Raw genomic sequence first — 53,929 nt, forward strand, 5'->3', positions numbered from 1 at the left:
CGGCGCCACCGCGGCCTTCGGGGTGGCGCTCGCGCTCGCCGACGAGGGTGCCGACGACGCCACGCTCGCGCACGCGCTCGCCACCCTGGGTGCCACCCGGCCCACCGCGGTGAACCTGCACTGGGCGCTCGAGCGCATGCGCCTCGCGCTGCAGCCGCTGCAGCCGGCTGCACGCGTGCGGGCGGCCTGGGCCGAGGCCGAGGCGATCCGCGCCGACGACACCGCGACCTGCGACGCCATCGGCCGCCACGGCGTGCGCCTGATCCGCGAGATCGCCGCCCGCCGTCCCGGCCCGGTGCGGCTGATGACGCACTGCAACGCCGGCTGGCTCGCCACCTGCGGCGCCGGCACCGCGCTCGCGCCGGTGTATGCGGCGCAGGCCGAGGGCATCGCGGTCGAGGTCTTTGTGAGCGAGACGCGGCCGCGCAACCAGGGTCTGCTCACCGCCTGGGAGCTGCGCGCTGCCGGCGTGCCGCACATCCTCATCGCCGACAACGCCGCCGGCCTGCTGCTGATGCGCCACGAGGTCGACCTCGTCATCACCGGCGCCGACCGCATCGCCGCCAACGGCGACACCGCCAACAAGGTCGGCACCTACCTCAAGGCGCTCGCCGCCCGCGTCGCCGAGGTGCCCTTCCACATCGCCGCACCGCACTCCACGCTCGACTTCGCCAGCGCCGATGGTGCCGCCATCCCGATCGAGGACCGCGGCGCCGACGAGGTCCTGCATGTACGTGGCGAGGCCGCCGACGGCGCCACCGCCGAGCTCGCGCTCGCCCCCGCGGGCACGCGCGCCGCCAACCCCGCCTTCGACCTCACCCCGGCTGCGCTCATCACCGGCATCGTCACCGAGCGCGGCATCGCCCGCCCGGGCGAGCTCGCCCGCCTCTACCCGGAGCAGGCACGGTGAGCGCCGGCACGCCCGGCTGCATCCACGAGGAAGCCGGCTGGCGCGGCGCGGACGACGCGCGCGCCAGCCTGCTCCACACCCTGCGCGCGATGGGCGCGGCGCGGCTCAACGTCGGCACCTCGGGCAACGCCAGCCAGCGCCTCGAGGGCGGGCGCATGCTGATCAGCCCGAGCGGGATCCCCGCCGAGCGCTGCCGCACCGAGGACATGGTGGTCGTGGAGGCCGACGGCCGCTACGCCGGCGCGCGCGCGCCCTCGTCCGAATGGCCGCTGCACCACGACGTCTATACCGCCTTCCCGGCGGCCGGCGCGGTGCTGCACGCGCATGCGCCCTTCGCGACCGCACTCGCCTGCCAGCGCCTCGACATCCCTCCCTTCCACTACATGATCGCGCGCTTCGGCGGCACCACGGTGCGCTGTGCGCGCTACGCCACTTTCGGCACCCAGGCGCTGTCCGACGCCACCGTGGCGGCGCTGCAAGAGCGCAGCGCCTGCCTGCTCGCCAACCACGGCATGGTCGTCCTCGGCCGCGACCTCGAGCACGCGCTGGCGATGGCGATCGAGTTCGAGACCCTCTGCGAGCAGTACTGGCGCACCCTGCAGCTGGGCGAGCCGGTGCTGCTGTCGGAAGAGGAGATGGCCGAGGTGATCGAGCGCTTCAAGTGGTACGGCAAGCCACGCGCGTGACCCGACGACAAGTCGCATCGCGACTCGCATCGCTCCCACAAGACCGCCCAGCCGCCAGCGGCAACGATGAGCACGACGGTTTTCGTAGGAGCGACGCAAGTCGCGATTCAGCCGCCGACGAAAGCGATGCGCGCCACCGAGCGCGTAAGCGCCGCGATCGCGACTTGCGTCGCTCCCACAAGACCGCCCAGCCGCCAGCGGCGACGATGAGTACGACGGTTTTCGTAGGAGCGACGCAAGTCGCGATTCAGCCGCCGACGAAAGCGATGCGCGCCACCGAGCGCGTAAGCGCCGCGATCGCGACTTGCGTCGCTCCCACAAGACCGCCCAGCCGCCAGCGGCAACGATGAGTACGACGGTTTTCGTAGGAGCGACGCAAGTCGCGATTCAGCCGCCGACGAAAGCGATGTCCGTTGGCGCAGGCGGGCGACGAGACCCGCGCGCCAGAGGCGAACAGGCCCTCCGCTACCCCTCCAGCACCCGCAGCAGGCTCGCGGTGTCGTCCCGACCCCAGCCTGCGCCCATCAGCGCGTCGAGCTGCTGCCAAACCTGCGCCGCCACCGGCAGCGGCGCGCCGAGGCGGGCGGCCTCTTCCATCAGGATGGCGAAATCCTTGTGGTGCAGGCGGGCCTCGACGCCGGCGGCGAAGTCGCGCGCCACCATCTTCGCGCCCATCACCTCCAGCACCCGCGAGCCCGCCGACCCGCCAGCGAGCGCGCACAGCACCGCGGCCTGGTCCACCCCATGGGCGCCGGCGAGGCGGAAGGCTTCGGCGCAGGCCTGGATCGCCGACACCATGATCATCTGGTTGCAGGCCTTGGCCACCTGCCCGGCGCCCGGCGGGCCGATGTGCACGATGCGCTTGCCGAGCGCCTCGAGCAGCGGACGCACGCGCGCCAGCGTGGCGGCCTCGGCACCGGCCATGATCGCCAGCGTGGCCGCGCGCGCGCCCTGTCCGCCGCCCGACACCGGCGCGTCCACCCAGCCGACGCCGCGCGTGGCGTAGCGCTCCGCGAGCGCGCGCGCCGACGCCGGGGCGATCGTGCTCATGTCCACATGGACGGCCCCGGGCGCGAAGCCCTCGGCGAGTCCCTGCGGCCCGAAGGCGAGCGCTTCGACGTCAGCGCTCGCGGTGACGATGGTGATCACCACCTCGCTGCGCGCAGCCAGATCAGAAGGCGTCGCGCACAGCGCCACGCCCTCGGCGACCAGCGCCGCCGCCGACTCCGGCCGCCGCGCCCACACCGCGAGCGCATGGCCCGCAGCGCGCAGGTGGCGAGCCATCGGCTCGCCCATCACGCCCAGCCCGATGAAACCGACCCTCATCGCCCCGCCCTCCGCCCTGCCTTCCGCCACGCTCACCGGACCACCCTCCTGTCGCTGCGCGACCTCCTCCCCGGGAGAGGGCAGCGCTTCCCTTCGGGCGGCCGTGCGGGCGCGCTCATTCACCCACCCCGCCGCTCATGCGCTCCAGCAGCTTCAGCATCGCCACCGAGTCTTCATCCCCCATCCCGCAACCCAGCATGCCGTTGAAGAGCTGCGCCGCGGCCGCAGCCGCGGGCAGCGCCACGCCGAGGCGGTGCGCCTCGCCCATGACGATGCGCAGGTCCTTCTGGTGCATCCAGGCCTTGAAGCCGGGCCGGAAGTTGCGCTCGAGCATGCGCTGGCCGTGGTTCTCCAGGATGCGCGAATACGCGAAGCCGCCGAGCAGCGCCTCGCGCACCTTCGTGCCGTCCGCGCCGCTCTTGGCCGCGAAATTGAGCGTCTCGGCCACCGCCGCCACGCCCACCCCAGTGACGATCTGATTGCAGGCCTTGGCGACCTGGCCGGCGCCGGCCTCGCCGATACGGGTGATCGACTTGCCCATGGCCTCGAACAGCGGCTGCACGCGCGCGCAGGCCGCCGCGTCGCCGCCCACCATGATGGTGAGCGTACCCGCGATCGCGCCCGGCTCGCCGCCCGAAACCGGCGCATCGAGCGCGATCACCCCGCGCGCCCCCAGGCGCTCGGCGATGGACTGCGCCACAGCGGGCGCGATCGTGCTCATGTCGATGTGGATGTGGCCGGGTGCGGCACCGTCGGCCACGCCATCGGCACCCAGCGTGACCTGCTCGACGTCGGGCGCGTCCGGCACCATGCTGATCGTCACCGCCGCGCGCCGGGCCACCTCGGCCGCGCTCGCGCAGTCGCCCGCGCCGGCCTCGAGCAGCGGCCCCATCGACTCGCGCCGCCGGCTCCACACCTGCACGCGATGGCCCGCTTTCAGCAAATTGAGCGCCATGGGCCGGCCCATGAGGCCGAGCCCGATGAATCCGACATCCATTCGTCGAGTCTCCACGGGATTGCTTGTTCTTCGGCGGGTGCGGCGGGTGCGGCGCGTGGACACGCTGGTCGCGCGGCGCGAAGCTCGCCATAATCGACGCCATGAAATACGGTCCAATCATCAAGGAAATCGGACGGGGCGCCAAGGGCGCCCGCGACCTCGACACGGCCGCTGCGGCGGCGCTCTTCGGCGACATCCTCGACGGCGTGGTGCCCGAACTCGAGCTCGGCGCCATCCTGCTCGCCTTCCGCATCAAGAGCGAGGCGCTGCCCGAGCTGCTCGGCTTCAAGCAGGCGATGGACGCGCGCACCGTGCAGGTGGCGGTGCCCGAGGGTCCGCGCTGCGTGGTGCTGCCGACCTACAACGGCGCGCGCCGCCAGGCCAACCTGATGCCGCTGGTGGCGCTGTTGCTCGCGCGCGAGGGCGTGCCGGTTCTGATCCAGGGCCGCCACGACTTCGAGACGCGGGTGAGCCCCTTCGAGCTGCTCGCCGCGCTCGACCTGCATCCGGCCGTCGACGCCGTCGAGGCTTCCGCGCAACTCGCGCGGCGGCACATCGCCTGTATCGGTGTGGACAAGTTGCTGTCCGGGCTGGATCCGCTGCTCGCGCTGCGCCTGCGCATGGGCGTGCGTGCGAGCGGCCACACCATGGCCAAGCTGGTCGACCCCTGCCGCGGGCGCAGCGTACGCGTGGTCGCGGTGACGCATCCCGAGTACCTCGAGCGCATGGACGCCTTCCTGCGCGCCGACGGCGGCCGCGCGATGCTGATGCGCGGCACCGAGGGCGAGATCTACGCCAACCCGCGACGTTGTCCGGAAATGAAGGTCTACGTGGATGGCGAGGCCAGAGTCGCTGTCCCCGCAGAGGAAGGCGGCGCCCCCCCGCTCGCCGGGCTGCCGGATGCGCCCTCGGTGGCGGACAACGCTGCGTTGATCCGCGCCATGCTCGCGGGCGAGGTCCCCGTGCCGGCGCCGATCCGCGCCCAAGTCGCCGCGCTCGCATCCGTGGCCGCCTGAGCGCATCCCACCCGACTTCCCATCGTTCCCGAGCCGCTCCGCAAGTCGCGATACGGCCGGGAGCCGGAGCAGCACGCGACGGCGCGGCCTGAAGCACCGTAATCGCGACTTGCGTCGCTCCTACAGCACTGCTTCGGAAGCGCGGCGGTTCCCGTAGGAGCGACGCAAGTCGCGATCGCGGCGGGGCAAAGTAAGCGCGGCGGTTTTCGGGGCGACCGCGGCGCCTGTCCCGCGATCGCCGCCAGCGCGGACGAACCGCAGGTCTCTCTTCAGGCGGCCAGGCGGCCGGCGCGATAGTCGGCTACGGCTTGGTAGATCTCCTGCTCGCTGTTCATGACGAACGGGCCGTATTGCGCAATCGGCTCGCCGAGCGGGCGGCCGGCGATCAGCAGCACGCGGGCGTCCTCGGTCGCCTCAATGCGCACGCCGTCGCGATCCGCGGCGTTGGCGAGGATCGCCATATTGCGCACCGGCACCGCCACCTCGCCAAGCTTCACCTGCCCGCGGTACACGTAAACGAAGACGTTGTGGTCGGCCGCCAGGGGTTGCGCGAAGCTCGAACCGGCGGGCAGGTGCAGGTCGAGGTAGAGCGGCGCGGTGACCGTGCGGGTGACGGCGCCGGTCACGCCATGGCTCTCGCCGGCGATGACGGTGGCCTCGACGCCGGCGGAGGTGGTGAAGCGCGGCAGTTCCCCCGCGGCGAAGTCGCGATACCAGGGCGCGCTCATCTTGTCCTGTGCTGGCAGGTTCAACCAGAGCTGGAAGCCTTCCATCACGCCCTCTTCCTGCTGCGGGATCTCGGAGTGGATCACGCCGCGGCCGGCGGTCATCCACTGCACGCCGCCGTTCTCCAGCAGGCCCTCGTGGCCGGCGCTGTCGCGATGCAGCATGCGGCCGGCGATCATGTAGGTCACGGTCTCGAAGCCGCGGTGGGGATGGTCGGGGAAGCCGGCGATGTAGTCGTCGGCCTGGTCGCTGCCGAAGGCGTCGAGCATCAGGAAGGGATCGAGCCGGCGCTGCAGCGGCTGGGTGAGCACGCGGGTGAGTTTGACACCGGCACCGTCCGAAGTCGGATGGCCGGTCACGAGCCGCTCCACCGTGCGTGCACGCTGCACGGTCGCGGAGGGGATGCGGGGGTTGGGGGTCGTGCTCATCTGCGTGCTCCTCTGTCCGGGGTCGGGGGGGTGTGGGGCGGGTGGGCCCGCCCTCGTCGTTCAGGCGGGCCTCGCGACGCCGGCGGCGGTCGCGAGGCTCGTGCCGCAAGGGCTCAGGCGAGCGCGGCGGCGATGTCCGCCGCGGCCTCGGCGAAGCCCTGCTTCGTGGCCTCTTCACCCATGTTCAGGCCTTCGGCGTAGATGAAATGCACGTCGTTGATGCCGAGAAAACCGAGCAGGGTCTTCAGGTAAGGCGTCTGGGTGTCGGCCGCGGTACCGCGGTAGCGCCCACCGCGCGCAAAGGTGACATAAGCCTTCTTGCCCTTGAGCAGGCCCTCGGGACCGTTCTCGGTGTAGCGGAAGGTGACGCCGGCGCGAGCGATCGCGTCGATCCAGTTCTTGAGCTGGGTGGAGATGCCGAAGTTGTACATCGGCACGCCCAGCACAAGCACGTCGGCCGCCTGTACCTCGGCGACCAGCGCGTCGCTCTGCGCCACGCGCACCGCCTGCTCGGGGCTGCGCTGCTCGGCCGGGGTGAACAGGGCGCCGAGCGCGGCCTCGTCGATCGCCGGCGCAGGGTCGCGGGCGAGGTCGCGCACCACCACACGGGCGGCCGGCTCAGCGGCGACCAGGCGGGCGACAACTTCGCTGGCGAGGCGGGTGGAGTTACCGGCTTGGGAACGGGCGCTACCGTTGATCTGCAGGATGTTCATGTGCTTGTCCTCTGGCTTGGGGATGGGATGGATTGCAGTGTATTGGATGCCGGGGATTGCATTAAGCCCGTTCGACGCACATGATTGTTCCCTATATGGAACAAATCGACCCCAACGACCTGCTCGTCTTCGCCCGCGTGGTGGCCGAGGGCAGCCTGACCGCCGCGGCCGACAAGCTCGGCCTGCCCAAGTCCACCGTCTCGCGTCGGCTGTCGCGGCTGGAGGAGCAGCTCGGCGAGCGCCTGCTGCTGCGCACCACCCGTCGTCTCAACATCACCGAGTTCGGCGCCGCCCTGCTCGACCACGCACGCCAGCTCGAGAGCGAGGTCGAGGCGGTCGCGGCGCTCGCCGAGAGCCGCCAGGCGCGCCCGAGCGGGCGGCTGCGGGTGTCGATGCCGAGCGACTTCGCCAACCTGCTGCTCACCGACATGCTCGCCGCCTTCGCCGCGCTGCATCCCGCGGTGACGCTGGAGCTCGACCTGTCGCCACGCCGGGTGGACCTGCTCGGCGAGAACTTCGACCTCGCGATCCGCCTCGGCGACCTGCCGGACGACGCGCTGCTCGCCGCGCGCCGGCTGGCGGTGTTTCCGTGGGGGCTGTATGCCGCACCCGCCTATCTCGCCGAGCACGGCGAGCCGCAGGCGCCGGACGACCTCCACCGCCATCGCGCGCTGCGCCTGCTCGCGCGCACCGGCGACGCGATCCGCTGGACCCTGCTGTGCGGCGATCAGCGCTGGGAAGGCGTGCCGCCGGGCTCGATCACCGCGAACTCCCCCGAGCTGCTGATCCGCTTCGCCTGCGCGGCTGCGGGCATCACCACCGTGCCCGAGTATTTCGCCGCGCCCCACGTGCAGCGCGGCGAGCTGCGCCGGGTGCTGCCCGACTGGCGTCCGCCCTCGATCGCCGCCTGGGCGGTGTTCCCGGGCCGGCGGCTGATGCCGGCGAAGACGCGAGCTTTCCTGGACATGCTGCAGGCGGCGCTGGGCGGCGATCAGCGCGGGTGAGAGGGCCCCGGGCTTGCACAGCCTCGCGAAGCGGGCTTGCCTCGCTCCCACGGAATGCACGGCGGCCCCCGACCTCCGCCGCCCACGGGGAACACCGCAAGCATGCACGGGTCCGAGAGCGCGGACCCCGCTCGCCTGCTCGCCTACAATGGCGCCCTTTCCCGGAAGATCGAATACGATGACCCTGCTACACCGCATCCTGAACCTGCCCGCGCGGGTGCTCTACCTCGCCCTGTTCCTGGTCGCCACCGGGCTGCTCGGCTTCGGCCTCTACCTGCAGCACGGCCTGGGCCTGGAGCCCTGCCCGATGTGCATCATGCAGCGCTACGCCTTCGCGACCGCCGCGCTGATCGCGCTGATCGCCGGCCTGCATGCACCTGGACGCGGCGGTGAGCGCATCTACGCGGTGCTGATCGGAGCGGCCGCGCTCACCGGCGGCATGATCGCCGCGCGTCAGAGCTGGATGCAGCTCAACCCGCCGCTGATCCCGGAGTGCGGCCCGGGGCTGGAGTTCATGCTCGAGAGCTTCCCGCTCGCGCAGGCCCTGCCGATGATCTTCCGCGGCGCGGGAGACTGCACCGTGATCGAATGGACTTTCCTCGGTCTGTCGATCGCGAACTGGTCGCTGGTGAGCTTCACCGCGACCGTGCTGTTCGCCGGCTGGATGCTGCTGCGGCGTAGCTGAACACTCAGTTGCAGCTCGCGGGGCCGTCCTTCACGCCCAGTTTGTGCAGGATGTTGACCAGCGGACAGATGCCGGTGAAGGCGCTCTGGAAGAGGTTGAGGCCGACGAAGCCGGTCACCCACAGGAAGTGCTTGCTGACGAAGAGCGGCGAGGCCTCGACGCCGAAGGCCAGCGAGGCCAGGACGAAGGCGCCGGCGAAGGCGCGCACGTATTCATTGGTGGTCATGCGGGATTCTCCTCGGGGTTCTCGAAGCTTGCGATGCGGCCACGCATGGCCGCGTAGTAGAGCACCGGGATCACCACCAGGGTGAGCACGGTGGACACGAAGATGCCGAAGATCAGGCTGATCGCCAGCCCGTTGAAGATCGGGTCGTCGAGGATGAACACCGCGCCGATCATCGCCGCCAGCGCGGTGAGTCCGATCGGCTTGGCGCGCACCGCGGCGGCGCGGATCAGCGCCTCGCCGAATTCCATCCCCGGCTTGCCATCCACCCCTCGCACCTGCTGATTGACGAAATCCACCAGCAGGATCGAGTTGCGCACGATGATGCCGGCGAGCGCGATCATGCCGATCATCGATGTGGCGGTGAATTGCGCGCCGAGCAGCGCATGACCGGGCATCACGCCGACGATGGTGAGCGGGATCGGCGCCATGATGATCAGCGGCACCAGGTAGCTGCGGAACTGCGCCACCACCAGCAGGTAGATCAGCACCAGGCCCACGGCGTAGGCCGCGCCCATGTCGCGGAAGGTCTCGTAGGTGATCTGCCACTCGCCGTCCCACTTCAACTGATAGCCGGCGTAGGGGTCGACGGGCTGGCGAATGAACCACTCGCCGAGCGTGCCGGCAAGCCCCCGGGTACCTTCGAGCGCCATGCCGTTCACGCGCGAGCGGATGTCGAACATGCCGTACAGCGGCGAATCCAGCTTGCCACCCATGTCGCCGGTCACGTACACCACCGGCAGCAGGTCCTTGCGGTAGAGGATCTGCTCGCGGCGCGTCTCGGCCACCTGCACCAGCTCGGAGAGCTTCACCCGCTGGCCGGCGTTGTCGCCGCCGCGCGCGCGCACCTGCATGGCGAGCAGGTCGGCGAGGTCGGACTGGCGCACCGCCGGCAGCTGGATGCGCACCGGGATCTCGTACTTGTTGTCGCCGCCATGCACCGGGGTGACGTTCTCGCCGGAGAGGCCGAGGCGTACGACCTCGACGATGTCGGCCTGCGCCACGCCCATGCGCGCGGCCTTGGCCTGGTCGACGCGCAGCACGAGCTTGGGCGCGTCCTCGTCCACCGTGTCGTCCACGCCGACGATGTCGGGGGTGTCCTCGAAGGCGGCACGAACCCGCTTCGCGACCGCCACCTGGCCGTCGTAATCCGGACCGTAGATCTCGGCCACGATCGGCGACAGCACCGGCGGCCCGGGCGGCACCTCCACCACCTTGGCGTTGCCGCCGTTGCGGAGGGCGATCGCGGTGACGGCGTCGCGCACCGACACCGCGATCTCGTGGCTCTGGCGCTCGCGCGCGGTCTTGTCGACCAGGTTCACCTGGATGTCGCCCTGTTCGGGGGCGCTCCTCAGGTAGTACTGGCGCACAAGGCCGTTGAAGTTGATCGGCGCCGCGCTGCCGGCGTAGGACTGCCAGTCGGTGACCTCGGGCACGGTGGCCAGATGTGCGCCGATCTCGTTCAACACGCGCGCCGTGTCCTCGACCGGCGTGCCGGCCGGCATGTCGAGCACGACCTGGAACTCGCTCTTGTTGTCGAAGGGCAGCATCTTCATGACCACGAGCTGCACCACCGGCAGCGCCACCGAGGCGCCGATGAGCGCGAACACGGCCAGCCACAGCATCAGGCGGTTGCGAGCGCCGCGGCGGGGGTCGAACATCGGCGTCATCACGCGACGGAAGAGGCCGTCGAGCCGCTTCGTAATCCGGTCTTCGCCACCATGCTGATGGGCGTCGACGTTCTTCAGCATCTTCTGCGCCAGCCAGGGCGTGACCACGAAGGCCACCACCAGCGAGATGAACATGCCCATCGAAGCGTTGATCGGGATGGGGCTCATGTAGGGACCCATCAGCCCGGTCACGAAGGCCATCGGCAGCAGCGCCGCGATGACGGTGAAGGTGGCGAGGATGGTAGGGCCGCCGACCTCGTCGACCGCCCTGGGGATCAGTTTCCACAGCGCCGTGTCGGGCTCGAGGGTGTGCCAGCGGTGGATGTTCTCCACCACGACGATGGCGTCGTCGACCAGGATGCCGATCGAGAAGATGAGCGCGAACAGCGACACCCGGTTGAGCGTGAAGCCCCAGGCCCAGGAGGCGAACAGCGTCGCCGCGAGCGTGAGCGACACCGCGATGCCGACGATGATCGCCTCGCGCCGGCCGAGCGCGAAGAACACCAGCGCCACCACCGCGGCGGTGGCGAAGGCGAGCTTGCCGATGAGCTGCTTGGCCTTGTCGTTGGCAGTCTTGCCGTAATCGCGCGTGACGGTGAGCTCCACGCCCTCCGGGATGAGGCTGCCACGCAGGTTCTCCAGGCGCTGCATCGCCGCGCGGGCGACATCGGCTGCGTTGGCGCCGGGCTTCTTCGACAGCGCCAGGGTGACCGCCGGGAAGAGGCCGTGCTGATCGATGCCGCGCTCCGAGGCGGCGGCGCCGGTGCCGAACCAGACGTACTGCGCGGGCTGATCGGGGCCGTCGACGACCTCGGCGACGTCGCGCAGGAAGACCGGTCGGCGCTCGGAGACGCCCACGACCAGGTTGCGCACGTCCTCGGCGGACTCGAGGTAGGTGCCGGTCTGCACCAGCACTTCCTTGTTGCCCGCGACCAGGCTGCCCGCCGGCTGCGAGGCGTTGGCGAGCTGCAGCGCGCCGCGCAGGTCCTGCGCGGTGACGCCGTGCGCGTTCATGCGCTCGATGTCCATGTCCACCCGGATCACGTGGCCCGGGCCGCCGATGGTGGCGACGTCGCGGGTGCCGGGGATGCGCTTGAGCTCGGTCTCGATCGCACGCGAGACCTGCTGCAGCGAGAAGGCGGCACGTTCGGGATCGGCGGTCCACAGCGTGAAGCTGACGATGGGCACATCGTCGATTCCCTTGGGCTTGATCAGCGGCTGGCCGACGCCGAGCTGTGGCGACAGCCAGTCGGCATGCGAGTCCACCGTGTCGTAGAGCCGGACCAGCGCGGTCTGGTTGGGCACGCCGACCTCGAACTGCACGGTGATCACCGCCATGCCGGGGCGCGACACGGTGTAGACATGCTCGACGCCCGCCATGCGCGACAACACCTGCTCGGCCGGCCGTGCCACCAAAGCCTCGACGTCGCGCGCCGAGGCCCCCGGAAAGGGCACCAGCACGTTGGCCATGGTGACGTCGATCTGCGGCTCTTCTTCCTTGGGCGTGATCAGCGTGGCGAAGATGCCGGCCAGCAGCAGCACCAGCGCCAGCAGCGGGGTGATCGCGTTGCGCTGGAAACCGGCCGCGATACGGCCGGAGATGCCGAGGGACTTTTCCATGGTCGCCTTCCGGCTCAGCGCGCGGCCGCGCGGGCCTGGATGCCGGCCTGCACCGGGTCGAGGGCGAGGGTCTCGTCCCCGCCGAGACCGGAGAGCACCTCGACCCACTCGCCGCCGGGGAGCGCGCGGCCGAGACGGATCTGGCGCAGCGTGAAGCCGCCCTGCCCGTCGGCGGCGTAGACGGCGGTGAGCTCGCCGCGACGCAGCACGGCGGCAGCCGGGATCACGGTCGGCCCGGCGGTGCTTGCAGCGGCGGCCGTGCCCTGGAAATGCACGCGCGCGAAGCTGCCGGGGAGCACATCCTCGATGCCGGCCGGCAGGTCCACGCGCACGCGCACGGTGTGGGTGCGCGCGTCGGCGGCGGGCAGCACCGTGACCGCGGCCGCCTCGACGATGCGCCTGCTGGCGGGCAGTTCGACCCTGGCGCGCAGCGGGCCGGCACCCAGCTCGGCGAGACGCTGCGGGGCGAGATCGGCCACGGCGCGCATCTGCGCGGGGTCATACACGGTGAGCAGGTTGCGCCCGGGCTGTGCCATCTCGCCGGGCTCGATGTGGCGCGCGGCGACGAGGCCGTCGAGCGGCGACACCACGCTGGTGTAGCCCTTCACGGTGGCGGCCTGCTCGCGCTGGGCGCGCGCGGCGCGCACCTGAGCCTCGGCGGCCTGGAACTGCGCGCGCGCGTTGTCGAGCGCCGACTGGCTGAGGAACTTGCGCTCGACCAGGCTGCGCGCGCGCTGGTATTCGGCCCGCGCGTTGACGAGCGCGCTCTCGGCCTGGGCAATGCCGGCATCGGCCGCGGCGACGGCGGCGGCAACCTCGGCCGGGTCGATGCGCGCCAGCACCGCGCCCCTGCGCACGCGATCGCCGGCGTCCACGGAGAGCTCGAGGATGCGACCGGGCATCTGCGCAGCCAGGGTGGACTGGCGCACGGCCTCGATGGTGGCCTCGGCGACGATCGCGGGGACGACCGCGCGTGCCTCGACGCGGACGGTGGGAAGCTCCGCACGCACCCCGCCGGAAGTGACGGTCAACAGGCTCAGGACAAGAACAGCCAGGAGACGGGCAGGAACGGAGAGCATGATCGGCTTCATAAGAATAAGTATATTCTTATATTGAAGGCCGTCAAGGAATACCCCTCGAGAACCGCGAGAGACGGCACTACTGCAGGCAGGAGCGACGCGAGTCACCATCCCGCCGACACCGCGGCAGCGCCGCGGATTGCGCGCGCCGTCGGGTCGGGCCTCAGCCCAGGCAGCCGAGCGCGTAGTCGGCCATCGCGGCGACCACCGGGTCGGCCTCGCCCGCGGCGGTCGCGAGGGTGATCTCGCAGCCGGGGTGGGCGGCGCGCGCCTCCTCCAGCAACACCGGCAGATCGCGCTTGAGGTGGCCGCCCTGGGCAAGGAAGATCGGCACCACGGCCACTTTGTGCGCGCCCTCGGCGGCGAGCGCGGCGATCGCCTCGGGCAGGGTCGGGGACATGAATTCGAGGAAGGCGAGTTCGACGCGCGGCGCCCCCGGACGGGCGAGCGCCGCATCGCGGATGCGCCGCATCGGCCCGGCCCACTCGGGGTCGCGGGCGCCGTGGCCGAAGAGGACGATGGCGGAAGCGGACGGATTGGCTGCGTTCATGCGGAAGGCTCCGGGGTAGCGTCGCGCGCAGGCGCATCGGCCTGACGCAGCAGGTGTTCGAGTGCGCGCGCCGCACACAGCAGGCCGACGCTGGCGGTCACCGCCATGCTCGAGCCGTAGCCGGCGCACGCCAGCCCCTGGGGGGCGGACGCGGCGCCGGGATGGGCCGCGTCGCAGGCATCGACCGCGGGAAAGTGCAAGGGTTCGGTGGAGAACACCGCCTCGATGCCGAATTTCTTCTTCGGGTCGCGGGGGAAGCCGTGCTCCTTGCGCAGGCGAGCGCGCACCTTGGCGAGAAGCGGATCCTGCAGCGTACGCGCGAGGTCGTCCATGCCGATGCGCGCAGGGTCGCGCTTGCCGCCGGCCCCACCCGCCATCACCAAGGGGATGCGGCGCTCCCTGCAGGTCACCGCGATCGCGACCTTGGCGCGCACGTTGTCGATCGCATCGATCACCAGATCGAAGCCGTGCAGCAACTCGGCGGCGTTCTCCGGGGTGAGGAAATCCTCGATCGTGTCCACCCGGCAGGCCGGGTCGATACCTGCGATGCGCGTCGCCATGGCGCTCACCTTGGCCATGCCGAGGGTGTCCTCGAGCGCATGGGCCTGGCGGTTGATGTTGGATTCGGCGACATGGTCGAGGTCGATCAGGGTCAGCCGCCCCACCCCGCTGCGCGCGAGCGCCTCGGCGGCCCACGAGCCGACGCCGCCGATGCCGATCACGCAGGCGTGCGCGCCCGCGAGGCGCGCGGCCGCGCCCTCGCCGTAAAGACGGTCGATGCCGCCGAACCGGCGCGCACGGTCGGTCGTGGCCGAAGTCATGGCAGGCTCAGGCACCGGTGGCGCCAGTCTGGCGGCTGTCCAGCCACACCCCCAGGCCCTGGGCGTTGAGCTCGAGGTCCATGCGCAGCAGCTCGAGCGTCTCCTCCTCGCCGAGCGCCCAGTTCTGGCGCGCGGCCTCCTCGCGGAAGATCTGCTCCAGCCCGGCGACGATCTCGACGTGACGGGCGACGCCGTCGCCGCGCGCGGCCTCAGCCACCGCGAGCATGGTGTCGATCAGGCGGTGCAGGTCGGCACCGAGGCGATCGACCTCACCGACGCGGCTGTAGTGCGTCAGGTACATCGCCTGCGGCCGCATCGCCAGCATGCGATCGATCGAGGCGTGCATGCCCTCGGGGTCGAACTGCGTCGGCGTGGTGGTCGGCACCACGAAGGCGCGGCCATCCACGTCGAGTTCGCGGTAAGACAGGCCGAAGGTGTCGCCGGTGAAGAAGGCACGCGCGACCGAGTCCCAGATGCAGATGTGGTGGCGGGCGTGGCCCGGGGTGTCGAACACCCGCAGCATGCGGCTGCCTACATGGATTTCGAGGCCGTCGGTGGCCGGCACGATGCGCTCGGCCGGCACCGGCACGAGCTGGCCATACAGGTCGAAGGCGCGCTCCGGGCCATACACCGCGCAGGTGGCCTCCCACAGCTTGCCCGGGTCGATCATGTGGCGCAGACCGCGCGGATGCACCAGCAGCCTCGCCTGCGGCAGCGCGCACATCAGGCTGCCGGCACCGCCGGCGTGGTCGAGGTGGATGTGGGTCAGCAGCACCCAGTCCACCGCCTCGGGGGCGATGTCGAGCGCGGCGAGCGCACCGAGGATGCGCGGCACCGAGGCGTTGCTCGCGCTATCGACGATGGCGGCGCGCCCGTCCTGCACGATCACGTGGATGGCGGCGAGCTGCGGCCGGCCGTAGCCGGAGTCGATCGCATGCACGCCGTCGCCGTAGTGGATCAGGTCCTTCATTGTTCCTCCCGAATGGCCGGTTCGCTGCCGCGCCTGTCGATGTGAAACGGGCGAGCGTACGCGTCGCGTCGCCCGCCCGGCAGTCGGCGGAGCGCAGGACGCGCTCCAGGCATCCGTCAGAACGGAATGTCGTCGTCGAAGTCGCCGAAGCCGCCCGACTGCTGCGGCGGCGCCGACTGCGGCTGCGTGCGCTGCGCGGGGGCTGCGGGCTGGCGGGCCGGCGCGGATTGGGCGCCGGCATCCCAGCCACCGCCCTCGCCGCCGCGCATCGGCGCATCGCCGCCTTCGCGGCGGCCGAGCATCTTCATCTCGTCGGCGCGGATCTCGGTGGTGTAGCGGTCCTGGCCGCTCTGGTCCTGCCACTTGCGCGTGCGCAGGCTGCCCTCGATGTACACCTGGCTGCCCTTGCGCAGGTACTGGCCGGCGATCTCGGCGAGCTTGCCGAAGAAGGCGACGCGGTGCCATTCGGTGGCCTCGCGGCGCTCGCCGGTGTTCTTGTCCCGCCAGGTCTCGGTGGTGGCCAGGCGGATGTTGCAGATCGCGTCGCCGGAGGGGGCGAAGCGGCTTTCCGGATCGGCGCCGAGGTTGCCGATCAGGATCACTTTATTGACGGATGCCATCCGGATCTCCTTTGCATGCGTTTGCCGGCCGCGTCGGGCGTGCCGGCGGTGAGTATGGTGAAGCCGGGCTCAGCGCGGCGCGCCGGCCGGAGCCGCGCGCAGCGGCGGGGGATTCATCGTGCTCGCCAGTGCGAGCCAGAGCAGCGCGAGCGCCGCGCACGACAGGCTCACCGCGGCCGGGCCGAAGGTCTGCCCCAGCCAGCCGCCGAGCACGCCGCCGAGGAACAGGCCGATCGACTGCAGGGTGTTGTAGACGCCCAGCGCCGTGCCCTTGGAGCCGGGCGGCGCGATACGCGAGATCCACGACGGTTGGGTGGCCTCGAGCACGTTGAAGGAGATAAAGAAGAGCGTCAGCAACAATGCCAATGGTATCAATCCGTCACCGAAAAGCCACAGCCCGATCTGCACGACGGCGAGCAGGACGATGGCGGCATTGAACACCGGCTTGAGCTTGTCGTGGCGCTCGGCGACGATCACCGCCGGCACCATGACCACGAAGGACAGCAGCACCGCCGGCAGGTAGACCTTCCAGTGCTCGGGCACCGGCAGGCCGCCGCCGGAGACCAGGGCCGAGGGCACCATCACCCACATCGTGGTCTGGATGAGGTGGAGCGCGAACACGCCGAAGTTGAGCCGCATGAGCTGGCCGTCGCGCAGCACGTCGATGAGCCGGCCGGTGGCGCGCGGCACCGGCGGAGCGACCGGCACCGCCCACAGCAGAACCCCGATCGCACCCGCGGCAAGCACGGCGGTGAGCCAGAAGATGCCATCCATGCCGACGGCGGCGTAGAGCAGCGGTGCCGCCACCATCGAGAGCGCGAACACCAGGCCGATCGAGGAGCCGATCATCGCCATGACCTTGGTGCGGTGCTGGTCGCGGGTGAGGTCGGCGGCGAGCGCGGTGACCGCGGCGGAGATCGCCCCCGCACCCTGCAGCACGCGGCCGACGATGATCATGTGGATGCCGTCGGCGAGCGCCGCGACCACGCTGCCGAGCACGAACAGCACCAGGCCGAAGACGATCACCGGCTTGCGGCCGAAGCGGTCGGAGGCGGCGCCGTAGGCGATCTGCAGGCAGGCCTGGGTGAGGCCGTAGGCGCCGATCGCCAGGCCCACCAAGGTGAGGTCGCCGCCCCCGGGGATGGTGGCGGCGTGCACCGCGAACACCGGCAGGATCAGGAACAGGCCGAGCATGCGCAGCGCGAAGATCGCCGCCAGGCCCATGCCGGCGCGGCGTTCTTCGCGCGTCATGGGGTCGCGTGCGGGAACGGACATACGGAGGAACCGGCTTCGAGAAAGACCGCGATTCTACCATCCCGCCCCGCGCTGCGCGGACCGCCTTGGCCTTGCGGCGGCTTCCCGGCGTATATTGGGCAGTTCGCCTTTCCCTGCTCGCAGCCATGGACCAGATCCGCATCCGCGGTGCCCGCACCCACAACCTCAGGAACGTCAGCCTCGACCTGCCGCGCAACCGGCTGACCGTGATCACCGGCCTGTCGGGCTCGGGCAAGTCCTCGCTCGCCTTCGACACCCTCTACGCCGAGGGCCAGCGCCGCTACGTCGAGTCGCTGTCGGCCTACGCCCGCCAGTTCCTGCAGCTGATGGAAAAGCCCGACGTCGATCTGATCGAGGGCTTGTCGCCGGCGATCGCGATCGAGCAGAAGGCGACCAGCCACAACCCGCGCTCCACCGTCGGCACGGTCACCGAGATCCACGATTACCTGCGCCTGCTCTACGCGCGTGCCGGCACGCCGCACTGCCCCGACCATCCGCAGCACGCGCTCGAGGCGCAGAGCGTGGCGCAGATGGTGGACCACGTGCTGGCACTGCCCGAGGACACGAAGCTGATGATCCTCGCCCCGGTGGTGGCCGGGCGCAAGGGCGAGCAGGGCGACCTGTTCGCCGATCTGCGCGCGCAGGGTTTCGTGCGCGTGCGCGTCGACGGCGAGGTGATGGAGCTCGACGCCCTGCCCCCGCTCGAGAAGGGGCGCCGCCACGACGTCGAGGTCGTGATCGACCGCGTCAAGGTGCGCACCGATCTGCGCGGCCGCCTCGCGGAGTCCTTCGAGACCGCGCTGACCCACGCCGACGGGCGCGCGCTCGCGGTGGAGATGGACTCGGGTCGCGCACACCTGTTCTCCGCGCGCTTCGCCTGCCCGGTGTGCGCCTTCGCGCTCGCCGAGCTCGAGCCGCGCCTGTTCTCCTTCAACAACCCGGCGGGCGCCTGCCCGAAGTGCGACGGGCTGGGCGAGGTCGAGTTCTTCGATCCCGCACGCGTCGTGGTCCATCCCGAGCTGTCGCTGGCCTCGGGCGCGATCCGCGGCTGGGACCGGCGCAACCAGTTCTATTTCCAGATGCTGGCGAGCCTCGCGGCGCACTACGCCTTCGACATCGAGACGCCCTGGCAGGATCTGCCGGCGCGCGTGCGCGAGATCGTGCTCGATGGATCGGGGCGGACGAAGATCGCCTTTCGCTACATGGCCGACAACGGCCGCATGGTGCTCAAGGAGCATCCCTTCGAGGGCATCCTCCCCAACCTGGAGCGCCGCCTGCGCGAGACCGACGCGGTCGCGGTGCGAGAGGAGCTGTCGAAGTACCGCGCCACCCGCCCCTGCCCCGCTTGCCACGGCACCCGCCTGCGCAGCGAGGCGCGCCACGTGCTCGTCGGCGGGCGGGCGCTGCACGAGGTCGGCCACATGCCGCTCGGCGAGTGCCGCACTTTCTTCGCCACGCTGCAACTCGCCGGCGCGCGCGCCCAGGTGGCCGAGCGCATCGTGCGCGAGATCGCCGACCGCCTCGGCTTCCTGATCGACGTGGGCCTCGACTACCTCTCGCTCGACCGCTCCGCCGACACCCTCTCGGGCGGCGAAGCGCAGCGCATCCGCCTGGCGAGCCAGATCGGCTCGGGTCTGACCGGGGTGATGTACGTCCTCGACGAGCCTTCGATCGGCCTGCACCAGCGCGACAACGACCGCCTGCTGGCCACGCTCGCGCGCCTGCGCGACCTCGGCAACACGGTGATCGTGGTCGAACACGACGAGGACGCCATGCGCAGCGCCGACTATCTGGTGGACATGGGCCCGGGCGCGGGCGAGCACGGTGGCGAGGTGGTGGCGCACGGCACGCCGGACGAGGTCATCGCCTCGCCGCGTTCGGTCACGGGCGACTACCTCTCCGGCCGGCGCAGCATTGCAATCCCGGCGCAGCGCACGCGCCCCCACCCGGAGCGCCAGCTGCGCATCGTCGGCGCGCGCGGCAACAACCTGAAGACGGTGGAGGTGTCGCTGCCGGTGGGGCTCCTCACCTGCATCACCGGGGTGTCGGGCTCGGGAAAGTCGACGCTGATCAACGACACCCTGGCACGCGTCGTGGCCCACCGGCTCAACGGTGCCGCCACCGAGCCCGCGCCACACGATGCGATCGAGGGCCTGCAGCACTTCGACAAGCTGATCGACGTCGATCAGTCGCCGATCGGGCGCACCCCACGCTCCAACCCGGCGACCTACACCGGCCTGCTGACCCCGATCCGCGAGCTCTTCGCCGGCGTGCCCGAGGCCCGCGCGCGCGGCTACAGTCCGGGGCGCTTCTCGTTCAACGTGCGCGGCGGGCGTTGCGAGGCCTGCCAGGGCGACGGCCTGGTCAGGGTGGAGATGCACTTCCTGCCCGACATGTACGTGCCCTGCGACGTCTGCCACGGTCGCCGCTACAACCGCGAGACCCTCGAGATCCGCTACAAGGGGCGGACGATCGACGAGGTGCTGGGGATGACCGTCGAGCAGGCCCTGGGTTTCTTCTCCGCGGTGCCGAACGTGGCGCGCAAACTGGAGACGCTGATGGACGTCGGCCTGGGCTACATCCGCCTCGGCCAGAGCGCCACCACCCTGTCGGGCGGCGAGGCGCAGCGCGTCAAGCTCGCGCTCGAGCTGTCGCGCCGCGATACCGGGCGCACCCTGTACATCCTCGACGAGCCGACCACCGGCCTGCATTTCCAGGATATCGAGATGCTGATCGCGGTGCTGCAGCGCTTGCGCGCGCACGGCAACACGATCATCGTGATCGAGCACAATCTCGACGTGATCAAGACCGCCGACTGGCTGATCGACATGGGCCCGGAGGGCGGCGGCGGTGGCGGCATGGTGGTGTGCTGCGGCACGCCCGAAGAGGTCGCCGCGCATCCGGCGAGTCATACCGGCCTGCACCTGCGCAGGGTGCTCGGGGGCTGAGCCCCGGCCGATCCACCCCACCGGGCTTCCGCGCCCCTTTGCGGCGCCCGAGCGGTGCGCCGCGACTTACTCAACCGGCTTCGTAGCCCTGCGGGTTGCCGCTCTGCCAGCGCCACGCATCCACGCACATCGCCTGCAGGTCGCGTTGCGCCTTCCAGCCGAGCACCTGCTCGGCGCGCGCAGGGTCCGCCCAGCACGCGGCGATATCGCCCGGACGGCGCGCGACGATGTCGTAGGGGACCGGTCGCCCGCTCGCCGCCTCGAAGGCGCGCACCATCTCCAGCACGCTGTAGCCGCGCCCGGTGCCGAGGTTGAGCGTCGTCACGCCGGGGAGTTCGTCGATGCGCTCGAGCGCGCGCAAATGGCCGAGCGCCAGGTCGACCACGTGGATGTAGTCGCGCACCCCGGTTCCGTCCGGCGTCGCGTAGTCGTCGCCGAAAACGCGCAAGCGCGGCAGGCGGCCGACCGCGACCTGACTGACGAAAGGCATCAGGTTGTTGGGCAGGCCGTCGGGATCCTCGCCGATCCGACCGCTCGCGTGTGCCCCGACAGGGTTGAAGTAACGCAGCAGCACCACGTTCCAGCGTGGATCCGAGGCGGCGAGATCACGCAGGATCTGCTCGCCCATGAGCTTGGTCCAGCCGTAAGGATTGGTCGCCGTAGTCGGGAAATCCTCGCGGATCGGCACCGAGGCCGGGTCGCCATACACCGTCGCCGACGAACTGAACACCATGCGCCGGCATCCCGCTGCGTCCATGGCCTGCAGCACCGACAGCAGTCCATGCAGGTTGTTGTCGTAATAGGCCAGCGGTTGGGACACCGACTCGCCCACGGCCTTCTTGGCGGCAAAGTGGATCACCGCCGCCACCTCGTGCTCGCCGAAGACCCGCGCGAGCACGCCATGGTCCCGCACGTCGCCCTCCACGAAGCCGGTCAGCGGCTTGCCTCCGAGCTCTTCGATCCGCCGCACCGCCTCGAAGGACGCGTTGGAGAGGTCGTCCACCACCACCACGTCCTGCCCGGCGCCGAGCAACTCGACGCAGGTATGCGAGCCGATGTAGCCCGCACCGCCGGTCACCAAGGTCACTGCCATCGTTCCATCCTCCTGTCCTGTCCGCCCGCGGGCGCGCTGCGCTCGACCCTAGCACGCACAGGCGAAAAAAAACCGGGCCTGAGCCCGGTTCTTCATACGAGTCGCGCGTTTCACGCGGCCTCGGCTTCCTCGACTTCCACCGCTTCGACGTCCGGACGGTCGAGCAACTCGACGTAGGCCATCGGGGCGTTGTCGCCATCGCGGAACCCACACTTCAGGATGCGCAGGTAGCCGCCGTTGCGGGTGGCGTAGCGCGGACCCAGCTCGTCGAAGAGCTTGACGACCATGTCGCGATCGCGCAGGCGGTTGAAGGCCAGGCGGCGGTTGGAGAGGCTGGGCTTCTTGCCCAGGGTGATCATCGGCTCGACCACGCGGCGAAGTTCCTTCGCCTTCGGAAGGGTCGTCTTGATCAGCTCATGACGCAGCAGCGAGTTGGCCATGTTGCGGAACATCGCCTGGCGGTGGCTGCTGGTACGGTTCAGCTTGCGAAGACCATTACGGTGACGCATTTCAATTCCTCACTTGCCCGGCGACTCAACCGAGCTTTTCAAGCCCGGCCGGCGGCCAGTTTTCCAGTTTCATGCCAAGCGTCAGCCCGCGGGAGGCCAACACTTCCTTGATCTCGTTGAGCGACTTGCGGCCCAGGTTCGGGGTCTTCAGCAGCTCGGTCTCGGTACGCTGGATCAGGTCGCCGATGTAGTAGATGTTCTCGGCCTTCAGGCAGTTGGCCGAGCGCACCGTGAGCTCCAGATCGTCGACCGGGCGCAGCAGCACCGGGTCGATGGTCGGCGAAGCCGCCTCGACGCGCTCCGGTGCCGTCCCCTCGAGGTCGGCGAACACGGAAAGCTGGTCCATGAGAACCCGGGCGGCGTAGCGAATCGCCTCTTCCGGGTCGACCGCACCGTTGGTCTCGATGTCGATGATCAGGCGATCCAGGTCGGTACGCTGCTCGACGCGAGCGCTCTCGACAAGGTAGCTGACGCGACGCACGGGACCGAAGGAGGCATCGAGCACGACGCGACCGATGGACTTGCTCTCCGCGTTCTCGGGACGCGAATTGCCCGGCACGTAGCCGCGGCCTTCCTCGACCTTGATCTGCATGTCGAGCTTGCCGCCCGGCGCGAGGTGGGCGATCACGTGGTCGGGATTGATGATCTCGACGTCGTGACCGACCTCGATGTCGGCCGCAGTCACCACACCCTCGCCTGCCTTGGCGAGACGGACGGTGACCTCGCTGCGCCCGTTGAGCTTGAACACCACGCCCTTCAAGTTGAGCAGCAGATCGACGATGTCCTCGCGGACGCCGTCGAGCGTGGAGTACTCGTGAAGCACCCCTTCGATCGTCACTTCGGTCGGCGCATGGCCGGGAAGCGACGACAGGAGGATGCGCCGAAGCGCATTCCCCAGCGTGTGACCGAAACCGCGCTCGAACGGCTCCATCGTCACCCGCGCCTGAACGGGCGAGGTGCTCTGGACGTCGATGATGCGCGGTTTCAGCAGTGCATTGCTTTGCATCAGCATTTCCTCGGAACTAGAAGAGGATCAGCCCCCCGCTCAGCGGGAGTACAGTTCCACGACCAGGCCTTCGTTGATCGTCGGGGGCAGTTCGCTGCGCACCGGATAGGCCTTGAACGTGCCCTTGCCGGCCTTCGCGTCCACCTCGAGCCACTCGGGGAAGCCACGCGACTCGGCGGCCTCGAGGGCGGCCTTGACGCGCAGATGACCACGCGCACGCTCGGTCAGCTCCACCACGTCGCCCGGACGAACCACATACGACGGAATGTTGACGCGCTTGCCATTGACCAGCACGCCGTTGTGACGCACCACCTGGCGCGCCTCTGCACGCGAGGCACCGAAGCCCATGCGATACGCGACGGCATCCAGGCGACCTTCGAGCAGCTGCAGAAGATTCTCGCCGGTCTGGCCGCGGCGGCGGTCGGCTTCGGCATACACCTTGCGGAACTGGCGCTCGAGCACGCCGTAGATGCGGCGGATCTTCTGCTTCTCACGCAGCTGGACGCCGTAGCCCGACAGGCGCTGGCCGGAGCGCTGGCCATGCTGGCCGGGCGCGTAGGCGCGACGCTCGATGGAGCACTTGTCGGTAAAGCACTTTTCGCCCTTCAGAAACAGCTTTTCGCCTTCGCGACGGCACTGACGGCACTTGGGATCGAGATTACGAGCCACTTATCAACTCCTTGTCAGATACGGCGCTTTTTCGGCGGACGGCAGCCGTTGTGCGGAATGGGGGTGATGTCCGTGATGCTGGAAATCTTGATCCCCAGCGCATTGAGCGCACGAACCGAGGATTCGCGGCCCGGGCCGGGGCCCTTGATGCGAACCTCGAGATTCTTGATGCCACATTCCTGCGCCACCTTGCCCGCAGCTTCGGCCGCAACCTGCGCGGCAAACGGCGTGCTCTTGCGCGAACCCTTGAAGCCGGCGCCACCCGAAGTCGCCCACGACAGGGCGTTGCCCTGGCGGTCGGTGATGGTGATGATGGTGTTGTTGAAGCTCGCGTGAACGTGCGCGATACCTTCGGCGACGTTCTTCTTGACCTTCTTGCGAACCTTGGTTCCAGTCTTAGCCATTATCGGATCCTATTACTTCTTGCCGGCGATCGGCTTGCGCGGACCCTTGCGGGTACGGGCATTGGTGCGGGTGCGCTGACCGCGAAGCGGCAGGCCACGACGGTGACGGACGCCGCGGTAGCAGCCCAGGTCCATCAGTCGCTTGATGTTCATCGTGACTTCACGACGCAGGTCGCCTTCGACCACGAAGCGCGCGACTTCATCACGCAGCTTCTCCATGTCGGACTCGGTGAGATCCTTGATCTTCACCGAGCGAACGATGCCGGCAGCGTCGCAAATCTTCTGAGCACGCGAACGGCCGATCCCATAGATGGCGGTCAGCGCGATCTCGGCATGCTTGTGATTGGGAATGTTTACCCCAGCAATACGGGCCATCCGTATACCCCGAAACGAAAAACGTTAAATTCTAATGCCTGCGGTCGAGTAGATCAACCCTGGCGTTGCTTGTGCCGCGGATCGCTGCAAATGACGCGAACCACACCCTTGCGGCGGATGATCTTGCAGTTGCGGCAGAGCCGCTTGACTGAGGCCTGGACTCTCATGGTCTTGCTCCTGTTTCTTTAAGCTTCACTTGGTCCGGAAAACGATCCGGCCCTTGGTCAGGTCATAGGGGGTGAGCTGCACGGTCACCTTGTCCCCGGGGAGGATCCGGATGTAGTGCATCCGCATCTTTCCGGAGATGTGTCCAAGGACCATGTGACCGTTTTCGAGCCTGACGCGGAACGTTGCATTGGGAAGGTTCTCAGTGACCTCACCTTGCATCTCGATGACATCTTCCTTCGTCATGCGCTCACCTGCCGGGCAGACCCGCCCCCTTGAAATTCGCCTTTTTCAGCAGACTCTCGTATTGGTGCGACATCACGAACGCCTGGACCTGGGCCATGAAGTCCATCGTGACCACCACGAGGATCAGCAGCGAGGTGCCGCCGAAATAGAACGGTACGTTCCACTTCAGGATCAGGAACTCCGGCAGCAGGCAGACGAGGGTGATGTAGATCGCCCCGGCCAGCGTCAGCCGCATGAGAATCTTGTCGATATAGCGCGCGGTTTGGTCGCCGGGACGGATCCCGGGCACAAAGGCCCCGCTCTTCTTCAGGTTGTCCGCCGTTTCGCGGGCATTGAACACCAGCGCCGTGTAGAAGAAGCAGAAGAACACAATCGCCACCGCATACAACATCACATAGATCGGCTGACCGGGAGACAGTGTGGATGCGATGTCGCGCAACCAGTACATGCCCTCCGAGGAACCGAACCACTGCCCCAGCGTCGCCGGAAACAGGATGATGCTCGATGCAAAGATCGGCGGGATCACGCCCGACATGTTCAACTTCAACGGCAGATGCGAGCTTTGCCCCCCATACACCTTGTTCCCGACTTGCCGCTTCGCGTAGTTCACCAGGATCTTGCGTTGGCCACGCTCGACGAACACGACGAAAGCCGTCACCAGCACCACGAGGATGCAGATGAAGAGCGCGGTGAAGGGATGCATGGCACCGGTCCGCACCAGTTCGAACAAGCCACCGATCGCAGCCGGCAAGCCGGCAATGATGCCTGCGAAGATGATCATCGAGATGCCGTTGCCGATGCCTCGCTCGGTGATCTGCTCACCCAGCCACATCAGGAACATCGTCCCGGTCACCAAGGTCGCCACCGTCACGAAGCGGAACATCAGTCCCGGCTCGAGCACCAGGCCAGCCTGTCCTTCCAGCGCGATCGCGATCCCCAGCGCCTGCGCAAGCGCGAGCACAAGGGTTCCATAGCGTGTGTATTGCGTGATCTTGCGTCGCCCCGCCTCGCCTTCCTTCTTTAGCGCCTCCAGCGAAGGCACCGCCACGGTCATCAACTGCATGATGATGGACGCAGAGATGTAGGGCATGATGCCCAGCGCAAAGATGGTGAAGCGCGACAGCGCACCGCCCGAGAACAGGTTGAACACGCCCAGGATGCCACCCTGCTGGGACTGGAACAGCTCGGCCAGCCCCTGCGGGTCGATTCCCGGAACCGGGATATGCGCACCAATCCGATAAACGATCAGCGCGCCCACCAGGAACAGCAGGCGTCGCTTGAGATCACCGAACCGTCCGGGGCTTCCCAGCGTGGCAGCAGGATTCGCCACAACCGTTTCCTTTTGTTACTCGGCCGCCACGGAGCCGCCAGCGGCTTCGATCGCCGCCTTCGCACCCTGGGTGGCGCCGACGCCGCGCAGAACCACCTTGCGGCTGATCGAACCGGACAGCACGACCTTCGCCGACAGCGCGTCGGCGGCGATCACCCCGGCCTGTTTCAGCGTCAGCAGATCGACTTCATCGACCGGCAGCTTGTCGAGCTCGGACAGGCGTACCTCGACGTTGCGGGCTCGCGTCAGCGACACGAATCCACGCTTCGGCAGACGGCGCTGCAGCGGCATCTGACCGCCCTCGAAGCCGACCTTGTGAAAGCCACCGGCGCGGGACTTCTGACCCTTGTGGCCGCGGCCGCAGGTCTTGCCCAGGCCGCTGCCGATGCCACGGCCGACTCGGCGCGCTTCCTTCTTCGAACCCTCACCGGGCTTGATGCTATTCAGGCGCATTTCAACCCTCGCACTTGACCAGGTAGGACACCTTGTTGATCATCCCGCGCACCTCGGGGGTATCCGCCAGCTCGACCGAATGGTTGAGCCGACGCAGACCGAGGCCGCGCACGGTGGCGCGGTGGGACTGCTTGGTGCCGATCACGCTCTTGACGAGCGTCACCTTGATTTTCTTGTCCGACATCTCTTACCCCAGGATCTCTTCGACGGACTTGCCGCGTTTCGCAGCGATTTCCGCCGGGGTGTTGATCGCCATCAGGCCGTTGATCGTGGCACGGACGACGTTGTACGGATTGGCCGAACCGATGCACTTGCAGATCACGTCGGTAACGCCCATGACTTCGAACACGGCGCGCATCGGACCGCCGGCGATGATGCCGGTACCGGCCGGAGCGGGTTGCATGAGCACCGAAGCGGCGCCATGCTTGCCCATCACGGTATGCTGAAGGGTGCCGTTCTTGAGCGAGACCTTGCGCATCTTGCGACGCGCTTCATCCATCGCCTTCTGCACCGCCACCGGCACTTCGCGGGACTTGCCCTTGCCCATGCCGATCGCACCGTCGCCGTCACCGACCACGGTCAGCGCGGCGAAGCCGAGGATACGACCGCCCTTGACGACCTTGGTCACGCGATTGATCGCGACCATCTTTTCCTTCAGGCCGTCATCGCGCTCGTCGGAGGCTTGCGCACGTTTGGTTTGCTGCTTGGCCATACGATTCCTCGCTTAGAACTTGAGACCGCCTTCGCGGGCGGCCTCGGCCAGCGCCTTCACGCGGCCGTGATACAGGAAGCCCGAGCGGTCGAAGGACACCTGCTCGACGCCGGCAGCCTTGGCGCGTTCGGCAATCAGCTTGCCGACCGCTTCGGCCGCGGCCTTGTTGCCGCCGTTGGCGACCTGGGCACGGACGTCCGGCTCCACGGTGGAAGCCGCCGCGAGCACGCGGGAACCGCAACCGGAGATGATCTGGGCGTAGATGTGGCAGTTGGACCGGAACACCGTCAGGCGAACCGCCTTGAGCTCCGCAATCTTGGCGCGAGTTTTGCGCGCACGGCGAAGACGAGTTTCTTTCTTGTTCATGACGAACCGCCTTACTTCTTCTTGGTTTCCTTGAGCACCACCACCTCGTCCGAGTAACGGACGCCCTTGCCCTTATAGGGCTCGGGAGCGCGGTAGGCACGCACCTCGGCAGCGACCTGGCCGACCTTCTGCTTGTCGGAACCCCTGATCACGATCTCGGTCTGGGTCGGCGTCTCGACCTTCACGCCTTCCGGCATCTGGTGAACCACCGGGTGAGAGAAACCGAGCGACAGGTTGAGCTTGTCGCCCTGAGCCTGCGCGCGATAACCCACGCCGACCAGGGTGAGCTTGCGCTCGAAGCCCTTGGTCACGCCCGTCACCATGTTATTCACCAGAGCGCGCACGGTGCCGGACATGGCACGGGCGTTCTCGGCGCCCTCACGCGCCTTGCACACCACCGCGTCACCTTCGCGGACCACGCTGACCTCGCCGCTCAGCGGCTGGCGCAGGGTACCCAGAGGCCCCTTCACTGCGATCTCGGCGTCGGAAATCATCACTTCCACGCCCTGCGGGATCGCCACCGGATTCTTGGCTACACGAGACATCGTATCCCCCTTAGGCGACGAGGCAGATGACTTCGCCACCGACGCGGTTCGCACGCGCCGAGCGGTCGGTCATCACGCCACGCGGCGTGGAAACGATAGCCACGCCGAGGCCGTTCATCACGCGCGGCAGATCGTCGCTACCCTTGTAGATGCGCAGGCCGGGACGGCTCACGCGCTCCAGGCGCTCGATGACCGGACGACCGGCGTAATACTTGAGGGTGACGTCGAGCGAAGCCTTGCCAGCCTCGTCACGGACGGCGAAGCCGTCGATGTAACCCTCGTCCTGCAACACCTTGGCGATCGCAACCTTCAGCTTGGACGAAGGCATCGACACCGAAGCCTTCTGGGCCTGCTGGCCGTTGCGGATGCGCGTCAGCATGTCGGCGATCGGATCGGACATACTCATCTTCGAATTCTCCTTACCAGCTCGCCTTGGTCATGCCAGGCACTTCGCCGCGGAAAGCGATCTCGCGCAGCTTGTTGCGGCACAGACCGAACTTGCGGAAGACACCACGCGGGCGACCGGTCAGCGCGCAGCGGTTGCGCTGGCGAGTCGGGTTAGCATTGCGCGGCAGTTGCTGCAGGGCCAGGCGGGCAGCCATGCGTTCTTCTTCGGACAGACTGGTGTCCTTGACCTTCGCGACCAGAGCCGCGCGCTTGGAGGCATACTTCTCCACCAGCATCGCACGCTTCGCTTCGCGGTTGATCAGAGCGAGTTTCGCCATATCACCCTCAATTCTTGAACGGGAACTTGAACGCACCGAGGAGAGCACGGGCTTCCTCGTCGGTCTTGGCCGTCGTCGTGATGCTGATGTTCATCCCGCGCAGCGCGTCGATCTTGTCGTACTCGATCTCGGGGAAGATGATCTGCTCTTTCACGCCGAGGTTGTAGTTGCCACGACCGTCGAAACCCTTGGCAGCGATACCGCGGAAGTCGCGAACGCGCGGCAGCGCGATCGTGATGAGGCGATCGAGGAATTCGAACATGCGCGGACCACGCAGGGTCACCATGCAGCCGATCGGATAGCCGTCACGGATCTTGAAACCCGCGATCGACTTGCGCGCCTTGGTCGAAACCGGCTTCTGACCCGCGATCTTGGTCATGTCGCCAATGGCGTGCTCGAGAATCTTCTTGTCGCCGACAGCCTCACCGACACCCATGTTGAGGGTGATCTTGGTGATGCGCGGCACTTCCATGACGGACTTGTAGCCGAACTGCTGCTGCAGCGCCGGCGCAACTTCGTCCTTGTAAACCTGTTGCAAGCGAGCCATCGTCACTCCTTAGGCGTTCACCAGCTCGCCGTTCGACTTGAAGAAACGAACCTTGCGGCCGTCTTCAAGCGTCTTGATCCCGACACGATCACCCTTCTGGGTGGCGGGATTGAACAGCGCGACGTTCGACACATGGATCGGCATCTCCTTCTCGACGATGCCACCCACTTCACCCTTCAGCGGATTCGGGCGCACGTGCTTCTTGACCCGGTTCACGCCTTCGACCACGACGCGCTCGTCATCGACGCGGCGCAGCACGGTGCCGCGACGACCACGATCCTTGCCCGTCAGCACCAAAACTTCGTCACCCTTGCGGATCTTGTTCATCTCTGGACTCCTCAGAGCACTTCGGGCGCCAGCGAGACGATCTTCATGAACCGCTCGGTGCGCAGCTCTCGCGTGACCGGCCCGAAGATACGGGTGCCGATCGGCTCGAGCTTGTTGTTCAGAAGCACGGCCGCATTGCTGTCGAACTTGATCAGCGAACCGTCGGGACGACGAACGCCCTTGGCGGTGCGAACGACGACCGCGTTGTAGACGTCGCCTTTCTTGGCACGACCACGCGGAGCGGCATCCTTCACGGTCACCTTGATGATGTCGCCAACGCCGGCATAGCGACGCTTAGAACCACCCAGGACCTTGATGCACATCACCGAGCGCGCGCCGGAGTTATCGGCCACGTCCAGCTTGGACTGCATTTGAATCATGAAAGTATCTCCAACTTATCCCGCATGTGCGGACAGTCTTGGAACCCGTCAGGGTAGGATGCCCCGAGCGAGCCCCGGAGCAAAGAGGCAAAATTATAACAGCCTGGCACCTGGGTGCCAAGCTGTTTGTTTACTGCTCGCTGCTTCCAACTCCGATCAGATGATCGTCGCCTTCTCGAGCACCTTGGCCACACGCCAGGTCTTGGTGCGCGAGATCGGACGGCATTCCTCGATCTCGACCAGGTCGCCCTGGGCCGCGACGCCGTCCTCGACGTGCGCGTGGTACTTCGCCGAACGGGTGATGATCTTGCCGTAGAGCGGGTGCTTGACCCGGCGCTCGACCAGAACGGTCACCGTCTTCTGCATTTTGTCACTCACCACACGCCCAACCAGCGCGCGGCGAACCTTCTCGACGTTCTCGCTCATTGCTGACCCGCCTTCTCACGCAGGATGGTGCGCACGCGCGCGATGTCGCGGCGGACCTTCCCGATCTGACTCGTGTTGCCGAGTTGCTGCGTGGCGTGCTGCATGCGCAGCGAAAACTGGGCCTTCAGCAGCTCGATCAGTTCCTTGTTCAACTCGTCGGCGCTCTTGGCGCGGAGTTCCGTTGCCTTCATGTTCAACCCCCAATCAGTCGGGTGACGAACACGGTCTCGATCGGCAGCTTGGCAGCCGCAAGGCGAAACGCCTCGCGCGCCAGGGCCTCGTCAACCCCGTCCATCTCGTACAGCACCTTGCCCGGCTGGATCTCGGCAACCCAATATTCCGGGTTGCCCTTGCCGTTACCCATGCGGACCTCGGCCGGCTTCTTCGAAATCGGCTTGTCCGGGAAAATCCGGATCCAGATGCGGCCGCCACGCTTGATATGACGGGTCATCGCACGACGGGCGGACTCGATCTGGCGGGCAGTCAGCCGACCGCGACCGATGGCCTTCAGACCATACTCGCCGAACGACACCTTGGCGCCGCGCGTGGCGACGCCGGTGTTGCGGCCCTTCTGCTCCTTCCGATACTTCCTTCTAGTCGGCTGCAGCATCATTCGCTCCTGCTTTCTTCTTGCCGGCCTTCGCCACGACGGGCGGGACGACGACCCGGACGGCCCTCGCCGTCACGCGGGGCGCCACGACGACCGCGACGGTTGTCGGCTTCGGGCTCCGCAGCCACGGGCTGCTCGTTGCGCCCCAGCATCTCGCCCTTGAACACCCAGACCTTGATCCCGATGACACCATAGGTCGTCTTGGCCTCGGAGACACCGTAGTCGATGTTGGCGCGCAGGGTATGCAGCGGCACACGCCCTTCGCGATACCACTCGGTGCGGGCGATCTCTGCGCCGTTGAGGCGGCCGGAGCTCATGATCTTGATGCCCTGGGCACCGAGACGCATGGCGTTCTGCATCGCACGCTTCATGGCGCGACGGAACATGATGCGCTTCTCGAGCTGCTGGGCGATCGAGTCGGCGATCAGCTTTGCATCGAGTTCGGGCTTGCGCACTTCCTCGATATTGACGTGGACCGGAACGCCAACGATCTTCTGCAGATCACGCTTGAGCGCCTCGATGTCCTCGCCCTTCTTGCCAATGACGACGCCCGGGCGGGCGCTGTACAGGGTTACGCGGGCGTTCTTGGCGGGACGCTCGATGACCACGCGACCCACCGAAGCGTGCGCGAGGCGCTTCTTCAGGTAATCGCGGACCTTGAGGTCCTCGTGCAGCATGCCGGCGTAGTCCTTGCTGTTGGCGAACCAGCGCGAGCCCCAGTCACGCGTGACGGCGAGGCGGAACCCGGTAGGATGGATTTTCTGACCCATGTTTACTCCTTACTCGCCAACGGTCAGGTAGACGTGGCAGGTGGGCTTCAGGATGCGGTTGCCACGACCCTTCGCACGCGCGGTGAAGCGCTTGAGCGTCATACCCTCTTCCACGTGAATGGTCTTGACCTTCAGCGCGTCGATATCGGCACCGTCGTTGTGCTCGGCGTTGGCGATCGCCGACTCGAGCACCTTGCGGATGATCTTCGCGCCCTTCTTGGGAGAGAAGGCCAGGGTGTCGAGCGCGCGGCCGACGGGCATGCCGCGGACCAGGTCGGCCACCAGACGGCCCTTCTGGGCCGACAGCCGAACGCCACGGAGAATAGCTTTGGTTTCCATGTCGTCCCCTTAACGCTTGGCCTTCTTGCTGGCGGCGTGACCCTTGAAGGTCCGCGTCAGCGCGAATTCGCCCAGCTTGTGCCCGACCATGTTCTCGGTCACGAATACAGGAATGTGCTGCTTGCCGTTATGCACCGCGATCGTCAGGCCGATGAAATCGGGGAGGATCGTGGAGCGGCGCGACCAGGTCTTGATCGGGCGCTTGTCGTTGCTCGTCCGAGCCGCGTCGACCTTCTTGAGCAGGTGCGCGTCGATGAACGGGCCTTTCTTGATAGAACGTGCCATCTCTTACCCCTTAACGCTTGTGACGACGCTGCACGATCATGCCGTCGGTGCGCTTGTTCGAACGCGTCCGATAGCCCTTGGCCGGCGTGCCCCACGGACTGACCGGTTCGCGCGCCTCGCCGGTGCGGCCTTCGCCACCACCATGCGGGTGATCCACCGGGTTCATCGCCACACCGCGAACGGTCGGACGGATACCGCGCCAGCGGTTCGCGCCAGCCTTGCCGATCTTGCGCAGGCCATGCTCGCCGTTACCGACTTCACCGATGGTGGCGCGGCACTCGACGTGCACACGGCGGATCTCGCCGGAGCGCAGGCGGAGCTGGGCGTACGAGCCTTCGCGGGCGAGCAGCTGCACCGAAGTGCCGGCGGCGCGCGCGAGTTGCGCACCCTTGCCGGGAACCATCTCGATGCAGTGGATCGTCGAGCCGACCGGGATGTTGCGGATCGGCAGGGCGTTGCCCGCCTTGATCGGCGCTTCCGCGCCACTGATCAGTTGCTGGCCGACCTCTACGCCGCGCGGCGCGATGATGTAGCGGCGCTCGCCATCGGCATAGCACAGCAGCGCGATGTGCGCGGAGCGGTTCGGGTCGTACTCGATGCGCTCGACCTTGGCCGGAATGCCGTCCTTGTTGCGACGGAAATCCACCAGGCGGTAGTGCTGCTTATGGCCGCCACCCTGGTGGCGCATCGTCACGCGACCGTAGTTGTTACGGCCGGCGTTCTTGGTCTGCTTCTCGATCAGCGCATCGACCGGACGACCCTTGTACAGATCGGGGTTGACCACCTTGACTTGGGCACGGCGGCCGGCAGACGTAGGCTTCAGTTTAACGATTGCCATGATCTATCACTCCCCGGCCGCAAAGTTGATTTCCTGGCCGGGCTTCAGGCACACGAAGGCCTTCTTCCAGTCCTTGCGGCGACCCATGGTCTTGCCAAAGCGCTTGGACTTGCCCTTCACGTTCAGGATCTGCACCGACTTCACCTCGACCTTGAAGAGCGACTCGACCGCCGCCTTCACTTCGGGTTTGGTCGCATCGGACGCAACCTTGAACACCACTTGCTCGTTCTTGTCGGCGACGAAAGTCGCCTTTTCGGAGATCTGCGGGGCGAGCAGCACCTGCAGCAGACGTTCCTGACTGATCGCGCTCATTGCCACGCTTCCTCCATCTTCGCCAGCGCGCCCTTGGTGACCAGCACCTTGGGGAAACGCACGAGCGACACCGGATCCGCCTCGCTCACTTCCAGCACCAGGACCTGGTGAAGGTTGCGCGAGGACAGGAACAGGTTCTCGTCGATTTCGTCGGTGATGACCAGGACCGAATCCAGGCCCATCCCCTTGAGCTTCTGCGACAGCAGGCGGGTCTTCGGCGCTTCGACGCTGAAGTTCTCGACCACCGCAAGACGGTCCTCGCGAGCGAGCTGCGACAGGATCGCGGCCACACCGGCGCGGTACATCTTGCGGTTGACCTTCTGGCTGAAGTTCTCGTCGGGAGAGCTCGGGAAGATCTTGCCGCCACCACGCCACAGCGGGCTCGACGCCATGCCTGCACGGGCGTTGCCCGTGCCCTTCTGACGGAACGGCTTGCGGGTCGACTTGGCGATCTCGGAGCGACCCTTCTGCTTGCGGTTGCCGGAACGGGCGTTCGCAAGGTAGGCGGTCACGACCTGGTGCACCAGGGCTTCGTTGTAGTCACGGCCGAACAGCACGTCCGACGCTTCGAGCGTCGACGCAGCCTGACCCTGATCATTCAAGAGTTTCAATTCCATTGCGCGCTCCTCAGGCCTTGACCGCCGGACGGACGACGACGTCGCCACCCTTGGCACCCGGCACCGCACCCTTCACGAGAAGGAGCTGGCGCTCGACGTCCACACGAACGATCTCCAGCCCCTGCGTGGTGCGCTGGACGTTGCCGTACTGGCCCGCCATGCGCTTGCCGGGGAACACACGACCCGGATCCTGGGCCATGCCGATGGAGCCGGGGGAGTTGTGCGAGATCGAGTTACCGTGCGAGGCGCGGTTCGACGAGAAGTTGTGACGCTTGATCGGACCCGAGAAGCCCTTGCCGATCGTCACACCCGTAACGTCAACCTTTTGACCGACCTGAAAGAGATCCGCACCGACCGCATCGCCGGCATTCATGCTGCCGGCCTGCTCGGCCTCGACGCGGAATTCCTTGATGCCGCGGCAGGGCTCGACGCCCGCCTTTGCAAGATGACCCGCGACCGGCTTGGTGATCCGGCTGGCGCGGCGCTTGCCATACGCAATCTGCACCGCGGCGTAGCCGTCGGTGTCGATCGTCTTGATCTGGGACACACGATTATCCGACACGTCAAGCACCGTCACCGGGATGGTCTTGCCATCCTCGGCGAAGATGCGAGTCATGCCGACCTTGCGTCCAACAAGGCCTAGACTCATTTTCTTCTCCTGAATCCCGGTTGCGATTGACCGGGGGTCACAATTAATGCGCCAGAAGGCACAAAGGCCGGATTATACCGGCCTGTTCCAAACTTCCGCAAGCAGGGCTTGCTTACTGGAGCTTGATCTCGACATCCACGCCAGCGGGCAGATCCAGCTTCATCAGCGCGTCGACCGTCTTGTCGGTCGGATCGATGATGTCCATCAGACGCTGGTGAGTGCGGATCTCCATCTGGTCGCGCGACGCCTTGTTGACGTGCGGCGAACGCAACAGGTCGAAACGCTCGATGCGGGTCGGCAGCGGCACGGGACCACGGACCACGGCGCCGGTGCGCTTGGCGGTATCGACGATCTCGAGGGCCGACTGATCGATCAGGCGATAGTCGAAGGCTTTCAGGCGGATGCGGATCTTCTGGTTCTGCATGATGTATTTCCTAAAGAGCTGATACTGCGAAAAAAGAGCGCAAAGAGCGATGGGGCGGCTCCGCGAGAGCCGCCCCGGATCGAGCGATTACTCGATGATCTTGGCGACGACGCCGGCGCCGACGGTACGGCCACCTTCGCGGATCGCGAAGCGCAGACCTTCTTCCATGGCGATCGGGGCGATCAGCTTGACGGTGATCGACACGTTGTCGCCCGGCATGACCATCTCGGTGCCTTCGGGCAGCGAGATCGAACCGGTCACGTCGGTGGTGCGGAAGTAGAACTGCGGACGGTAGTTGTTGAAGAACGGGGTGTGACGACCGCCCTCTTCCTTCGACAGCACGTAGATCTCGCCGGTGAAGTGGGTGTGCGGGGTGATCGAACCCGGCTTGCACAGCACCTGACCACGCTCGACGTCTTCACGCTTGGTGCCGCGCAGCAGCACGCCGACGTTGTCGCCGGCCTGGCCCTGGTCGAGCAGCTTGCGGAACATCTCCACGCCGGTGCAGGTGGTCTTGACCGTCGGCTTGATGCCGACGATCTCGATTTCCTCGCCGACCTTCACGATGCCGCGCTCGACACGACCGGTCACCACGGTGCCGCGACCCGAGATCGAGAACACGTCTTCGATCGGCAGCAGGAAAGGCTTGTCGATCGCACGCTCGGGCGTCGGGATGTAGCTGTCCAGCGCGTCAGCCAGGCGGAAGATCGCCGGCTCGCCGATGTCCGACTGGTCGCCCTCGAGCGCCTTCAGCGCCGAACCCTTGACGATGGGGATGTCGTCGCCGGGGAAGTCGTACTTCGACAGCAGCTCGCGCACTTCCATCTCGACGAGCTCCAGCAGCTCCTCGTCGTCGACCATGTCGCACTTGTTCAGGAAGACGATGATGTACGGCACGCCGACCTGACGGGCCAGCAGGATGTGCTCGCGCGTCTGCGGCATCGGGCCGTCGGCGGCCGAGCACACCAGGATCGCGCCGTCCATTTGCGCGGCACCGGTGATCATGTTCTTGACGTAGTCGGCGTGGCCCGGGCAATCGACGTGCGCGTAGTGACGGCTCGCGGTCTCGTACTCGACGTGCGCGGTGTTGATGGTGATGCCGCGCGCCTTCTCTTCGGGCGCCGCGTCGATCTGGTCGTAGGCCTTCGCCTCGCCGCCGAACTTCTTCGACAGGATGGTGGTGATCGCAGCGGTCAGCGTGGTCTTGCCATGGTCGACGTGGCCGATGGTGCCGACGTTGACGTGCGGTTTGGTACGTTCGAACTTACCCTTCGCCATGTTCTCGGGTCCTTGAGTTGAGGTTGCTGAATAAGGTTGCGGTCTGGGTTACTTGCGGCTGCTGATCACGGCCTCGGCCACGCTCTTCGGCGCCTCGGAGTAATGCTTGAACTCCATCGAGTAGGTCGCGCGACCCTGGGTCAGCGAGCGCAGCTGGGTAGCGTAACCGAACATCTCGGCCAGCGGCACCTCGGCCTTGATCTCCTTCATGCCACCCGGGATGTCGTCCATGCCCTGAACGATGCCGCGACGACCGGAGAGGTCGCCCATCACGTTGCCCATGTAGTCTTCCGGGGTCTCGACGACCACCGCCATCATCGGCTCGAGCAGCGCCGGGCTGGCGCGCCGCATGGCTTCCTTGAAGGCCATGGAGCCGGCCATCTTGAACGCGTTTTCGTTCGAGTCCACATCGTGGTACGAACCGAAATGCAGCGTGACCTTGACATCGACCACCGGGAAGCCGGCGAGCACGCCGTTCGGGATGGTTTCCTGGATGCCCTTGTCGACCGCCGGGATGTATTCGCGCGGAACCACACCGCCCTTGACCGCATCGACGAACTCGTAGCCCTTGCCCTGCTCGGCCGGCTCGAGGTTGATGACGACGTGACCGTACTGGCCGCGACCGCCGGACTGCTTGACGAACTTGCCTTCGACATCCATCGCGGCCTTGCGGATGGTTTCGCGGTAGGCCACCTGCGGCGCGCCGACGTTGGCTTCGACGTTGAACTCGCGCTTCATGCGGTCGACGATGATCTCGAGATGCAGCTCGCCCATGCCCGAGATGATGGTCTGACCCGACTCCTCGTCGGTACGGACGCGGAAGGACGGGTCTTCAGCCGCCAGGCGCGACAGCGCGAGGCCCATCTTCTCCTGGTCGCCCTTGGTCTTGGGCTCCACGGCGACGTGAATCACCGGATCCGGGAAGACCATGCGCTCGAGGATCACCGGTGCGCTGGTGTCGCACAGGGTCTCGCCGGTCGTGACGTCCTTCAGGCCGACCACGGCGGCGATGTCGCCCGCGAGCACTTCCTTGATCTCCTCGCGATCATTGGCATGCATCTGCAGGATGCGGCCGATGCGCTCCTTCTTGCCCTTCACCGAGTTCAGCACGGTGGAGCCGGACTCGAGCACGCCCGAATAGACACGGATGAAGGTGAGCTGGCCGACGAAGGGGTCGGTCATCAGCTTGAACGCCAGCGCCGAGAACTTCTCGTCGTCCTTGGCGTAACGGACCACTTCCTTCTCGTCGTCATCCACGCCAGCGACCGGCGGGATGTCGATCGGCGAGGGCAGGTACTGGATGACCGCGTCGAGCATGCGCTGCACGCCCTTGTTCTTGAACGCGGTGCCGCACAGCATCGGCTGGATCTCGCAGGCGAGAGTGCGCGCACGCAGGCCGGCGATGACCTCTTCTTCGGAAAGCTCGCCTTCCTCGAGGTACTTGTTCATCAGGTCTTCGTTGGCCTCGGCAGCCGCCTCGACCATGCTGGCACGCCACTCCTCGGCGGTCGCGACGAGATCGGCGGGGATCTCGTGGTAGTCGAACTTCATGCCCTGGGAGGCCTCGTCCCAGATGATCGCCTTCATCTTGAGCAGATCGACGACGCCCTTGAAGGTGTCTTCGGCACCGATGGGGATCACCACCGGGACGGGATTGGCCTTCAGGCGGGTCTTCATCTGGTCGACGACCTTGAAGAAGTTCGCACCCGAGCGGTCCATCTTGTTCACGAAGGCGAGACGCGGCACCTTGTACTTGGTGGCCTGACGCCACACGGTCTCGGACTGCGGCTGCACACCACCCACGGCGCAATACACCATGCAGGCACCGTCGAGCACGCGCATCGACCGCTCCACCTCGATCGTGAAGTCCACGTGTCCCGGAGTGTCGATGATGTTGAAGCGATGCTCCGGATAGGAGCTGTCCATACCCTTCCAGAAGCAGGTCACCGCCGCCGAGGTAATGGTGATGCCGCGCTCCTGCTCCTGAACCATCCAGTCGGTCGTGGCCGCGCCGTCGTGCACCTCACCCAGCTTATGGCTCACGCCGGTGTAGAAGAGGATACGCTCGGTCGTAGTCGTCTTGCCTGCGTCGATGTGAGCGGAGATACCGATATTGCGGTAACGCTCGATGGGTGTCTTGCGAGCCACGTTATACCTGCCTTCTGTTGTGCGCGCTTTTGGCACGCTGAACGAATTCTTGCGTTAGAAAACAATCGAGCCCTTCACAGGGCCCGAGATACCGCCACCAAGGAAGATCAGAAGCGGTAGTGCGAGAACGCCTTGTTGGCTTCGGCCATGCGGTGAACTTCTTCACGCTTCTTCATGGCGGAACCACGCCCCTCGGAGGCCTCGAGCAGCTCGCCGGCGAGGCGCTGGGCCATCGACTTCTCGGCGCGCTTGCGGGCCGCCTCACGCAGCCAGCGCATGGACAGCGCCATGCGGCGGGACGGGCGGACCTCCACCGGGACCTGGTAGTTCGCACCGCCGACGCGGCGACTCTTGACCTCGACCACCGGCTTGACGTTTGCAACCGCGACCGAGAAGACCTCGAGCGGATCCTTGCCGGACTTGGACGAGATGTGATCGAACGCACCATAGACGATGCGCTCTGCGACGGACTTCTTGCCCGACTGCATGATCACGTTGATGAACTTGGAGACGTCCTGGTTACCGAACTTGGGATCCGGCAGGACTTCGCGCTTGGGTACTTCACGACGACGCGGCATGGCAACCTCTCGCTAAATTTCTTTGACCAACAATCAGGCTTTCTTCGGGCGCTTGGCACCGTACTTCGAGCGCGACTGCTTGCGATCCTTGACGCCCTGAAGGTCGAGCGAACCGCGGACGATGTGGTAGCGCACACCCGGAAGGTCCTTCACACGACCGCCGCGGATCAGCACGACCGAGTGCTCCTGCAGGTTGTGACCTTCACCGCCGATGTACGAGATGACCTCGAAACCGTTGGTCAGGCGCACCTTGGCGACCTTACGCAGCGCCGAGTTCGGCTTCTTCGGGGTCGTGGTGTAGACGCGGGTGCAAACGCCGCGCTTCTGCGGACAAGCCTCGAGTGCCGGAACCTTGCTCTTGGCAACTTCCAGTTGGCGCGGCTTGCGAACAAGCTGATTGATTGTTGGCATAGCTTAAGAATTTCCCATAAGACCGCGGCAGCCCACCATGGGCCGCCGCGGGCGGATTATTCCGGCTGAGACTGACTACGATTGGTCAGCCCACAAAAAAGAGGCCGGAGTTTAGTCCGAGACTGTCCGAAAAGTCAACTCGCCTCGATGTCCTGCTGTGTTTCCACAACCTCTTCCGCCGGCGCCCAGGCATGCCCCGCACCGAGATCGCGCCCCTCTTCCTGCGCCTTGCGGCTGCGGTGGTAGGCCAGACCGGTACCGGCCGGGATCAGGCGACCGACGATGACGTTCTCCTTCAGGCCGCGCAGTTCGTCGCGCTTGCCCATGATCGCCGCCTCGGTCAGCACGCGGGTGGTCTCCTGGAAGGAGGCCGCGGAGATGAAGGAGTCGGTCGACAGCGAGGCCTTGGTGATGCCCAGCAGCACGTTCTCGTACTGCGCCGGCAGCTTGCCTTCGGCTTCGACGCGGTCGTTCTCGTCCAGCACCTCGGAGCGCTCGACCTGCTCCTCGCGGATGAACCGGGTATCGCCCGGATCGGTGATGACCACGCGACGCAGCATCTGGCGGACGATCACCTCGATGTGCTTGTCGTTGATCTTCACGCCCTGCAGGCGATACACGTCCTGCACCTCGTCGATGATGTAGCGCGCGAGTTCGCTGATGCCCTGCAGGCGTAGGATGTCGTGCGGATCGGACGGACCATCCACGATCAGTTCGCCCTTGTTAACCACCTGGCCGTCGTGCACCATCAGGTGCTTGTCCTTGGGGATCAGGAACTCGTGCGAGGTCCCGTCCGGCTCGGTGATCACCAGACGCTGCTTGCCCTTGGTCTCCTTGCCGAAGGACACCGTGCCGGTGTACTCGGCGAGCATGCCGGCATCCTTGGGCGCACGCGCCTCGAAGAGCTCAGCCACGCGCGGCAGGCCGCCGGTGATGTCGCGGGTCTTCGCCGACTCCTGCGGGATGCGCGCGAGGATGTCGCCGACGTTGATCTGCTGGCCGTCCTTCACGGTGATCAGGGAGCCGACCTGGAAGGTGATCGCAACCGAGTGCTCGGTGCCGGCGATCTTGACCTCCTCGCCGTTCTCGTCCAGCAGCTTGACCTGCGGGCGGACGCCCTTGGGGCTGCCGGTGGACGAGCGACGCTTGGCATCGATGACCACCAGCGTGGACAGACCGGTAACTTCGTCGATCTGCTTGGCGACGGTGACGCCCTCCTCCACGTTCTCGAACTTCACCGTACCGGTGTATTCGGTCACGATCGGGCGGGTGTGCGGATCCCACGAGGCGAGCTGCGTGCCAGCCTTGACGGGAGCAGCGTCATCGACCAGCAGCATGGCCCCGTAGGGCAGCTTGTGGCGCTCGCGCTCGCGGCCCATGTCGTCGGCCACCACGAGCTCGGCCGAGCGCGCGATGACGATCTTTTCGCCCTTGGCGTTCGAGACGTAGCGCATGTTGCCGGCAAAGCGGATCGAACCTGCCGACTTGGCCTCGACGCCACTCGCGGCGGCGGCTCGCGAAGCCGCCCCCCCGACGTGGAAGGTCCGCATGGTCAGCTGCGTGCCCGGCTCGCCGATCGACTGCGCCGCGATGACGCCGACGGCCTCGCCGACGTTGACCCGGGAACCACGACCCAGATCGCGGCCGTAGCACTGCGCGCACAGGCCGTAGCGGGTTTCGCAGGTGAGCGGCGTGCGCACCTTGACCTCGTCCACGCCCAGGCTCTCGATCAGGTCCACCGCGTCCTCGTCGAGCAGGCTTCCCGCCTCGATCATGGTTTCCTGGCTTTCCGGATTGACGATGTCCTCGACGCAGACGCGGCCCAGGATGCGCTCGCGCAGCGGCTCCACGACCTCGCCGCCCTCGATGAGGGCCTTCATGTTGAAGCCTTCGCGCGTGCCGCAGTCGTCCTCGATGACCACGAGATCCTGGGTCACGTCGACGAGACGGCGAGTCAGGTAGCCCGAGTTCGCGGTCTTCAGCGCGGTGTCGGCCAGGCCCTTACGGGCGCCGTGCGTCGAGATGAAGTACTGCAGGACGTTGAGGCCTTCACGGAAGTTGGTCGTGATCGGGGTCTCGATGATGGAACCGTCCGGTTTCGCCATCAGGCCGCGCATGCCGGCGAGCTGCCGGATCTGAGCCGCGGAACCACGCGCGCCCGAGTCGGCCATCATGTAGATCGCGTTGAAGGACTCCTGGTCGACGTCCTGCGCGACCGCCTTCTCGCCGCTCGCGTACACCTGCTTCCAGAACTGCTCGCGCGGCAGGCCCTTGAAGCGGTCCTGCGCCTTCTCCTTGCCGAGCTGCTCCATCATCGCCTTGGCCACCTGGTCGCCGCAGCGGCCCCAGATGTCCACGACCTTGTTGTAGCGCTCGCCGTCGGTCACCAGACCCGAGGTGTATTGCTGGGCGATCTCCTTGACCTCGGCTTCCGCCGCGCGGATCAGCTCGTGCTTGGCATTGGGGACGAGCATGTCCTTGACCGCGATCGAAAGGCCGGCGCGGGTCGCCAGACCATAGCCGAACTGCATCAGCTTGTCGGCGAAGATGACCGTCGCGCGCAGGCCGCAGCGCCGGTACGAGGCGTTGATCAGCTTGGAGATCTCCTTCTTCTTCAGCGGCTTGTCGATGACGCTGAAGGGCAGCCCGGCAGGCAGGATCTCGGACAGGATCGCACGTCCGGCGGTGGTGTCGTGGCGCACGATCTTCTCGATGCGCTCGCCATTGGGGCCCAGGTCGGCCTCCTTCAGGCGCACGGTGACGCGCGCATGCAAGGCGATCTGGCCGGATTCGTAGGCGCGCTTCACTTCGGAGACGTCGGCGAAGATCATGCCTTCGCCCGGCACGTTCACCCCTTCGCGGGTGGCGTAGTAGAGGCCGAGCACGATGTCCTGCGAGGGCACGATGATCGGCTCGCCGTTGGCGGGCGACAGCACGTTGTTGGAGGCCAGCATCAGGGTGCGGGCTTCCATCTGTGCCTCGAGCGACAACGGGACGTGCACAGCCATCTGGTCGCCGTCGAAGTCGGCGTTGAAGGCCACGCAAACCAGCGGGTGGAGCTGGATCGCCTTGCCTTCGATCAGCACCGGCTCGAAGGCCTGGATGCCGAGGCGGTGCAGCGTCGGGGCGCGGTTCAGCAGCACAGGATGCTCGCGGATCACCTCCTCGAGGATGTCCCACACCACCGGCTCCTGCGACTCCACCATCTTCTTGGCCTGCTTGATGGTCGTGGCCAGCCCCATCAGCTCGAGCTTGTTGAAGATGAAGGGCTTGAACAGCTCGAGCGCCATCAGCTTGGGCAGGCCGCACTGGTGCAGCTTGAGTTGCGGGCCCACGGTGATGACCGAGCGTCCGGAGTAGTCGACGCGCTTGCCGAGCAGGTTCTGGCGGAAGCGGCCGCCCTTGCCCTTGATCATGTCGGCCAGCGACTTCAGCGGACGCTTGTTGGCGCCGGTCATGGCCTTGCCGCGGCGACCGTTGTCGAGCAGCGAGTCGACAGCCTCCTGCAGCATGCGCTTTTCGTTGCGCACGATGATGTCGGGCGCCTTGAGCTCGAGCAGACGCTTGAGGCGGTTGTTGCGGTTGATGACGCGACGGTAGAGGTCGTTCAGATCCGAGGTGGCGAAGCGGCCACCGTCCAGCGGCACCAGCGGGCGCAGGTCGGGCGGGAGCACCGGCAGCACCTCGAGCACCATCCACTCGGGCTTGATGCCCGACTGCTGGAAGGCCTCGAGCACCTTCAGGCGCTTGGAGAACTTCTTGATCTTGGCTTCGGAGTTGGTGGTCTCCAGGTCGCCACGCAGCTTCTCAGCCTCGAGGTTGATGTCGAGCGTGCGCAGCAGGGAACCGATACCCTCGGCACCCATGACCGCGTCGAACTCGTCACCGTACTCCTCGACCTTGGCGAGATAGTCGTCCTCGGTCAGCAGCTGGCCGCGGTTGAGCGGCGTCATGCCCGGCTCGACGACGACGAAGGCTTCGAAGTAGAGCACGCGCTCGATATCGCGCAGGGTCATGTCGAGAACCATGCCGAGACGGCTCGGCAAGCTCTTCAGGAACCAGATGTGGGCGACCGGCGAGGCCAGCTCGATGTGGCCCATGCGCTCGCGCCGCACCTTCGACAGCGTCACCTCGACGCCGCACTTCTCGCAGATCACGCCACGGTGCTTGAGGCGCTTGTACTTGCCGCACAGGCACTCGTAGTCCTTGACCGGCCCGAAGATCTTGGCGCAGAACAGGCCGTCACGCTCGGGTTTGAACGTGCGGTAGTTGATCGTCTCGGGCTTCTTGACTTCGCCATAGGACCACGAGCGGATCTTGTCCGGCGAGGCGAGGCCGATCGTGATCGCGTCGAACTCTTCCTCGTTCGGCAGGGTTTGCTTGAACAGGTCAGCAAGCAGGCTTTTCATGGTTCACTCCATCCGGGCCGCCGCGTCGTGGGCGGCGGCCCCGGGATTCAATCGCAGGCAGGGGACGGGAAGGAAATCGCGACGCTCACTCGCGGTCGAGGTCGATGTCGATCGCCAGCGAACGGATTTCCTTCACCAGCACGTTGAAGGATTCCGGCATGCCGGAATCGATCTTGTGCTCGCCCTTGACGATGTTTTCGTACACCTTGGTCCGGCCGGTCACGTCGTCGGACTTGACCGTCAGCATCTCCTGCAGCGTGTAGGCGGCGCCGTAGGCTTCCAGCGCCCACACTTCCATCTCGCCGAAGCGCTGGCCGCCGAACTGCGCCTTGCCGCCCAGCGGTTGCTGTGTGACGAGCGAGTACGGGCCGGTCGAACGCGCGTGCATCTTGTCGTCGACCAGGTGGTGCAGCTTCAGCACATGCTTGTAGCCCACGGTGACCTTGCGCTCGAAGGCCTCGCCGGTGCGGCCGTCGTAGAGGGTGACCTGGCCGCCGGTGGGCAGGCCGGCCAGCTCGAGCATCTGCTGGATTTCCTCTTCCTTGGCACCGTCGAACACCGGGGTCGCGAAGGGCACGCCCTTCTTGAGGTTGCCCGCGAGCTCGCGAACGTCGGAGTCGCCGAGGTTGGCGATGTCCTCGGGGTGGCCGCTGCCGTTGTAGATCTGCTCGAGGAAGCCGCGCAGCTCCAGCGCCGAGGCCTGCGCCTGCAGCATCTTGTCGATCTTCTGACCGAGTCCCTTCGCTGCCCAGCCGAGGTGGGTCTCGAGGATCTGGCCGATGTTCATCCGCGACGGCACGCCGAGCGGGTTGAGCACGATGTCGAGCGGGGTGCCGTCTTCCATGTACGGCATGTCCTCGACCGGGACGATCTTGGAAACCACGCCCTTGTTGCCGTGACGGCCGGCCATCTTGTCGCCCGGCTGCAGGCGGCGCTTCACCGCCAGATACACCTTGACCATCTTCTGCACGCCCGGGGGGAGCTCGTCGCCCTGGGTGAGCTTCTTCTTCTTGATCTCGAAGGCCTGCTCGAAGTCCTTGCGGGTGTTCTCCAGACCTTCCCGCACGGCCTCGAGCTGCACCGCGAGGGTCTCGTCGGCGAGGCGGATGTCGAACCAGTGGTAGTGCTCCAGGCTGTCGAGGTAGGGATCGGTGAGCGCCGCACCCTTGGCGAGCTTCTTCGGACCACCGTTGGCAAGCTGGCCCACGATCATGCGGCGGATACGCGCGAAGGCGTCGCGCTCGACGATGCGCATCTGGTCGGCGAGGTCGGTCTTGAAGCTGCGCAGCTGCTCGTCGATGATCGACTGCGCGCGCTTGTCGCGCTCGATGCCCTCCCGGGTGAACACCTGCACGTCGATGACGGTGCCGACCATGCCCGAGGGCACGCGCAGCGAGGTGTCCTTCACGTCGGAGGCCTTCTCGCCGAAGATCGCGCGCAGCAGCTTTTCCTCGGGGGTGAGCTGGGTCTCGCCCTTGGGCGTGACCTTGCCGACCAGCACGTCGCCGGCCTCGACCTCGGCACCGATATACACGATGCCCGACTCGTCCAGGCGCGACAGCTGAGCCTCGCCGAGCGAGGCGATGTCGCGGGTGATCTCCTCGGGTCCGAGCTTGGTGTCGCGGGCGACGACGGTGAGTTCCTCGATGTGGATCGAGGTGAAGCGGTCGTCGGCGACAACGCGCTCGGAGATGAGGATCGAGTCCTCGAAGTTGTAGCCGTTCCAGGGCATGAAGCCGACCAGCATGTTCTGGCCGAGCGCGAGCTCGCCGAGGTCGGTGGAAGCGCCGTCGGCCACCACGTCGCCGCGGGCGATCAGGTCGCCCACCTTCACCACCGGGCGCTGGTTGATGTTGGTGTTCTGGTTGGAACGGGTGTACTTGATCATGTTGTAGATGTCGACGCCGACTTCACCCGGCAGGGTCTCGTCGTCGTTCACCCGGATCACCACCCGGTTCGCATCCACGTAGTCCACGATGCCGCCACGGGTGGCCTGCACCGCAGTGCCCGAGTCGACCGCCACGCGGCGCTCGATGCCGGTGCCGACCAGGGGCTTTTCCGGGCGCAGGCAGGGCACCGCCTGGCGCTGCATGTTGGCGCCCATCAGCGCGCGGTTGGCGTCGTCGTGCTCCAGGAAGGGAATCAGCGAAGCCGCGACCGACACGATCTGGCCCGGGGCCACGTCCATGTACTGCACCATGTCCGAGGTGGCGAGCAGGAACTCGCCCTTGTGGCGGCACGACACCAGGTCGCCGGCGAGCATGCCCGCCTCGTCGATCTCGGCGTTCGCCTGCGCGATCACATACTGCCCCTCCTCGATCGCCGACAGGAAGTCGATCTGGTCGGTGACCTTGCCGTCATTGACCTTGCGGTACGGCGTCTCGAGGAAGCCGTGGCGGTTGGTGCGCGCATACACCGCGAGCGAGTTGATCAGGCCGATGTTCGGACCTTCCGGGGTCTCGATCGGGCACACGCGGCCGTAGTGCGTCGGGTGCACGTCGCGCACCTCGAAGCCGGCGCGCTCACGCGTCAGGCCGCCCGGGCCCAGTGCCGAGACCCGACGCCTGTGCGTGATCTCGGACAGCGGGTTGGTCTGATCCATGAACTGCGAGAGCTGGCTGGAGCCGAAGAACTCCTTGATCGCCGCCGAGATCGGCTTGGCGTTGATCAGGTCGTGCGGCATCAGGTTGTCGGACTCGGCCTGCGACAGGCGCTCCTTGACCGCGCGCTCGACGCGCACCAGGCCCGCACGGAACTGGTTCTCGGCGAGCTCGCCCACCGAACGCACGCGGCGGTTGCCGAGGTGGTCGATGTCGTCGATCTCGCCGCGGCCATTGCGCAGCTCGACCAGCACGCCCACCACCGCGAGGATGTCGTCATTGACCAGCACGCCCGGGCCGTCCTCGCCCTGCGCGCCGACGCGCTGGTAGAAGCGCTTGAGCCAGCCCGGCGCCTTGTCGTCGATCTTCTCGGGGTAGGCGCGGCGATTGAACTTCATGCGGCCGACCGAGGACAGGTCGTAGCGCTCCTCGGCGTAGAACAGCCCCTGGAAAAGCCCCTCTACGGCATCCTCGGTGGGCGGCTCGCCCGGACGCATCATGCGGTAGATCGCAACCTTGGCCGCCCACTGGTCGGCGGTCTCGTCGATGCGCAGCGTCTGCGAGATGTAGCCACCGCGATCGAGGTCGTTGATGTACAGCGTGCTCAGGCCGGTGACGCCGGCCAGGCGCAGCTTGTCGAGCAGGTCCTCGGTGATCTCATCGTTGGCGCGCGCCAGCAGCTCGCCGGTGGCCGGATCGACGACGTTGGTCGCGATCACCCGGCCGAGCAGGAAGTCGTCCGGCACCGCCATGGTCTTCACGCCGGCCTGGTCGATCTCGCGGATGTGCTTGGAGGTGATGCGCTTCTCGCGCGCGACGATGATCTTGCCGTCGGGCGTGGTGATGTCGAAGCGCGCGACTTCGCCGCGCAGGCGCTCGGGAACGAGCTCGAACTGCGCACCCTCGCCCTGCAGGTGGAAGGTGTCGGTGTCGTGGAAGGTCGCGAGGATCTCCTCCGGCGTCATCCCGATCGCGCGCAGCAGGATGGTGACCGGCATCTTGCGCCGACGGTCGACGCGGAAATACAGGTAGTCCTTGGGATCGAACTCGAAGTCCAGCCAGGAGCCGCGGTAGGGAATGATGCGCGCCGAGAACAGCAGCTTGCCCGAGGAGTGGGTCTTGCCGCGGTCGTGCTCGAAGAACACGCCCGGCGAACGGTGCAGCTGCGAAACGATGACGCGCTCGGTGCCGTTGATCACGAAGGAGCCGGTGGTGGTCATGAGCGGGATCTCGCCCATGTAGACCTCCTGCTCCTTGACCTCCTTGATGGTCTCCTTCGGCGCCTCGCGATCCATGATGACCAGACGCACGCGCGCGCGCAGCGGCGAGGCGAAGGTCAGGCCGCGTTGCTGGCATTCCTTCACGTCGAAGGCGGGCTCGCCCAGCATGTACTGGACGTACTCGAGCCGCGCGTTGCCGCTGTGGCTCGAGATCGGGAAGATCGAGGTGAACGCGGCCTGCAGCCCCTGGTTGCGCCGGACGTCCGGCGGGGTGTCGGCCTGCAGGAATTCGGCGAAGGACTCGATCTGGGTGGCGAGCAGGAAAGGCGCATCGAGCACGGCCGCGCGCTTGGCGAAGCTCTTGCGGATACGTTTCTTTTCGGTGTAGGAATACGCCATGGATGCTCCGGCTAGAGGGCTAACATCGGAAAGACAGGACACAACGTTCGGGCGGCTCCGGCAGCCTGCAGCCTGACTGCAAGCCCGGCCGGACGATCGGCAAACGCTCTGGCCTGCCATCGAGAAGTGCGGCTCGACCCGCAATCTCGATTACAAAGCACGAAAGGGCCGGCACTCCGAAGAGTGCCAGCCCCGCTGGGAAGCCGAATATTACTTGATTTCGACCTTCGCGCCAGCTTCTTCCAGCTGCTTCTTGAGCGCCTCGGCGTCGGCCTTCGGAGCGCCTTCCTTGACGGTCTTCGGCGCGCCGTCGACCACGTCCTTGGCTTCCTTCAGGCCCAGGCCGGTGGCGGCACGGACGACCTTGATGACCTCGACCTTCTTGGCGCCGGCTTCGAGCAGCACGACGTCGAATTCGGTCTTCTCTTCCACCGGGGCGGCGGCGGCACCGGCGCCCGGAGCGGCCACGGCCAGCGAGGCCGCGGACACGCCGAACTTCTCTTCGAACGCCTTGACCAAGTCGTTCAGTTCCATCACGGTCATGCCGGCGACGGCTTCCAGGATGTCTTCTTTGCTGATTGCCATTTCAAATCACTCCAGAATCGATAATCTTGCGAAAATTTTCGTAGCGGAAGGCTGCGGTCAGGCGGCAGCGCCTTCTTCCTCGCGCTTCTTGGCGAGGGCGGCGAGCGCACCGGCAAAACCGGACACCGGCGCCTGCATGACGCCCAGCAGCTTGGCGAGCAGCTCTTCGCGGCTCGGGATCGAGGCGAGCGCCTGCACGGCGGCCTTGTCGAGCGTCTTGCCCGCGTAGGAACCGGCGCGCAGCACGATCTTGTCGTTGCCCTTGGCGAAGTCGTTCAGCACCTTGGCTGCAGCGACCGGATCGGCCGAAATGCCATAGATCAGCGGACCGGTCAGATCGCCCGCCAGCCCCTCGAACGGGGTGCCGGCGATCGCACGACGGACCAGGGTGTTCTTCAGCACGCGCAGGTACACGCCAGACTCGCGGGCCTTGGCACGCAGCGCGGTGAGATCGCCCACCGCAATGCCGCGATACTCGGCCACCGCGATCGTCTGGGCATTGGCCACTTGTGCCGACACCTCAGCCACTACGGCTTTCTTGTCATCGAGATTGAGACCCACAGGTCTTTCCTCCTTTCAAGTCAACACGCGAACCGCTCGCGCGGCTCGCACCTACGGCGACCTGGATCAGGAGCGCGGCCGGCGAACCGGCCAAATCCTGTTCTGAGCACACCGTCTACGCAGGCCATTCACATGCTTAAGCGGCACCTTGCCGGGGCCACACCTGCGGTCTTTGACGATCCGCAGCCCCGGACGGGCGGCTACGGCTCAAAGTTCGGCGGAGCGTCCGCCCCTGGGCGGACGTCCCGGCAATCAGGCAGGGTTGAGGCTGCCCGGCTCCACGCGCACGCCGGCACCCATGGTGCTGGAGACGGCGATGCGGCGCAGGTAGATCCCCTTCGCCGCGGCCGGCTTGGCCTTGACGAGGGCATCGACGAAGGCGGTCAAGTTCTGCTGCAGCGCATCGACCTCGAACGAGGCGCGGCCGATGGTGGCGTGCACCAGGCCCGCCTTGTCGGTGCGGTACTGCACCTGGCCGGCCTTGGCGTTCTTCACCGCGGTGGCGACGTCCATGGTCACGGTGCCGACCTTGGGGTTCGGCATGAGGCCGCGCGGACCGAGAATCTGGCCGAGCTGGCCGACCACGCGCATGGCGTCAGGGGTCGCGATGCAGACGTCGAAATCGAGATTGCCGGCCTTGACCTGCTCGGCGAGATCGTCGAAGCCGACGACCTCGGCACCGGCGGCGCGGGCGGCCTCGGCCTTGTCGCCCTGGGCGAACACGGCGACGCGAACCGACTTGCCGGTACCCGCGGGCAGCACGACCGAACCGCGTACGACCTGGTCGGACTTGCGCGCATCGACACCAAGGTTGACCGCGATGTCGATCGACTCGTCGAACTTGGCAGTGGCGCACTCCTTGACCAGACGCAGGGCGTCGGCAACCGGATAGGCCTGGTTACGGTCGACCTTGGCGCGCAGCGCCTGAACTCGCTTGGACAGCTTCGCCATGATTACAGGCCCTCCACGGTGATGCCCATGCTGCGGGCGGAACCGGCGATGGTGCGCACGGCGGCTTCGAGGTCGGCAGCGGTGAGGTCCGGCTGCTTGGCCTTGGCGATGTCCTCGACCTGGGCACGAGTGATCTTCCCGACCTTGTCGGTGTGCGGCTTGGCCGAACCCTTCTGGATCCCGGCGGCCTTCTTGATCAGGATCGTGGCCGGCGGAGTCTTCATGATGAACGTGAAGGACTTGTCGGCGAAGGCGGTGATCACCACCGGAATCGGCAGACCGGGCTCCATGCCCTGGGTCTTGGCGTTGAACGCCTTGCAGAATTCCATGATGTTCAGGCCGCGCTGACCGAGCGCCGGACCGATCGGGGGGCTGGGGTTGGCCTTGCCGGCCGGAACCTGCAGCTTGATGTAGCCAGTGATTTTCTTTGCCATCTAGGCTTGCTCCTGTGATGAGTGCTAGCGCACCGGAGAACCCGGCGCTCCTCGCAGTGCCCGCGCTCGTCGGCCGAGTGCACGGGCTTCGGCAGGCCTCGCGGCCTGCCGTCTTGCTCAGGTCTTCTCGACCTGGGCGAAATCGAGTTCCACCGGCGTGGCGCGACCGAAGATGGTCACCGACACGCGCAGCTTGTTCTTTTCGTAGTTTGCATCCTCGACGCTGCCATGGAAGTCGGTGAACGGCCCTTCCTTGACGCGAACCACCTCGCCGATCTCGAACAGCACCTTGGGACGCGGCTTGTCGACGCCTTCCTGCATCTGCTGCATGATCTTCTCGACCTCCTTTTCGGAGATCGGGGCGGGCTTGTTCGCCGTACCGCCGACGAAGCCGGTGACCTTGGGCGTCGACTTCACCAAGTGCCAGGACTCGTCGTTCATTTCCATTTCGACGAGAACATAGCCGGGGAAGAACTTGCGCTCGGTGACGGTCTTCTGGCCGCCGCGCATCTCGATGACCTCTTCGACGGGCACCAGGATCTGACCGAAACTATCCTGCATGCCCGACCGATTGACGCGGTCGATCAGGGCGCGCTGAACGGACTTCTCGAAGCCCGAATAGGCGTGAACCACATACCAACGCTTGCTCATATCACTTCCAACCCAGGACCAGATCGTACAGGACCCACTCCAGGCTCTTGTCCGTCAGCCACAGGAAGAGCGCCATCACCACCGCGAACGCGAACACCAGACCGGTGGTCTGCGTGGTTTCCTTGCGGCTCGGCCAGACGACCTTCTTGGTTTCGGTGATCGATTCGCGGGCGAAACCGATGAAGCGGCGACCCGGCTCGGAGAGGGCGGCGACGGCGATGCCGGCACCCAGGCCCGCAAGCACGGAAAGCACGCGCAGCACGAGAGGCTGCTCGGACAGCACGTAGAAGCCGACTACGCCGGCTGCCAACAGTGCCAGCGCCAGCGCAAATTTCAACTTATCGGCCATTGCGGATGAACACCCGGAAAATGTTGGCAGGGGCAGAGGGAATCGAACCCCCAACCTTCGGTTTTGGAGACCGACGCTCTGCCAGTTGAGCTATACCCCTGCAGCGGACACTGCAAGGCGCACCCGAGCGGGTGCGCCTGTCTGGCAATAATCGAGCGATTACTCGATGATCTTGGCGACGACGCCGGCGCCGACGGTACGGCCACCTTCGCGGATCGCGAAGCGCAGACCTTCTTCCATGGCGATCGGGGCGATCAGCTTGACGGTGATCGACACGTTGTCGCCCGGCATGACCATCTCGGTGCCTTCGGGCAGCGAGATCGAACCGGTCACGTCGGTGGTGCGGAAGTAGAACTGCGGACGGTAGTTGTTGAAGAACGGGGTGTGACGACCGCCCTCTTCCTTCGACAGCACGTAGATCTCGCCGGTGAAGTGGGTGTGCGGGGTGATCGAACCCGGCTTGCACAGCACCTGACCACGCTCGACGTCTTCACGCTTGGTGCCGCGCAGCAGCACGCCGACGTTGTCGCCGGCCTGGCCCTGGTCGAGCAGCTTGCGGAACATCTCCACGCCGGTGCAGGTGGTCTTGACCGTCGGCTTGATGCCGACGATCTCGATTTCCTCGCCGACCTTCACGATGCCGCGCTCGACACGACCGGTCACCACGGTGCCGCGACCCGAGATCGAGAACACGTCTTCGATCGGCAGCAGGAAAGGCTTGTCGATCGCACGCTCGGGCGTCGGGATGTAGCTGTCCAGCGCGTCAGCCAGGCGGAAGATCGCCGGCTCGCCGATGTCCGACTGGTCGCCCTCGAGCGCCTTCAGCGCCGAACCCTTGACGATGGGGATGTCGTCGCCGGGGAAGTCGTACTTCGACAGCAGCTCGCGCACTTCCATCTCGACGAGCTCCAGCAGCTCCTCGTCGTCGACCATGTCGCACTTGTTCAGGAAGACGATGATGTACGGCACGCCGACCTGACGGGCCAGCAGGATGTGCTCGCGCGTCTGCGGCATCGGGCCGTCGGCGGCCGAGCACACCAGGATCGCGCCGTCCATTTGCGCGGCACCGGTGATCATGTTCTTGACGTAGTCGGCGTGGCCCGGGCAATCGACGTGCGCGTAGTGACGGCTCGCGGTCTCGTACTCGACGTGCGCGGTGTTGATGGTGATGCCGCGCGCCTTCTCTTCGGGCGCCGCGTCGATCTGGTCGTAGGCCTTCGCCTCGCCGCCGAACTTCTTCGACAGGATGGTGGTGATCGCAGCGGTCAGCGTGGTCTTGCCATGGTCGACGTGGCCGATGGTGCCGACGTTGACGTGAGGCTTGGTGCGCTCGAACTTACCCTTAGCCATATCGCTATCCTTAAAATCAGAACCATAAAAACCGGCGCGGCGACCACACTCGTTGGCCGCCGCCCAGGCCAGGCAGAAAATGGATGGTGCCCATGACGTGGATTGAACACGTGGCCTCTCCCTTACCAAGGGAGTGCTCTACCACTGAGCTACATGGGCCCCGAAACCTCGGGCAAACCGCAGCGAACCTGGAGCGGGTGAAGGGAATCGAACCCTCGTCATAAGCTTGGAAGGCTTCTGCTCTACCATTGAGCTACACCCGCACACGCCTGCAACTGTGTTCTCTTGCCTGCGCGCAACTCCGCGCCTATCACAACTCGCAGCCATACACTGCATTTGCCACGCCGACCGTGACGAGCACGGCACGACTGAAACTTGGTGGAGGGAGAAGGATTCGAACCTTCGAAGGCTGAGCCGTCAGATTTACAGTCTGATCCCGTTGACCGCTTGGGTATCCCTCCGTCCGGGAAGCCCCGCACTATAGAGGCCTTCCCCGGAGAAGTCAAAGCCTTTTGAAAAAAAACTTTCGAGCCTCGATGTGCGAGCTGCGCCGCCTGCGCTTCGCCGGAGGCGCGGCTGGCGCGGCTGGCGCGAATCCGGCGTCGACAACCCACGC

General features: G+C 66.6%; 61 protein-coding genes and 4 tRNA genes (1 of these 65 cut by a window edge). 6 read left to right on the top strand and 59 right to left on the bottom strand.

Going from position 1 to position 53,929, the window contains the following annotated elements; genetic code table 11:
- Both mtnA and TMZ1T_RS15870 read left to right on the top strand, forming a co-directional pair.
- Positions 1-910, top strand: partial view of an S-methyl-5-thioribose-1-phosphate isomerase gene (gene mtnA, locus TMZ1T_RS15865; RefSeq protein WP_012585904.1) — the 3' portion only. Its footprint begins 161 nt before the window's first position; the window shows 910 of its 1,071 coding nt (coding positions 162-1,071); its start codon lies off the left edge, out of view; it ends in the stop codon at positions 908-910.
- A complete protein-coding gene (locus tag TMZ1T_RS15870; RefSeq protein ID WP_004299660.1) occupies positions 907-1,596 on the top strand; it encodes a class II aldolase/adducin family protein in 690 nt (229 codons plus the stop codon). The genes mtnA and TMZ1T_RS15870 overlap by 4 nt, the downstream gene beginning before the upstream one ends.
- Before the next feature lie 465 nt (positions 1,597-2,061).
- On the opposite strand, the gene TMZ1T_RS15875 is transcribed toward TMZ1T_RS15870, so the two are convergent.
- Complete coding sequence (locus TMZ1T_RS15875; RefSeq protein WP_012585905.1) at positions 2,062-2,922, bottom strand: NAD(P)-dependent oxidoreductase; 861 nt, start codon at positions 2,920-2,922, stop codon at positions 2,062-2,064.
- A 115-nt stretch (positions 2,923-3,037) separates the two neighbouring features.
- Entirely contained in the window at positions 3,038-3,919 is an 882-nt protein-coding gene (locus TMZ1T_RS15880) for an NAD(P)-dependent oxidoreductase (RefSeq protein WP_012585906.1), read from the bottom strand.
- Between the two features lie 101 nt (positions 3,920-4,020).
- Between TMZ1T_RS15880 and ybiB the strand changes: the two genes are divergently transcribed.
- The gene (gene ybiB / locus TMZ1T_RS15885; protein ID WP_012585907.1) at positions 4,021-4,935 is read left to right on the top strand and encodes a DNA-binding protein YbiB; all 915 of its coding nucleotides are present in this window, start codon (positions 4,021-4,023) and stop codon (positions 4,933-4,935) included.
- A 269-nt stretch (positions 4,936-5,204) separates the two neighbouring features.
- Here ybiB and TMZ1T_RS15890 read toward each other — a convergent pair whose 3' ends face one another.
- On the bottom strand, positions 5,205-6,089 hold the full coding sequence (locus tag TMZ1T_RS15890; RefSeq protein ID WP_012585908.1) for a pirin family protein: 885 nt from the start codon (positions 6,087-6,089) through the stop codon (positions 5,205-5,207).
- Positions 6,090-6,202: 113 nt separating this feature from the next.
- Positions 6,203-6,802 (bottom strand): FMN-dependent NADH-azoreductase, encoded by a 600-nt coding sequence (locus tag TMZ1T_RS15895; RefSeq protein WP_012585909.1) that lies wholly within the window; start codon positions 6,800-6,802, stop codon positions 6,203-6,205.
- Between the two features lie 95 nt (positions 6,803-6,897).
- On the opposite strand from TMZ1T_RS15895, the gene TMZ1T_RS15900 reads away from it, so the two are divergent.
- Together TMZ1T_RS15900 and TMZ1T_RS15905 are read left to right on the top strand one after the other, a co-directional pair.
- Positions 6,898-7,806 (top strand): LysR substrate-binding domain-containing protein, encoded by a 909-nt coding sequence (locus TMZ1T_RS15900; protein ID WP_004298490.1) that lies wholly within the window; start codon positions 6,898-6,900, stop codon positions 7,804-7,806.
- 178 nt (positions 7,807-7,984) lie between these two features.
- Complete coding sequence (locus tag TMZ1T_RS15905) at positions 7,985-8,491, top strand: disulfide bond formation protein B (protein ID WP_004298488.1); 507 nt, start codon at positions 7,985-7,987, stop codon at positions 8,489-8,491.
- A gap of 4 nt (positions 8,492-8,495) precedes the next feature.
- Here TMZ1T_RS15905 and TMZ1T_RS15910 read toward each other — a convergent pair whose 3' ends face one another.
- From TMZ1T_RS15910 to TMZ1T_RS15945, 8 genes are all read right to left on the bottom strand, one after another.
- Positions 8,496-8,717 carry a YgaP family membrane protein gene (locus tag TMZ1T_RS15910; RefSeq protein ID WP_004298486.1) on the bottom strand — a complete coding sequence of 74 codons (222 nt, stop codon included), beginning with the start codon at positions 8,715-8,717 and terminating at the stop codon, positions 8,496-8,498.
- The gene (locus tag TMZ1T_RS15915) at positions 8,714-12,004 is read right to left on the bottom strand and encodes an efflux RND transporter permease subunit (protein ID WP_012585911.1); all 3,291 of its coding nucleotides are present in this window, start codon (positions 12,002-12,004) and stop codon (positions 8,714-8,716) included. Before TMZ1T_RS15915 ends, TMZ1T_RS15910 begins: the two co-directional genes overlap by 4 nt.
- Positions 12,005-12,018: 14 nt before the next feature.
- Positions 12,019-13,095 (bottom strand): efflux RND transporter periplasmic adaptor subunit, encoded by a 1,077-nt coding sequence (locus TMZ1T_RS15920; RefSeq protein ID WP_012585912.1) that lies wholly within the window; start codon positions 13,093-13,095, stop codon positions 12,019-12,021.
- 151 nt (positions 13,096-13,246) lie between these two features.
- Positions 13,247-13,633, bottom strand: coding sequence for a sirohydrochlorin chelatase (locus TMZ1T_RS15925; protein ID WP_004298480.1), 387 nt, complete (start codon positions 13,631-13,633; stop codon positions 13,247-13,249).
- Positions 13,630-14,454, bottom strand: a complete 825-nt coding sequence (locus TMZ1T_RS15930) for a tRNA threonylcarbamoyladenosine dehydratase (RefSeq protein ID WP_012585913.1) — start codon at positions 14,452-14,454, stop codon at positions 13,630-13,632. Before TMZ1T_RS15930 ends, TMZ1T_RS15925 begins: the two co-directional genes overlap by 4 nt.
- 7 nt (positions 14,455-14,461) lie before the next feature.
- Positions 14,462-15,424: an MBL fold metallo-hydrolase gene (locus tag TMZ1T_RS15935; RefSeq protein WP_004298475.1), complete on the bottom strand. Its 963-nt coding sequence runs from the start codon at positions 15,422-15,424 to the stop codon at positions 14,462-14,464.
- A 116-nt stretch (positions 15,425-15,540) separates the two neighbouring features.
- Positions 15,541-16,044, bottom strand: a complete 504-nt coding sequence (gene ssb, locus TMZ1T_RS15940; RefSeq protein ID WP_012585914.1) for a single-stranded DNA-binding protein — start codon at positions 16,042-16,044, stop codon at positions 15,541-15,543.
- Between the two features lie 69 nt (positions 16,045-16,113).
- Positions 16,114-17,295 (bottom strand): MFS transporter, encoded by a 1,182-nt coding sequence (locus TMZ1T_RS15945; protein WP_004298472.1) that lies wholly within the window; start codon positions 17,293-17,295, stop codon positions 16,114-16,116.
- A 149-nt stretch (positions 17,296-17,444) separates the two neighbouring features.
- Here TMZ1T_RS15945 and uvrA point away from each other — a divergent pair, with 149 nt between their 5' ends.
- On the top strand, positions 17,445-20,267 hold the full coding sequence (gene uvrA / locus TMZ1T_RS15950) for an excinuclease ABC subunit UvrA (protein WP_012585916.1): 2,823 nt from the start codon (positions 17,445-17,447) through the stop codon (positions 20,265-20,267).
- Between the two features lie 70 nt (positions 20,268-20,337).
- Here uvrA and galE read toward each other — a convergent pair whose 3' ends face one another.
- The 47 genes from galE to TMZ1T_RS16180 all read right to left on the bottom strand — a co-directional run bounded on the left by galE (position 20,338) and on the right by TMZ1T_RS16180 (position 53,774).
- Positions 20,338-21,360: a UDP-glucose 4-epimerase GalE gene (galE, locus tag TMZ1T_RS15955; RefSeq protein WP_004298467.1), complete on the bottom strand. Its 1,023-nt coding sequence runs from the start codon at positions 21,358-21,360 to the stop codon at positions 20,338-20,340.
- Between the two features lie 110 nt (positions 21,361-21,470).
- Positions 21,471-21,869, bottom strand: a complete 399-nt coding sequence (rplQ, locus tag TMZ1T_RS15960) for a 50S ribosomal protein L17 (protein WP_004298465.1) — start codon at positions 21,867-21,869, stop codon at positions 21,471-21,473.
- Positions 21,870-21,894: 25 nt separating this feature from the next.
- Complete coding sequence (locus tag TMZ1T_RS15965; protein WP_004298464.1) at positions 21,895-22,875, bottom strand: DNA-directed RNA polymerase subunit alpha; 981 nt, start codon at positions 22,873-22,875, stop codon at positions 21,895-21,897.
- 39 nt (positions 22,876-22,914) lie between these two features.
- On the bottom strand, positions 22,915-23,544 hold the full coding sequence (gene rpsD / locus TMZ1T_RS15970; protein ID WP_004298462.1) for a 30S ribosomal protein S4: 630 nt from the start codon (positions 23,542-23,544) through the stop codon (positions 22,915-22,917).
- A gap of 14 nt (positions 23,545-23,558) precedes the next feature.
- Positions 23,559-23,948, bottom strand: coding sequence for a 30S ribosomal protein S11 (gene rpsK, locus TMZ1T_RS15975; protein ID WP_002931621.1), 390 nt, complete (start codon positions 23,946-23,948; stop codon positions 23,559-23,561).
- Positions 23,949-23,960: 12 nt separating this feature from the next.
- On the bottom strand, positions 23,961-24,323 hold the full coding sequence (gene rpsM, locus TMZ1T_RS15980; RefSeq protein ID WP_004298460.1) for a 30S ribosomal protein S13: 363 nt from the start codon (positions 24,321-24,323) through the stop codon (positions 23,961-23,963).
- A 53-nt stretch (positions 24,324-24,376) separates the two neighbouring features.
- Positions 24,377-24,490 (bottom strand): 50S ribosomal protein L36, encoded by a 114-nt coding sequence (gene rpmJ, locus TMZ1T_RS20670; RefSeq protein WP_002931619.1) that lies wholly within the window; start codon positions 24,488-24,490, stop codon positions 24,377-24,379.
- A gap of 25 nt (positions 24,491-24,515) precedes the next feature.
- A complete protein-coding gene (infA, locus tag TMZ1T_RS15985; RefSeq protein ID WP_004298457.1) occupies positions 24,516-24,734 on the bottom strand; it encodes a translation initiation factor IF-1 in 219 nt (72 codons plus the stop codon).
- 4 nt (positions 24,735-24,738) lie between these two features.
- The gene (secY, locus tag TMZ1T_RS15990) at positions 24,739-26,064 is read right to left on the bottom strand and encodes a preprotein translocase subunit SecY (protein WP_004298456.1); all 1,326 of its coding nucleotides are present in this window, start codon (positions 26,062-26,064) and stop codon (positions 24,739-24,741) included.
- Between the two features lie 15 nt (positions 26,065-26,079).
- Positions 26,080-26,517 carry a 50S ribosomal protein L15 gene (rplO, locus tag TMZ1T_RS15995; RefSeq protein ID WP_004298455.1) on the bottom strand — a complete coding sequence of 146 codons (438 nt, stop codon included), beginning with the start codon at positions 26,515-26,517 and terminating at the stop codon, positions 26,080-26,082.
- 1 nt (position 26,518) lies between these two features.
- Positions 26,519-26,701: a 50S ribosomal protein L30 gene (gene rpmD / locus TMZ1T_RS16000; RefSeq protein WP_004298452.1), complete on the bottom strand. Its 183-nt coding sequence runs from the start codon at positions 26,699-26,701 to the stop codon at positions 26,519-26,521.
- Positions 26,702-26,704: 3 nt separating this feature from the next.
- Positions 26,705-27,229 carry a 30S ribosomal protein S5 gene (rpsE, locus tag TMZ1T_RS16005; RefSeq protein ID WP_004298449.1) on the bottom strand — a complete coding sequence of 175 codons (525 nt, stop codon included), beginning with the start codon at positions 27,227-27,229 and terminating at the stop codon, positions 26,705-26,707.
- 12 nt (positions 27,230-27,241) lie between these two features.
- On the bottom strand, positions 27,242-27,595 hold the full coding sequence (gene rplR, locus TMZ1T_RS16010; protein ID WP_004298448.1) for a 50S ribosomal protein L18: 354 nt from the start codon (positions 27,593-27,595) through the stop codon (positions 27,242-27,244).
- 11 nt (positions 27,596-27,606) lie between these two features.
- A complete protein-coding gene (gene rplF, locus TMZ1T_RS16015) occupies positions 27,607-28,140 on the bottom strand; it encodes a 50S ribosomal protein L6 (RefSeq protein WP_004298446.1) in 534 nt (177 codons plus the stop codon).
- A 10-nt stretch (positions 28,141-28,150) separates the two neighbouring features.
- Complete coding sequence (gene rpsH, locus TMZ1T_RS16020; RefSeq protein ID WP_004298444.1) at positions 28,151-28,546, bottom strand: 30S ribosomal protein S8; 396 nt, start codon at positions 28,544-28,546, stop codon at positions 28,151-28,153.
- A gap of 13 nt (positions 28,547-28,559) precedes the next feature.
- On the bottom strand, positions 28,560-28,865 hold the full coding sequence (gene rpsN, locus TMZ1T_RS16025) for a 30S ribosomal protein S14 (protein ID WP_012585917.1): 306 nt from the start codon (positions 28,863-28,865) through the stop codon (positions 28,560-28,562).
- A gap of 7 nt (positions 28,866-28,872) precedes the next feature.
- Complete coding sequence (rplE, locus tag TMZ1T_RS16030) at positions 28,873-29,412, bottom strand: 50S ribosomal protein L5 (RefSeq protein WP_004298440.1); 540 nt, start codon at positions 29,410-29,412, stop codon at positions 28,873-28,875.
- A 9-nt stretch (positions 29,413-29,421) separates the two neighbouring features.
- A complete protein-coding gene (gene rplX, locus TMZ1T_RS16035; RefSeq protein ID WP_002931597.1) occupies positions 29,422-29,739 on the bottom strand; it encodes a 50S ribosomal protein L24 in 318 nt (105 codons plus the stop codon).
- Positions 29,740-29,750: 11 nt separating this feature from the next.
- Positions 29,751-30,119, bottom strand: a complete 369-nt coding sequence (gene rplN / locus TMZ1T_RS16040; protein WP_004298438.1) for a 50S ribosomal protein L14 — start codon at positions 30,117-30,119, stop codon at positions 29,751-29,753.
- Between the two features lie 156 nt (positions 30,120-30,275).
- Complete coding sequence (rpsQ, locus tag TMZ1T_RS16045) at positions 30,276-30,545, bottom strand: 30S ribosomal protein S17 (RefSeq protein WP_004298435.1); 270 nt, start codon at positions 30,543-30,545, stop codon at positions 30,276-30,278.
- Positions 30,542-30,736, bottom strand: a complete 195-nt coding sequence (gene rpmC / locus TMZ1T_RS16050; protein WP_004298433.1) for a 50S ribosomal protein L29 — start codon at positions 30,734-30,736, stop codon at positions 30,542-30,544. The genes rpsQ and rpmC overlap by 4 nt, the downstream gene beginning before the upstream one ends.
- Positions 30,737-30,738: 2 nt before the next feature.
- Entirely contained in the window at positions 30,739-31,155 is a 417-nt protein-coding gene (gene rplP, locus TMZ1T_RS16055; protein WP_004298431.1) for a 50S ribosomal protein L16, read from the bottom strand.
- The gene (gene rpsC / locus TMZ1T_RS16060) at positions 31,155-31,925 is read right to left on the bottom strand and encodes a 30S ribosomal protein S3 (RefSeq protein WP_004298428.1); all 771 of its coding nucleotides are present in this window, start codon (positions 31,923-31,925) and stop codon (positions 31,155-31,157) included. The genes rplP and rpsC overlap by 1 nt, the downstream gene beginning before the upstream one ends.
- Positions 31,926-31,934: 9 nt before the next feature.
- Positions 31,935-32,264 (bottom strand): 50S ribosomal protein L22, encoded by a 330-nt coding sequence (gene rplV / locus TMZ1T_RS16065; RefSeq protein ID WP_002931589.1) that lies wholly within the window; start codon positions 32,262-32,264, stop codon positions 31,935-31,937.
- 9 nt (positions 32,265-32,273) lie between these two features.
- Positions 32,274-32,549: a 30S ribosomal protein S19 gene (gene rpsS / locus TMZ1T_RS16070; protein WP_004258198.1), complete on the bottom strand. Its 276-nt coding sequence runs from the start codon at positions 32,547-32,549 to the stop codon at positions 32,274-32,276.
- A gap of 10 nt (positions 32,550-32,559) precedes the next feature.
- Complete coding sequence (gene rplB, locus TMZ1T_RS16075) at positions 32,560-33,387, bottom strand: 50S ribosomal protein L2 (protein ID WP_004298425.1); 828 nt, start codon at positions 33,385-33,387, stop codon at positions 32,560-32,562.
- A gap of 6 nt (positions 33,388-33,393) precedes the next feature.
- A complete protein-coding gene (gene rplW / locus TMZ1T_RS16080) occupies positions 33,394-33,699 on the bottom strand; it encodes a 50S ribosomal protein L23 (RefSeq protein WP_004298423.1) in 306 nt (101 codons plus the stop codon).
- On the bottom strand, positions 33,696-34,316 hold the full coding sequence (gene rplD, locus TMZ1T_RS16085) for a 50S ribosomal protein L4 (RefSeq protein WP_004298421.1): 621 nt from the start codon (positions 34,314-34,316) through the stop codon (positions 33,696-33,698). The genes rplW and rplD overlap by 4 nt, the downstream gene beginning before the upstream one ends.
- Before the next feature lie 10 nt (positions 34,317-34,326).
- A complete protein-coding gene (rplC, locus tag TMZ1T_RS16090) occupies positions 34,327-34,965 on the bottom strand; it encodes a 50S ribosomal protein L3 (RefSeq protein WP_004298420.1) in 639 nt (212 codons plus the stop codon).
- Between the two features lie 112 nt (positions 34,966-35,077).
- Positions 35,078-35,389: a 30S ribosomal protein S10 gene (rpsJ, locus tag TMZ1T_RS16095; protein WP_002931577.1), complete on the bottom strand. Its 312-nt coding sequence runs from the start codon at positions 35,387-35,389 to the stop codon at positions 35,078-35,080.
- Positions 35,390-35,476: 87 nt separating this feature from the next.
- Positions 35,477-36,667: an elongation factor Tu gene (gene tuf, locus TMZ1T_RS16100; RefSeq protein WP_004298398.1), complete on the bottom strand. Its 1,191-nt coding sequence runs from the start codon at positions 36,665-36,667 to the stop codon at positions 35,477-35,479.
- A gap of 48 nt (positions 36,668-36,715) precedes the next feature.
- Positions 36,716-38,815: an elongation factor G gene (fusA, locus tag TMZ1T_RS16105; RefSeq protein ID WP_004298418.1), complete on the bottom strand. Its 2,100-nt coding sequence runs from the start codon at positions 38,813-38,815 to the stop codon at positions 36,716-36,718.
- Between the two features lie 107 nt (positions 38,816-38,922).
- Positions 38,923-39,393 (bottom strand): 30S ribosomal protein S7, encoded by a 471-nt coding sequence (rpsG, locus tag TMZ1T_RS16110; protein WP_004298416.1) that lies wholly within the window; start codon positions 39,391-39,393, stop codon positions 38,923-38,925.
- Between the two features lie 33 nt (positions 39,394-39,426).
- Positions 39,427-39,804, bottom strand: coding sequence for a 30S ribosomal protein S12 (rpsL, locus tag TMZ1T_RS16115; RefSeq protein ID WP_004298415.1), 378 nt, complete (start codon positions 39,802-39,804; stop codon positions 39,427-39,429).
- A 134-nt stretch (positions 39,805-39,938) separates the two neighbouring features.
- Positions 39,939-44,213: a DNA-directed RNA polymerase subunit beta' gene (rpoC, locus tag TMZ1T_RS16120; protein ID WP_004298413.1), complete on the bottom strand. Its 4,275-nt coding sequence runs from the start codon at positions 44,211-44,213 to the stop codon at positions 39,939-39,941.
- An 85-nt stretch (positions 44,214-44,298) separates the two neighbouring features.
- A complete protein-coding gene (gene rpoB / locus TMZ1T_RS16125; RefSeq protein WP_012585918.1) occupies positions 44,299-48,432 on the bottom strand; it encodes a DNA-directed RNA polymerase subunit beta in 4,134 nt (1,377 codons plus the stop codon).
- Between the two features lie 210 nt (positions 48,433-48,642).
- Positions 48,643-49,017 (bottom strand): 50S ribosomal protein L7/L12, encoded by a 375-nt coding sequence (gene rplL / locus TMZ1T_RS16130; protein WP_004298409.1) that lies wholly within the window; start codon positions 49,015-49,017, stop codon positions 48,643-48,645.
- Positions 49,018-49,074: 57 nt separating this feature from the next.
- Entirely contained in the window at positions 49,075-49,578 is a 504-nt protein-coding gene (gene rplJ, locus TMZ1T_RS16135) for a 50S ribosomal protein L10 (protein WP_004298407.1), read from the bottom strand.
- A gap of 252 nt (positions 49,579-49,830) precedes the next feature.
- Positions 49,831-50,529 (bottom strand): 50S ribosomal protein L1, encoded by a 699-nt coding sequence (gene rplA / locus TMZ1T_RS16140; RefSeq protein WP_004298405.1) that lies wholly within the window; start codon positions 50,527-50,529, stop codon positions 49,831-49,833.
- Positions 50,530-50,531: 2 nt separating this feature from the next.
- On the bottom strand, positions 50,532-50,963 hold the full coding sequence (gene rplK, locus TMZ1T_RS16145; RefSeq protein WP_004298403.1) for a 50S ribosomal protein L11: 432 nt from the start codon (positions 50,961-50,963) through the stop codon (positions 50,532-50,534).
- Between the two features lie 117 nt (positions 50,964-51,080).
- Positions 51,081-51,614: a transcription termination/antitermination protein NusG gene (gene nusG, locus TMZ1T_RS16150; RefSeq protein ID WP_004298401.1), complete on the bottom strand. Its 534-nt coding sequence runs from the start codon at positions 51,612-51,614 to the stop codon at positions 51,081-51,083.
- 1 nt (position 51,615) lies between these two features.
- Positions 51,616-51,963 (bottom strand): preprotein translocase subunit SecE, encoded by a 348-nt coding sequence (secE, locus tag TMZ1T_RS16155; RefSeq protein ID WP_004298399.1) that lies wholly within the window; start codon positions 51,961-51,963, stop codon positions 51,616-51,618.
- Positions 51,964-51,987: 24 nt separating this feature from the next.
- A tRNA-Trp gene (locus TMZ1T_RS16160) sits at positions 51,988-52,063 on the bottom strand.
- Positions 52,064-52,122: 59 nt separating this feature from the next.
- A complete protein-coding gene (tuf, locus tag TMZ1T_RS16165; protein ID WP_004298398.1) occupies positions 52,123-53,313 on the bottom strand; it encodes an elongation factor Tu in 1,191 nt (396 codons plus the stop codon).
- A gap of 84 nt (positions 53,314-53,397) precedes the next feature.
- Positions 53,398-53,472, bottom strand: a tRNA-Thr gene (locus TMZ1T_RS16170).
- 30 nt (positions 53,473-53,502) lie between these two features.
- Positions 53,503-53,576, bottom strand: a tRNA-Gly gene (locus TMZ1T_RS16175).
- A 113-nt stretch (positions 53,577-53,689) separates the two neighbouring features.
- Positions 53,690-53,774: transfer RNA gene (locus tag TMZ1T_RS16180), tRNA-Tyr, on the bottom strand.
- Positions 53,775-53,929: the final 155 nt, after the last annotated feature.

This window comes from Thauera aminoaromatica (genome assembly GCF_000021765.1).
Lineage (GTDB): Bacteria > Pseudomonadota > Gammaproteobacteria > Burkholderiales > Rhodocyclaceae > Thauera > Thauera aminoaromatica.

What these genes read in the sequence shown, in the direction of transcription:
- TMZ1T_RS15875 (WP_012585905.1), bottom strand. Translation starts at nt 2,922, where the DNA reads ATGAGGGTCGGTTTCATCGGGCTGGGCGTGATGGGCGAGCCGATGGCT.
- TMZ1T_RS15880 (WP_012585906.1), bottom strand. Translation starts at nt 3,919, where the DNA reads ATGGATGTCGGATTCATCGGGCTCGGCCTCATGGGCCGGCCCATGGCG.
- ybiB (WP_012585907.1), top strand. Translation starts at nt 4,021, where the DNA reads ATGAAATACGGTCCAATCATCAAGGAAATCGGACGGGGCGCCAAGGGC.
- TMZ1T_RS15890 (WP_012585908.1), bottom strand. Translation starts at nt 6,089, where the DNA reads ATGAGCACGACCCCCAACCCCCGCATCCCCTCCGCGACCGTGCAGCGT.
- TMZ1T_RS15895 (WP_012585909.1), bottom strand. Translation starts at nt 6,802, where the DNA reads ATGAACATCCTGCAGATCAACGGTAGCGCCCGTTCCCAAGCCGGTAAC.
- TMZ1T_RS15900 (WP_004298490.1), top strand. Translation starts at nt 6,898, where the DNA reads ATGGAACAAATCGACCCCAACGACCTGCTCGTCTTCGCCCGCGTGGTG.
- TMZ1T_RS15905 (WP_004298488.1), top strand. Translation starts at nt 7,985, where the DNA reads ATGACCCTGCTACACCGCATCCTGAACCTGCCCGCGCGGGTGCTCTAC.
- TMZ1T_RS15910 (WP_004298486.1), bottom strand. Translation starts at nt 8,717, where the DNA reads ATGACCACCAATGAATACGTGCGCGCCTTCGCCGGCGCCTTCGTCCTG.
- TMZ1T_RS15915 (WP_012585911.1), bottom strand. Translation starts at nt 12,004, where the DNA reads ATGGAAAAGTCCCTCGGCATCTCCGGCCGTATCGCGGCCGGTTTCCAG.
- TMZ1T_RS15920 (WP_012585912.1), bottom strand. Translation starts at nt 13,095, where the DNA reads ATGAAGCCGATCATGCTCTCCGTTCCTGCCCGTCTCCTGGCTGTTCTT.
- TMZ1T_RS15925 (WP_004298480.1), bottom strand. Translation starts at nt 13,633, where the DNA reads ATGAACGCAGCCAATCCGTCCGCTTCCGCCATCGTCCTCTTCGGCCAC.
- TMZ1T_RS15930 (WP_012585913.1), bottom strand. Translation starts at nt 14,454, where the DNA reads ATGACTTCGGCCACGACCGACCGTGCGCGCCGGTTCGGCGGCATCGAC.
- TMZ1T_RS15935 (WP_004298475.1), bottom strand. Translation starts at nt 15,424, where the DNA reads ATGAAGGACCTGATCCACTACGGCGACGGCGTGCATGCGATCGACTCC.
- ssb (WP_012585914.1), bottom strand. Translation starts at nt 16,044, where the DNA reads ATGGCATCCGTCAATAAAGTGATCCTGATCGGCAACCTCGGCGCCGAT.
- TMZ1T_RS15945 (WP_004298472.1), bottom strand. Translation starts at nt 17,295, where the DNA reads ATGACGCGCGAAGAACGCCGCGCCGGCATGGGCCTGGCGGCGATCTTC.
- uvrA (WP_012585916.1), top strand. Translation starts at nt 17,445, where the DNA reads ATGGACCAGATCCGCATCCGCGGTGCCCGCACCCACAACCTCAGGAAC.
- galE (WP_004298467.1), bottom strand. Translation starts at nt 21,360, where the DNA reads ATGGCAGTGACCTTGGTGACCGGCGGTGCGGGCTACATCGGCTCGCAT.
- rplQ (WP_004298465.1), bottom strand. Translation starts at nt 21,869, where the DNA reads ATGCGTCACCGTAATGGTCTTCGCAAGCTGAACCGTACCAGCAGCCAC.
- TMZ1T_RS15965 (WP_004298464.1), bottom strand. Translation starts at nt 22,875, where the DNA reads ATGCAAAGCAATGCACTGCTGAAACCGCGCATCATCGACGTCCAGAGC.
- rpsK (WP_002931621.1), bottom strand. Translation starts at nt 23,948, where the DNA reads ATGGCTAAGACTGGAACCAAGGTTCGCAAGAAGGTCAAGAAGAACGTC.
- rpsM (WP_004298460.1), bottom strand. Translation starts at nt 24,323, where the DNA reads ATGGCCCGTATTGCTGGGGTAAACATTCCCAATCACAAGCATGCCGAG.
- rpmJ (WP_002931619.1), bottom strand. Translation starts at nt 24,490, where the DNA reads ATGAGAGTCCAGGCCTCAGTCAAGCGGCTCTGCCGCAACTGCAAGATC.
- infA (WP_004298457.1), bottom strand. Translation starts at nt 24,734, where the DNA reads ATGACGAAGGAAGATGTCATCGAGATGCAAGGTGAGGTCACTGAGAAC.
- rplO (WP_004298455.1), bottom strand. Translation starts at nt 26,517, where the DNA reads ATGCGCCTGAATAGCATCAAGCCCGGTGAGGGTTCGAAGAAGGAAGCG.
- rpmD (WP_004298452.1), bottom strand. Translation starts at nt 26,701, where the DNA reads ATGTCGGACAAGAAAATCAAGGTGACGCTCGTCAAGAGCGTGATCGGC.
- rpsE (WP_004298449.1), bottom strand. Translation starts at nt 27,229, where the DNA reads ATGGCCAAGCAGCAAACCAAACGTGCGCAAGCCTCCGACGAGCGCGAT.
- rplR (WP_004298448.1), bottom strand. Translation starts at nt 27,595, where the DNA reads ATGAACAAGAAAGAAACTCGTCTTCGCCGTGCGCGCAAAACTCGCGCC.
- rplF (WP_004298446.1), bottom strand. Translation starts at nt 28,140, where the DNA reads ATGTCTCGTGTAGCCAAGAATCCGGTGGCGATCCCGCAGGGCGTGGAA.
- rpsH (WP_004298444.1), bottom strand. Translation starts at nt 28,546, where the DNA reads ATGAGTATGTCCGATCCGATCGCCGACATGCTGACGCGCATCCGCAAC.
- rpsN (WP_012585917.1), bottom strand. Translation starts at nt 28,865, where the DNA reads ATGGCGAAACTCGCTCTGATCAACCGCGAAGCGAAGCGTGCGATGCTG.
- rplE (WP_004298440.1), bottom strand. Translation starts at nt 29,412, where the DNA reads ATGGCTCGCTTGCAACAGGTTTACAAGGACGAAGTTGCGCCGGCGCTG.
- rplX (WP_002931597.1), bottom strand. Translation starts at nt 29,739, where the DNA reads ATGAACAAGATCCGCAAGGGTGACGAAGTTTTGGTGCTGACGGGCAAG.
- rplN (WP_004298438.1), bottom strand. Translation starts at nt 30,119, where the DNA reads ATGATTCAAATGCAGTCCAAGCTGGACGTGGCCGATAACTCCGGCGCG.
- rpsQ (WP_004298435.1), bottom strand. Translation starts at nt 30,545, where the DNA reads ATGAGCGAGAACGTCGAGAAGGTTCGCCGCGCGCTGGTTGGGCGTGTG.
- rpmC (WP_004298433.1), bottom strand. Translation starts at nt 30,736, where the DNA reads ATGAAGGCAACGGAACTCCGCGCCAAGAGCGCCGACGAGTTGAACAAG.
- rplP (WP_004298431.1), bottom strand. Translation starts at nt 31,155, where the DNA reads ATGCTGCAGCCGACTAGAAGGAAGTATCGGAAGGAGCAGAAGGGCCGC.
- rpsC (WP_004298428.1), bottom strand. Translation starts at nt 31,925, where the DNA reads ATGGGTCAGAAAATCCATCCTACCGGGTTCCGCCTCGCCGTCACGCGT.
- rplV (WP_002931589.1), bottom strand. Translation starts at nt 32,264, where the DNA reads ATGGAAACCAAAGCTATTCTCCGTGGCGTTCGGCTGTCGGCCCAGAAG.
- rpsS (WP_004258198.1), bottom strand. Translation starts at nt 32,549, where the DNA reads ATGGCACGTTCTATCAAGAAAGGCCCGTTCATCGACGCGCACCTGCTC.
- rplB (WP_004298425.1), bottom strand. Translation starts at nt 33,387, where the DNA reads ATGGCAATCGTTAAACTGAAGCCTACGTCTGCCGGCCGCCGTGCCCAA.
- rplW (WP_004298423.1), bottom strand. Translation starts at nt 33,699, where the DNA reads ATGAGCGCGATCAGTCAGGAACGTCTGCTGCAGGTGCTGCTCGCCCCG.
- rplD (WP_004298421.1), bottom strand. Translation starts at nt 34,316, where the DNA reads ATGGAATTGAAACTCTTGAATGATCAGGGTCAGGCTGCGTCGACGCTC.
- rplC (WP_004298420.1), bottom strand. Translation starts at nt 34,965, where the DNA reads ATGAGTCTAGGCCTTGTTGGACGCAAGGTCGGCATGACTCGCATCTTC.
- rpsJ (WP_002931577.1), bottom strand. Translation starts at nt 35,389, where the DNA reads ATGCAGAACCAGAAGATCCGCATCCGCCTGAAAGCCTTCGACTATCGC.
- tuf (WP_004298398.1), bottom strand. Translation starts at nt 36,667, where the DNA reads ATGGCGAAGGGTAAGTTCGAACGTACCAAACCGCACGTCAACGTCGGC.
- rpsG (WP_004298416.1), bottom strand. Translation starts at nt 39,393, where the DNA reads ATGCCGCGTCGTCGTGAAGTACCCAAGCGCGAAGTCCTGCCGGATCCC.
- rpsL (WP_004298415.1), bottom strand. Translation starts at nt 39,804, where the DNA reads ATGCCAACAATCAATCAGCTTGTTCGCAAGCCGCGCCAACTGGAAGTT.
- rpoC (WP_004298413.1), bottom strand. Translation starts at nt 44,213, where the DNA reads ATGAAAAGCCTGCTTGCTGACCTGTTCAAGCAAACCCTGCCGAACGAG.
- rpoB (WP_012585918.1), bottom strand. Translation starts at nt 48,432, where the DNA reads ATGGCGTATTCCTACACCGAAAAGAAACGTATCCGCAAGAGCTTCGCC.
- rplL (WP_004298409.1), bottom strand. Translation starts at nt 49,017, where the DNA reads ATGGCAATCAGCAAAGAAGACATCCTGGAAGCCGTCGCCGGCATGACC.
- rplA (WP_004298405.1), bottom strand. Translation starts at nt 50,529, where the DNA reads ATGGCGAAGCTGTCCAAGCGAGTTCAGGCGCTGCGCGCCAAGGTCGAC.
- rplK (WP_004298403.1), bottom strand. Translation starts at nt 50,963, where the DNA reads ATGGCAAAGAAAATCACTGGCTACATCAAGCTGCAGGTTCCGGCCGGC.
- nusG (WP_004298401.1), bottom strand. Translation starts at nt 51,614, where the DNA reads ATGAGCAAGCGTTGGTATGTGGTTCACGCCTATTCGGGCTTCGAGAAG.
- secE (WP_004298399.1), bottom strand. Translation starts at nt 51,963, where the DNA reads ATGGCCGATAAGTTGAAATTTGCGCTGGCGCTGGCACTGTTGGCAGCC.
- tuf (WP_004298398.1), bottom strand. Translation starts at nt 53,313, where the DNA reads ATGGCTAAGGGTAAGTTCGAGCGCACCAAGCCTCACGTCAACGTCGGC.